49 protein-coding genes and 1 pseudogene (1 of these 50 running past the window's edge) are annotated in these 56,645 nt (G+C 66.8%); 22 read left to right on the top strand and 28 right to left on the bottom strand.

From position 1 onward, the window contains the following. Window positions 1–126 carry the 5' portion of a hypothetical protein gene (locus ACODSY_RS24220; RefSeq protein ID WP_488954472.1) on the bottom strand. It extends 30 nt beyond the left edge of the window, so the window shows 126 of its 156 coding nt (coding positions 1–126); it begins with the start codon at window positions 124–126; its stop codon lies off the left edge, out of view. A 219-nt stretch (window positions 127–345) separates the two neighbouring features. On the opposite strand from ACODSY_RS24220, the gene ACODSY_RS24215 reads away from it, so the two are divergent. From ACODSY_RS24215 to ACODSY_RS24200, 4 genes are all read left to right on the top strand, one after another. Continuing rightward, entirely contained in the window at window positions 346–963 is a 618-nt protein-coding gene (locus tag ACODSY_RS24215; protein WP_488954471.1) for a TetR/AcrR family transcriptional regulator, read from the top strand. 16 nt (window positions 964–979) lie between these two features. Beyond that, entirely contained in the window at window positions 980–2,212 is a 1,233-nt protein-coding gene (locus ACODSY_RS24210) for a hypothetical protein (RefSeq protein ID WP_488954470.1), read from the top strand. Between the two features lie 156 nt (window positions 2,213–2,368). Next, window positions 2,369–2,986, top strand: a complete 618-nt coding sequence (locus tag ACODSY_RS24205; protein ID WP_488954469.1) for a 2-hydroxychromene-2-carboxylate isomerase — start codon at window positions 2,369–2,371, stop codon at window positions 2,984–2,986. Window positions 2,987–3,003: 17 nt separating this feature from the next. Further along, window positions 3,004–3,300: a YciI family protein gene (locus ACODSY_RS24200; RefSeq protein WP_488954468.1), complete on the top strand. Its 297-nt coding sequence runs from the start codon at window positions 3,004–3,006 to the stop codon at window positions 3,298–3,300. A 48-nt stretch (window positions 3,301–3,348) separates the two neighbouring features. Here ACODSY_RS24200 and ACODSY_RS24195 read toward each other — a convergent pair whose 3' ends face one another. From ACODSY_RS24195 to ACODSY_RS24170, 6 genes are all read right to left on the bottom strand, one after another. Next, entirely contained in the window at window positions 3,349–3,753 is a 405-nt protein-coding gene (locus ACODSY_RS24195; RefSeq protein WP_488954467.1) for a YybH family protein, read from the bottom strand. 60 nt (window positions 3,754–3,813) lie between these two features. Next, window positions 3,814–5,637 carry an AMP-binding protein gene (locus tag ACODSY_RS24190; protein ID WP_488954466.1) on the bottom strand — a complete coding sequence of 608 codons (1,824 nt, stop codon included), beginning with the start codon at window positions 5,635–5,637 and terminating at the stop codon, window positions 3,814–3,816. Window positions 5,638–6,005: 368 nt separating this feature from the next. Continuing rightward, a complete protein-coding gene (locus ACODSY_RS24185; RefSeq protein WP_488954487.1) occupies window positions 6,006–6,545 on the bottom strand; it encodes a winged helix-turn-helix transcriptional regulator in 540 nt (179 codons plus the stop codon). 295 nt (window positions 6,546–6,840) lie between these two features. Beyond that, window positions 6,841–7,428, bottom strand: coding sequence for a TetR/AcrR family transcriptional regulator (locus ACODSY_RS24180; RefSeq protein ID WP_488954486.1), 588 nt, complete (start codon window positions 7,426–7,428; stop codon window positions 6,841–6,843). A 43-nt stretch (window positions 7,429–7,471) separates the two neighbouring features. Further along, window positions 7,472–7,984, bottom strand: coding sequence for a hotdog family protein (locus tag ACODSY_RS24175; protein ID WP_488954465.1), 513 nt, complete (start codon window positions 7,982–7,984; stop codon window positions 7,472–7,474). Between the two features lie 187 nt (window positions 7,985–8,171). Then, window positions 8,172–9,194: an NAD(P)H-dependent flavin oxidoreductase gene (locus tag ACODSY_RS24170; RefSeq protein WP_488954464.1), complete on the bottom strand. Its 1,023-nt coding sequence runs from the start codon at window positions 9,192–9,194 to the stop codon at window positions 8,172–8,174. Between the two features lie 304 nt (window positions 9,195–9,498). On the opposite strand from ACODSY_RS24170, the gene ACODSY_RS24165 reads away from it, so the two are divergent. The 4 genes from ACODSY_RS24165 to ACODSY_RS24150 all read left to right on the top strand — a co-directional run bounded on the left by ACODSY_RS24165 (window position 9,499) and on the right by ACODSY_RS24150 (window position 12,763). Then, window positions 9,499–10,773 (top strand): beta-ketoacyl-ACP synthase, encoded by a 1,275-nt coding sequence (locus tag ACODSY_RS24165; protein WP_488954463.1) that lies wholly within the window; start codon window positions 9,499–9,501, stop codon window positions 10,771–10,773. A 231-nt stretch (window positions 10,774–11,004) separates the two neighbouring features. Then, on the top strand, window positions 11,005–11,433 hold the full coding sequence (locus ACODSY_RS24160) for a tautomerase family protein (RefSeq protein WP_488954462.1): 429 nt from the start codon (window positions 11,005–11,007) through the stop codon (window positions 11,431–11,433). Window positions 11,434–11,467: 34 nt separating this feature from the next. Next, window positions 11,468–12,280, top strand: coding sequence for an SDR family NAD(P)-dependent oxidoreductase (locus ACODSY_RS24155; protein WP_488954461.1), 813 nt, complete (start codon window positions 11,468–11,470; stop codon window positions 12,278–12,280). Window positions 12,281–12,445: 165 nt separating this feature from the next. Then, complete coding sequence (locus ACODSY_RS24150) at window positions 12,446–12,763, top strand: 2Fe-2S iron-sulfur cluster-binding protein (protein WP_488954460.1); 318 nt, start codon at window positions 12,446–12,448, stop codon at window positions 12,761–12,763. Window positions 12,764–13,207: 444 nt separating this feature from the next. Here ACODSY_RS24150 and ACODSY_RS24145 read toward each other — a convergent pair whose 3' ends face one another. After that, window positions 13,208–13,807 (bottom strand): TetR/AcrR family transcriptional regulator, encoded by a 600-nt coding sequence (locus tag ACODSY_RS24145; RefSeq protein ID WP_488954459.1) that lies wholly within the window; start codon window positions 13,805–13,807, stop codon window positions 13,208–13,210. 267 nt (window positions 13,808–14,074) lie between these two features. On the opposite strand from ACODSY_RS24145, the gene ACODSY_RS24140 reads away from it, so the two are divergent. The 4 genes from ACODSY_RS24140 to ACODSY_RS24125 all read left to right on the top strand — a co-directional run bounded on the left by ACODSY_RS24140 (window position 14,075) and on the right by ACODSY_RS24125 (window position 19,575). Then, window positions 14,075–15,361: a cytochrome P450 gene (locus ACODSY_RS24140; RefSeq protein WP_488954458.1), complete on the top strand. Its 1,287-nt coding sequence runs from the start codon at window positions 14,075–14,077 to the stop codon at window positions 15,359–15,361. 200 nt (window positions 15,362–15,561) lie between these two features. Beyond that, a complete protein-coding gene (locus ACODSY_RS24135) occupies window positions 15,562–17,004 on the top strand; it encodes an aldehyde dehydrogenase family protein (RefSeq protein WP_488954457.1) in 1,443 nt (480 codons plus the stop codon). A 145-nt stretch (window positions 17,005–17,149) separates the two neighbouring features. Next, the gene (locus tag ACODSY_RS24130; RefSeq protein WP_488954456.1) at window positions 17,150–18,223 is read left to right on the top strand and encodes a zinc-binding dehydrogenase; all 1,074 of its coding nucleotides are present in this window, start codon (window positions 17,150–17,152) and stop codon (window positions 18,221–18,223) included. 155 nt (window positions 18,224–18,378) lie between these two features. Then, entirely contained in the window at window positions 18,379–19,575 is a 1,197-nt protein-coding gene (locus ACODSY_RS24125) for an acyl-CoA dehydrogenase family protein (RefSeq protein ID WP_488954455.1), read from the top strand. A gap of 37 nt (window positions 19,576–19,612) precedes the next feature. Here the strand turns inward: ACODSY_RS24125 and ACODSY_RS24120 are convergent, their stop codons facing one another. The 5 genes from ACODSY_RS24120 to ACODSY_RS24100 form a co-directional block, all read right to left on the bottom strand. Further along, entirely contained in the window at window positions 19,613–20,410 is a 798-nt protein-coding gene (locus ACODSY_RS24120) for an SDR family oxidoreductase (RefSeq protein WP_488954454.1), read from the bottom strand. Window positions 20,411–20,436: 26 nt separating this feature from the next. Further along, on the bottom strand, window positions 20,437–21,351 hold the full coding sequence (locus tag ACODSY_RS24115) for a hypothetical protein (RefSeq protein WP_488954453.1): 915 nt from the start codon (window positions 21,349–21,351) through the stop codon (window positions 20,437–20,439). A 167-nt stretch (window positions 21,352–21,518) separates the two neighbouring features. Continuing rightward, on the bottom strand, window positions 21,519–21,812 hold the full coding sequence (locus tag ACODSY_RS24110) for a putative quinol monooxygenase (protein ID WP_488954452.1): 294 nt from the start codon (window positions 21,810–21,812) through the stop codon (window positions 21,519–21,521). 140 nt (window positions 21,813–21,952) lie between these two features. Then, window positions 21,953–22,411, bottom strand: a complete 459-nt coding sequence (locus ACODSY_RS24105) for a MaoC family dehydratase (protein ID WP_488954451.1) — start codon at window positions 22,409–22,411, stop codon at window positions 21,953–21,955. 392 nt (window positions 22,412–22,803) lie between these two features. Continuing rightward, window positions 22,804–23,349 carry a MarR family winged helix-turn-helix transcriptional regulator gene (locus tag ACODSY_RS24100; RefSeq protein ID WP_488954450.1) on the bottom strand — a complete coding sequence of 182 codons (546 nt, stop codon included), beginning with the start codon at window positions 23,347–23,349 and terminating at the stop codon, window positions 22,804–22,806. A gap of 258 nt (window positions 23,350–23,607) precedes the next feature. Between ACODSY_RS24100 and ACODSY_RS24095 the strand changes: the two genes are divergently transcribed. From ACODSY_RS24095 to ACODSY_RS24085, 3 genes are all read left to right on the top strand, one after another. After that, the gene (locus ACODSY_RS24095; protein WP_488954449.1) at window positions 23,608–24,837 is read left to right on the top strand and encodes a cytochrome P450; all 1,230 of its coding nucleotides are present in this window, start codon (window positions 23,608–23,610) and stop codon (window positions 24,835–24,837) included. A gap of 104 nt (window positions 24,838–24,941) precedes the next feature. Continuing rightward, window positions 24,942–25,973 (top strand): NmrA family NAD(P)-binding protein, encoded by a 1,032-nt coding sequence (locus ACODSY_RS24090; RefSeq protein WP_488954448.1) that lies wholly within the window; start codon window positions 24,942–24,944, stop codon window positions 25,971–25,973. 145 nt (window positions 25,974–26,118) lie between these two features. Further along, window positions 26,119–27,081: an alpha/beta fold hydrolase gene (locus ACODSY_RS24085; protein WP_488954447.1), complete on the top strand. Its 963-nt coding sequence runs from the start codon at window positions 26,119–26,121 to the stop codon at window positions 27,079–27,081. 130 nt (window positions 27,082–27,211) lie between these two features. Here ACODSY_RS24085 and ACODSY_RS24080 read toward each other — a convergent pair whose 3' ends face one another. The 5 genes from ACODSY_RS24080 to ACODSY_RS24060 all read right to left on the bottom strand — a co-directional run bounded on the left by ACODSY_RS24080 (window position 27,212) and on the right by ACODSY_RS24060 (window position 35,445). Next, window positions 27,212–30,202 carry a TonB-dependent receptor domain-containing protein gene (locus ACODSY_RS24080; protein WP_488954446.1) on the bottom strand — a complete coding sequence of 997 codons (2,991 nt, stop codon included), beginning with the start codon at window positions 30,200–30,202 and terminating at the stop codon, window positions 27,212–27,214. A 273-nt stretch (window positions 30,203–30,475) separates the two neighbouring features. After that, window positions 30,476–31,852: a spinster family MFS transporter gene (locus ACODSY_RS24075; protein ID WP_488954445.1), complete on the bottom strand. Its 1,377-nt coding sequence runs from the start codon at window positions 31,850–31,852 to the stop codon at window positions 30,476–30,478. 140 nt (window positions 31,853–31,992) lie between these two features. Further along, window positions 31,993–33,192, bottom strand: coding sequence for an iron-containing alcohol dehydrogenase (locus tag ACODSY_RS24070; RefSeq protein ID WP_488954444.1), 1,200 nt, complete (start codon window positions 33,190–33,192; stop codon window positions 31,993–31,995). Between the two features lie 332 nt (window positions 33,193–33,524). Continuing rightward, complete coding sequence (locus ACODSY_RS24065) at window positions 33,525–34,730, bottom strand: acetyl-CoA C-acyltransferase (RefSeq protein WP_488954443.1); 1,206 nt, start codon at window positions 34,728–34,730, stop codon at window positions 33,525–33,527. Between the two features lie 94 nt (window positions 34,731–34,824). Then, the gene (locus tag ACODSY_RS24060; RefSeq protein ID WP_488954442.1) at window positions 34,825–35,445 is read right to left on the bottom strand and encodes a 2-hydroxychromene-2-carboxylate isomerase; all 621 of its coding nucleotides are present in this window, start codon (window positions 35,443–35,445) and stop codon (window positions 34,825–34,827) included. A gap of 448 nt (window positions 35,446–35,893) precedes the next feature. On the opposite strand from ACODSY_RS24060, the gene ACODSY_RS24055 reads away from it, so the two are divergent. From ACODSY_RS24055 to acuI, 3 genes are all read left to right on the top strand, one after another. Beyond that, window positions 35,894–37,090, top strand: a complete 1,197-nt coding sequence (locus ACODSY_RS24055) for an acyl-CoA dehydrogenase family protein (protein ID WP_488954441.1) — start codon at window positions 35,894–35,896, stop codon at window positions 37,088–37,090. Between the two features lie 17 nt (window positions 37,091–37,107). Further along, window positions 37,108–38,241 carry an acyl-CoA dehydrogenase family protein gene (locus tag ACODSY_RS24050; protein ID WP_488954440.1) on the top strand — a complete coding sequence of 378 codons (1,134 nt, stop codon included), beginning with the start codon at window positions 37,108–37,110 and terminating at the stop codon, window positions 38,239–38,241. Window positions 38,242–38,403: 162 nt separating this feature from the next. Continuing rightward, window positions 38,404–39,390 (top strand): acrylyl-CoA reductase (NADPH), encoded by a 987-nt coding sequence (gene acuI / locus ACODSY_RS24045; RefSeq protein ID WP_488954439.1) that lies wholly within the window; start codon window positions 38,404–38,406, stop codon window positions 39,388–39,390. Between the two features lie 318 nt (window positions 39,391–39,708). Here acuI and ACODSY_RS24040 read toward each other — a convergent pair whose 3' ends face one another. Next, window positions 39,709–39,834, bottom strand: a complete 126-nt coding sequence (locus ACODSY_RS24040; RefSeq protein ID WP_488954438.1) for a hypothetical protein — start codon at window positions 39,832–39,834, stop codon at window positions 39,709–39,711. A gap of 368 nt (window positions 39,835–40,202) precedes the next feature. Then, window positions 40,203–41,231: an NmrA family NAD(P)-binding protein gene (locus tag ACODSY_RS24035; RefSeq protein WP_488954437.1), complete on the bottom strand. Its 1,029-nt coding sequence runs from the start codon at window positions 41,229–41,231 to the stop codon at window positions 40,203–40,205. 1,012 nt (window positions 41,232–42,243) lie between these two features. Between ACODSY_RS24035 and ACODSY_RS24030 the strand changes: the two genes are divergently transcribed. The 3 genes from ACODSY_RS24030 to ACODSY_RS24020 all read left to right on the top strand — a co-directional run bounded on the left by ACODSY_RS24030 (window position 42,244) and on the right by ACODSY_RS24020 (window position 46,781). After that, the gene (locus ACODSY_RS24030; protein WP_488954436.1) at window positions 42,244–44,523 is read left to right on the top strand and encodes a TonB-dependent receptor; all 2,280 of its coding nucleotides are present in this window, start codon (window positions 42,244–42,246) and stop codon (window positions 44,521–44,523) included. Between the two features lie 116 nt (window positions 44,524–44,639). Continuing rightward, window positions 44,640–45,536: an alpha/beta hydrolase gene (locus ACODSY_RS24025; protein WP_488954435.1), complete on the top strand. Its 897-nt coding sequence runs from the start codon at window positions 44,640–44,642 to the stop codon at window positions 45,534–45,536. Between the two features lie 270 nt (window positions 45,537–45,806). Continuing rightward, window positions 45,807–46,781, top strand: coding sequence for a quinone oxidoreductase family protein (locus ACODSY_RS24020; protein WP_488954434.1), 975 nt, complete (start codon window positions 45,807–45,809; stop codon window positions 46,779–46,781). Window positions 46,782–46,997: 216 nt separating this feature from the next. Here ACODSY_RS24020 and ACODSY_RS24015 read toward each other — a convergent pair whose 3' ends face one another. The 6 genes from ACODSY_RS24015 to ACODSY_RS23990 form a co-directional block, all read right to left on the bottom strand. Continuing rightward, complete coding sequence (locus ACODSY_RS24015) at window positions 46,998–48,008, bottom strand: NAD(P)H-dependent flavin oxidoreductase (RefSeq protein ID WP_488954433.1); 1,011 nt, start codon at window positions 48,006–48,008, stop codon at window positions 46,998–47,000. A gap of 207 nt (window positions 48,009–48,215) precedes the next feature. Further along, window positions 48,216–49,277, bottom strand: coding sequence for a phosphotransferase family protein (locus ACODSY_RS24010; RefSeq protein ID WP_488954432.1), 1,062 nt, complete (start codon window positions 49,275–49,277; stop codon window positions 48,216–48,218). 148 nt (window positions 49,278–49,425) lie between these two features. Continuing rightward, complete coding sequence (locus tag ACODSY_RS24005) at window positions 49,426–50,838, bottom strand: NAD(P)(+) transhydrogenase (Re/Si-specific) subunit beta (protein ID WP_488954431.1); 1,413 nt, start codon at window positions 50,836–50,838, stop codon at window positions 49,426–49,428. Next, window positions 50,835–51,176 (bottom strand): hypothetical protein, encoded by a 342-nt coding sequence (locus ACODSY_RS24000; RefSeq protein WP_488954430.1) that lies wholly within the window; start codon window positions 51,174–51,176, stop codon window positions 50,835–50,837. Before ACODSY_RS24000 ends, ACODSY_RS24005 begins: the two co-directional genes overlap by 4 nt. Then, complete coding sequence (locus ACODSY_RS23995) at window positions 51,173–51,493, bottom strand: proton-translocating transhydrogenase family protein (protein WP_488954429.1); 321 nt, start codon at window positions 51,491–51,493, stop codon at window positions 51,173–51,175. Before ACODSY_RS23995 ends, ACODSY_RS24000 begins: the two co-directional genes overlap by 4 nt. 15 nt (window positions 51,494–51,508) lie before the next feature. After that, complete coding sequence (locus ACODSY_RS23990; RefSeq protein WP_488954428.1) at window positions 51,509–52,642, bottom strand: Re/Si-specific NAD(P)(+) transhydrogenase subunit alpha; 1,134 nt, start codon at window positions 52,640–52,642, stop codon at window positions 51,509–51,511. Between the two features lie 523 nt (window positions 52,643–53,165). On the opposite strand from ACODSY_RS23990, the gene ACODSY_RS23985 reads away from it, so the two are divergent. Then, window positions 53,166–53,798: a TetR/AcrR family transcriptional regulator gene (locus ACODSY_RS23985; protein ID WP_488954427.1), complete on the top strand. Its 633-nt coding sequence runs from the start codon at window positions 53,166–53,168 to the stop codon at window positions 53,796–53,798. A gap of 291 nt (window positions 53,799–54,089) precedes the next feature. Here the strand turns inward: ACODSY_RS23985 and ACODSY_RS23980 are convergent, their stop codons facing one another. Then, window positions 54,090–56,144, bottom strand: a complete 2,055-nt coding sequence (locus ACODSY_RS23980) for a DUF6351 family protein (protein WP_488954426.1) — start codon at window positions 56,142–56,144, stop codon at window positions 54,090–54,092. Between the two features lie 81 nt (window positions 56,145–56,225). Continuing rightward, window positions 56,226–56,645, bottom strand: a pseudogene (locus tag ACODSY_RS23975) (P-type conjugative transfer protein TrbL); the annotation flags it as partial.

The raw sequence follows: 56,645 nt of genomic DNA, 5'->3' as shown, positions 1-56,645 counted from the left end.
CCCGAACACGGCAGCGATGTCGTCGGGGCCGTTGCCGCCCACCCCCGGAGCGAACAAGGCGCGCGGGGCGCCGAGTTCGGCGAACGGCTTCGAGGCCTCGCGCTCGGCGCTAAAGGTGAGATCCATCTCCTCCTCCCCGTTGGCGTGGACCCGGCAAACCGCCAAGTCGGCGCTAATCCGTGTCAAAATCATACTTTATTTGCATGGGTCGACCAGCGCAGCAACCGCCCCGGCCCCGAAAGCATGGACAAGTCTCCTCTCACGACCCTGCCGTCATTCGCATGTTGCAAGATCTCACGTCCGTTCTATTTTTAGACCCATTGGGAGCGGTCAGGCGGTGGTGCGATGCGATACGACGCCGGGCGGAAGGACAGGACTCGCCAGCGCCTCCTACGGGCGACTGCGGAATCGCTCCGCAGACATGGCGTCACCGGCACCACCATCGGGGCCGTCACCGCGGCGGCCGGGATCACGCACGGCGGCTTTTATGCGCACTTCCGATCGCGGGACGAGCTGATCGCCGCCGGGATCCAGGAAATGTTCTCGCCGAAGGCCGCGGCGACACCCTCGCCCTCGCGGAAGCTGGATGCGACCGAGACCCTGACGGCCTATGTGGACTTCTACCTCAGCCGGGCGCATCGGGACCGCCTCTCCCGAACCTGCCCGGTGCCGCTACTGGTCGGCGAGGCCGAGCGGCTCCCGGACGGGGCGCGCTCAAACTTCGCGGACGGACTCGCCGGACTGACGGCTCTGGTCCAGCGCCACCTGTCAGGGGCCGGACGCGAAGCTCCGGCGCAGGAGGCCCATTCCATCCTGGCCGAGCTGGTCGGAGCGCTAGCGTTGGCGCGAGCCGAGCCGGATCCGGAACAGTCCGACGCGCGCCTGGAACATTCCCGGCGGGCCATTCGGGGTCGCTTGGGTCTGGATCCGCCCCCAGCCGCAGGTGGGCCGCAAACGGCCTAGGACCGCAGGACGCGCAATGGGATCCCAGGAGGACCTTGGCGCCGACATCGCGCAGATGGCGAGCGACCTTGCTGCGGCGCTCGCGCTCGAGAGCGATACGGAGCTCCAGAGGTGGTTGCGCTCGCAGTGCGGCGCGGGCGATCTCGAACCCGTCCATGTCCGGATGGGCTCGTCCGAGACATGGGCCCGCCTCGAGGCGGGCGGTGATGCGGTCCTGGTCCGTCGAGCGCCGCCGCTGGCGGCCTGCTTCGACCTCTTCGAAGCTCTTCACCGCGACCCGGCGCTATCGCCGCGGCTGCAGGCCGGCATCGACCGATCCGGCGCGCGGGCCCGGGCCGACGGCATGCTGGCGGTGGTCCTTCAACCCGGCGCGGACCCCACCCGACGCGACATGGCCGAACTCCTGCGTTGGACGCCGCTGTTGGAGCGCACCGCCTACCGCTTCGGCGCGCGCTGCATCGCCAGCCTCCACGAGATGCGGCGCGATCTTCAGGCCGATAGGGGTTCGTCGCCCGCGCGCCGGCACGCGTTGCAGACCTACTGGCGGCTCGCCATGGCCAACAGCCACTTCAGTCTCCTCGCGACCGCGAAGGATGCCCACGTCTGGCTCGTCGACATGGCCGACAGCTTTGAATGGATCAACTGGACCCCGAGCCTGCCCCTCGTGCAGGAGCGGTCGCTCTGGTTCGGCGCCGTGGCCGCGCGAGGCGCAGCCGCTTTCGGCGACGCCGTCATCGAGAAGTACCTCCGCGCGCTCGCGCTTTCTAGCCAGCCCATGCGCGTGTTCGACGCCACCTTCGGCCTCCTCGCGATCGCCTTGGATGATCCGCGTGTGGTTCCCGCCTTGCGCCCCGCGCTGATCGGACAGGCGCAGGCCTTCCAGCGCCAAGGCGGCGCTCATGGACCGCTGCAGGCGGGCATGGTGGAAAACGCCCTCGCCTGCCTGGCCGAGCCGGAGGCCGCGGATCGCGCCTTCCTCAGGGCCGTGGGCGGGCTCGGGCCGGCCCTGGAGGCGGGTCGCGGCCTGCTCGGGCGCGCCGCCGTCCGGCTGGACATCGCCGCGCCGGTCGGTTCGGACGGCTATCTCGGCTTCCTGGGCCTGCCCCGCCTGTTACGGACGCCGTTGCCGGAGTTCTACCCTCCGGGCTCCCGGCAGCCCGCCGCGTCCAGCCTCGCGCCGGCGGCGATCGCAGACCATCTGGCTCGGGCGTTCATGAGCGCGCCCGCGAAGCCCCTCAAGCTCCACTAACTCGACGCGCGGTGAACGCACCGGAACAATTCACCCGGGCGGCCCGAACTTGCCCCAATTCGGGGCTTGAACATAAGGCGCTCCTCTGTCAGTGCAATTTTCACACTCAAGGATCGACTGCATTCGGCAGCCGCGCACTTCGACGAGAGGAAAGAGATGAACGTTGAGTTCTTCTTCGATTTCGGCAGCCCGAACGCTTACATGTGCCATCGCGTGCTCCCGAAGATCCAGGCCCGCACCGGGGCCAGGTTCACCTATGTGCCGATCCTCCTGGGCGGCGTCTTCAAGCTCACCGGCAACCAGTCGCCGGCCACCGCATTCGCGCACATCAAGAACAAGCCCGAGTACGAACGTCGCGAGACGGAGCGCTTCCTCAGGAAGCACGGGCTCTCCGACTTCCGCTTCAATCCGCACTTCCCGGTCAACACGCTCCAGCTGATGCGGGGCGCGGTGGCGGCTCAGGAGGCCGGCGTGTTCGAGGCCTTCGTCAACCAGGTCTATGACGACATGTGGGTTCGCGGCCGCAAGATGGACGATCCGGAGGTCTATGCCGCCTCCCTGGTGGAAGCCGGCCTGCCCAAGGACGAGATCCTGCGCCTGGCGCAAAGCGACCCGGTCAAGTCGAAGCTCCTGGCCAACACCCAGGCAGCGGTGGACGCAGGGGTCTTCGGCAGCCCTTCGTTCCTCGTCGGCAAGGAGCTGTTCTTCGGGAAGGACAGGCTCCGCGACGTCGAGGAAGAGATCGTCGCCGCCATGGCGGCCCAGCCCGCCTAGGCGCGACGGGATCCGCCATGAAGTACTTCCTCTGCAAGTACATCCCGCCTCGCGACGATTTCCTCGCGACGATGAGCGCCGAGGAACGCGCGTGGATGCAGCAGCACGCGGCCTACCTGGACGACCTGCTCGACCAGGGCGTGATCGCGGCCCACGGACCGGTGGCGGATCCGGCGGGGGGCTACGGCGTGTCGCTCTATCAGATCGCCGATGATGCGGACATCGCGGCCTACACCTCGCAGGATCCGGTGGTGAGGAACGGCGCCGGCCATTACGAGCACTTCCCGATGCTGCGGCTACGCTCGCGCGGCTGAGGCCGGCGGCCGGACGAGATCTGCTACCCCGGCGATCAGGGGACTTGCCTAGCGCGGCGTCGTGATCGGATCCGCATGCCTGTGGACAAGCTTCCAGGCCTCGTCTTCCAACCGATAGACGCTGGTGACCCGCAGGGCCACCGGCGTCGGGGCGTCCGCCTCCCCGGCCCTTTCCCCGTGTTCCACCTGGACCACGACCGCGAGGCAGTCGGCCAGGTAGGTGGCCACGTGATCGGCATCGGTGGCTCGGCCCCCCGGCATGCGCGCCGCCGCGCTGGCCAAGGTGGCCACGACCTTCTCGCGGCCGCGGGCAAAGGGTCCGAACGGGTTGCCCCAGGTCACGTCGTCACGATCGGAGAGCAGCGCCACGTAGCCGCCGCTGTCCCCCTTCAACATCGCGTCCAGCGCGGCGAAATTCCGGGCCACGGCCTCTTCGAGCGTCCTTGCGGTCATTTCGGTCTCCGTGAGGTGGGTCGGCCGAGCGCGGCTGGGCGCTGGAACCCATGGCTCGCGCTAGAGCACGACGACGCGGTCGGATGGCCTGGCGGCGTAGAGGTCCGCGACGAGGTCGGCCTGGGAGGCCAGCACCGCGCGCTGGTTCACATTGCCCTTGTCCGTGACTTCGCCGGCGCCGAGCGAGGGCGGCGCCGTGAGAACGGCGAACGCCCCGACGCGCCGGGTCGCCCCGGCGTTCTGGTCATTGTAGGCCCGCAGCGCGTCGGCGATGCGCCCGCTTATCGCAGCCTCCAGGCCCTCACCGCTGAGACCGTTGAGCGCCAGGTCCGCCTTGAGCGCCGGCGCCGCCCAAACCAGCAGCCGGACATCGTTCTTGTCCTGGCCGGCGACGACCGCCTCGGCGATGGCCGGCGCCGCGGCGATCACCGCGGACCGCAACTCGCTGGTGATGACCCAGGAGCCGTTCGACAGCTTGAAGTTCTCGCTGAGGCGGCCGGCGAAGCGAAGGCCCGCCCGCGGATCCAGAGGGTCGACAAAGGTGACCGCGTCGCCAATCTTGTAGAAGCCCTCCTCGTCGAAGGCCGCCTCGTTGAGATCCGGGCGGCCGAGATACCCCCGCATGACGTTTGAGCCGCGGGCGCGGATCTCGTAACGGTCGCCGGTGGGCACCAGCTTCACCTCCACGCCCGGATGAGGAAGGCCGATCTCGCCGCGGCCTTCACAGGCCCAGTGGGCGCTGCAGATGCCGGGGGCTGTCTCTGTCGCCCCGTAGCCCGAGTTCACGGCCACGGGGCGCCCCCGGGTCGCGATCGACAGCGCCTGAAGGCGCTCCCAGGTGTCCCGCGGCAGCGCCGCGCCGGCGTAGAGCAGCCGGCGGATACGCTGGAAGAAGCTCGCCCGCAGCGCTTCGTCCTGCTCCATCGCTTCGACGAGCATCTGGATCCCGGCCGGTACGTTCTGGACGAAGGTGACGGGGATCTCCTTCAGGTTCCGGATCGTCCGGCCGATCAGGTCCGGCGTGGGGCGCCCGTCGTCCAGGTACAGCGAGCCGCCGCTCCGCAGGATGCCGTGAAGGGTGTTGTTGCCCCCCATGGTGTGGTGCCAGGGCATCCAGTCCACCACGACCGGCGGCTCCTGGTCGGTGACGAGCAGGCTCGCGCTGCGGATCGCACTGCAGAGCATTCGCTGCGTCTGCGGCACCCCCTTCGGCGTCCCCGTGGAGCCGGAGGTGAACAGGATCTTGGCCACATCGTCGGGTCCGGCGCCCGCCAGCCTCGAGTCGACCACGGCCGTGGCCTCGCCCCTCTCCAGCGTCGCAAAGCTCGTGGTGGTGGCTTCCGGCTCGACGCTTACCCACTCGGCATTCGACAGGCCCGGCAGCGTCCTGACCCGATCGAGGCCGCGTGTGGTCTGCACGAAGACCATCGCGGGCTTGAGGATCTCGGCTATTCCCGCCAGCCGCGTCAGTCCTTCGGGATGCAGGCTATAGGCCGGCGAGATGGGCGCGACGGGCACGCCCGCCACCATCCCGGCGAAGGTGATGAGCGCGTGCTCGATGGAATTGCCGGTCAGGATGGCGATCGGCTGATCCTGCGTGAGGTCACGGTCCAGAAGCGATTGCGCGATCGCGCGAACGCGGCGCCAGGCTTCCCCATAGGTGAGGTGCCGCCACGCGCCGGAGGCGTCGCGCTCGGCGAGGTATGTGCGCCCCGGCGCTTCCTCCGCCCAATCCCGCAGATATTCGCACAGATGCGCCCGGCACTCGGTAAGAACGATGGGCGAGCGCAGGATCAGGCAGCCGTCTTCCCGGTAGCTCACCTCCACGGCCTTGGGCGCGAAGCCGCTGTCCACGTCGACGGTCGCGTTCAGGGTCTCGCCCATGGTTTCCTCACCTTCGCCCGCCGGGCGCACGACGGCGCAGCCTCGCGGCGCGCATCGATGTTCTTGCAAAGCTGTCCGCTCTGGACGGCGGGTTCCCAGCACGTCCTTAGTGCGTTCTTTTTTGGTATCCGTCAAGGCGCGCGCGCGCCTCGCGCTTCTCCGGGACAAGACCCGCGTCGCTGGACCGAGCAGCGCTGTGGACGACGCCGGGCGCATTCTGGATGCCCATCCGGCCTGGACGGAGGCCGAGGCGGCGGTCCTCGGGACCGAGGACTGCGGGCGCGGCGCCCGTAGGCCGGCCCAGCGGGTCCGGCCGGTGCATGCGCCACGGCCGCGCGCCGCTCACGCCGCGTCGCGCGTCGGTGGGATCACGCGCCTGCGGACGCCTTCGCGGGCCGCTTCGCACCGGCGCCCGCCTTGGCCTTCGGCCTGGCCTCGGTGCCGCTCCCTGCCCTCTCCTTCGGCCCGCGGCGGAGCGCCTCGGCAAGGTCAATGGGCAGGTGTTGCGGGTGGCGGGCGCCCGGTCCTGGCGCGGTGCGAACCTCCCTCGGATCAATCTCCTCGTGACATTCCGAGCAGACCATCACCGGATCGAACTGGCAGTTGCACCTGACATGCTGGTGAAGCACCGGCCGGCCCTTCTTGCCGGCCATGTGCACATCGCCCCAATGCACGATCGACATGATCACCGGATAGAGGTCGAGGCCCTTGGCCGTCAGGCGATACTCGTACCGCGTCGGATTGTTCTGATAGGCCACCTTCGTGAGCACGAAGGCGTCCACCAGCTTGTTCAGACGGTCAGACAGGATGGGGCGCCCGATGCCGAGCCGCTCCTGAAAGTCGTCGAAGCGGCGGACCCGCAGGAAGCAGTCGCGCAGGATCATGAGCGTCCAACGGTCGCCTATCACCGACAAGGTGCGGGCCACAGAACATGCTTGATCCTCAAGCTCGCTCCACTGCACAGCCAATCTCCATTTCAATAGGTAACACCCCGACCAATATGCCGGGAGCGAATGCCGAATATGAACCCATATAGCACGTCCGCTGCTGTTTTCCACCCTCGGCGGCGTTCCCGGCCGCAGCGTCCGCCGCCCGACGAACGCTTGTTCCGGCGACGACCCTTGGAACGGAGCCCGGGGCCAATCCGCGTGAGTTCTGATTGATTCGCCGACGGGCGTCGTCGCGGCGCTTCGAACGCAAGCCTCAGAGCCGTGGCCGCCCTGGCGCGGCGAGCGCTGCCCCCGCGGCCCGGTCGAGAAGCGCTTGGAGCGATGCGACGAGATGCTTCTGCGCGGACTCGTCGGCCATCATGCGGCGCGCCTCCGAGTAGCCGAGGAAGTAGCTGCGCAGCTCAAAAAAGGCCGTGCGCGCCTCGTCCTCGGTGAGCGGCGGGTCGCGAAGCCGCCGAATCTCCGCCGTAACGGCCGTCCGGAACTCGGCGAGGCGCGCCTTAAGCTGTTCGCGCGCCGGGCCGGGCCGGTCGTCGAGGTCGGCGCTCAGCGCTCTCAGCGGACAGCCGGTCAGGCGCCAGACCTCGTCCTCCCAGCGCAGCCAGCCGTCAAGGATGCGCTGGAGCCGCCGTCGACCTGACTGAAGGCGATCGGCCGGGGACCGGACCACCTCCGCGAAGCGGCGGGTCGCCTCCTCCACCACGGCGAGCTCGAGGCTTCCTTTGCGCCGGAAATGCTTCGCCACGCCGCTCTTGGAGAGCCCCGCCCGCTGGGCCAGGTCGCCGAGACTCAGCATCCCGAGGCCCCGCTGCGCCGCTTCCTGCAGGGCCGCCTCGACGATCCGCCTCCGCGTCGCCTCCCCTTTGCCCAGGGAGAGGGCCTGGTCAGATATCGGACCGGCCGCCCGGCCGCTCGGACGCCTCCAAGCGCGCCGCCCCGTCGAACGGCGGGGGTCCGAAGGTCGCGCGGCCGCTCGCCAGGATCTCGCCAGCCCCGGTGGAGACCTGTCCCTCCAGGAGCCAGTTCGGGCCCTGCGCCTCGACGACCCACGCCTGCAAGGTCACAGGCCCCCTGCGAAGCCGGTACGGCGCCGGCGCGCGGACCTCGAGCGACAGGGCGTGGAGGGGCTCGCGGGTCACCGTCTGGGCCGCCGCTTCGAAGGCGGCGTCCAATAGCGCGCCGAGGGGCCCCGCGCCGAGTTCGCGCACGCCGGCCCGCCAGGCGTCTTCAAGATCGGCCTCGAGGGCGACGGCGCCCCGTTCCACGGACCGCGCACGGAAGGTGACGCTATGGTTGCTCGGCGGCGCGCTCACCGCCACACGTCCGGCTGATGGACCGATCCAGGCTGCGATCGTGCGCTGGAAGCATCGCGGCGGCGTGCTGGCAGGCTTGGTCATCTCTTCCCTTCGGCCGCAGGCGGAATTCCGCCCCGGTCATGGCGGTTTCGGATTTGCACCGCCCTGCGATGGTCGCGGGGCGCGCGGCTCGGTCGGGCTCGGTTGCCGCTCAACGCGCGGCGCCCGAAACTGTTATGCGAAGGTCCGCCGCCTGCCGGCGACGGGTGTTCGCGATGTGCAGAGCCGCTCAGGCCAAAGCGGGTTCGGGCCGCCGGGCGGCGAGCGCCTCGATCTTACCGTCCAGAGCCCCGGCCAGGCGCTGCCGGATGATCACATCCGCCTCGGACATGATCCGGTCGATGAGGGCCTTCACGGTGGGAATGTCGTGGATGAGGCCGGCCACCATGCCGCAGCTCCAGGCGCCCGCGTCCATGTCGCCGTCCCGCATCACCCTCGGATAGACGCCCGCCACTTCCGGGGCGATGTCGTTGAAGGTGATCGCCGCGCCGAGGGCCTTCTCCTTCTCGACGAGCCGTTCCACGCCCGCGTTGTTCAGAACGCGTTCGGTGTTGCGCAGGGGGCGCATCACGAGCCGGGTATCCAACTCGCTCGCCGCCACCAGAGCCGCCTTCACGTTAGGGTGGACCGGGGCCTCCTGCGTGGCGACGAACCGGGTGCCCATGTTCATGCCTTCCGCGCCGAGGCTGAGGGCCGCGACCAGGGAACGGCCGTCCGCCATCCCGCCCGAGGCCACGAACGGAATCTTCAGCGCCTCCGCCGCCCGCGGCAGCAGGATGAAGTTGGGAACGTCGTCTTCGCCGGGGTGACCGCCGCATTCGAAGCCGTCGACGCTCACCGCGTCGCAGCCGATCGCCTCCGCCTTGAGCGAGTGGCGGACCGAGGTGCATTTGTGGATCACCTTGATCCCGGCGTCCTTGAGCGCCGGAAGCCATTGCTGCGGATTGTTGCCGGCGGTCTCCACCGCCTTGACGCCGCTCTCGATGATCACCTTGACGTACCCCGGATAGTCGGGGGGCGTGACGGCCGGCAGGAAGGTCAGGTTCACGCCGAAGGGCTTGTCGGTCATGTCCCGGCAGCGGGCGATCTCCTTCGCCAGGTTCTCCGGCGTCCCCTGGGTCAGCGCGGTGATGAGGCCGAGCCCGCCGGCCTCGGACACCGCCGCGGCCATCTCCGCGAAGCCGACGTAGTGCATGCCCCCCTGGATGATGGGATGCTCGATGCCGAAGAGGTCAGTGATCCGTGTTCTCATGATTGCGTCCTTTCGTGCCGCTCGCGGGCATGACGAAGGTCGCAGGACCTGACCGGCCACGACCCCAGTAAATGCTGTTTTTGCACTCACTTTCAGAAAGTGGCAAGGCCTGAACGCTGGACGGTCTGGTTCACCCTTAGAAGCCGTCGGCCCTTCCTGGCCTTCGGCGCCCGGGCTTGATCCCAAAAACGAACTCATTCAAAAGGCGTTTCCCGCCGGGCACGACCTTCGGAGGTCGGAAGGCGTGCTTCTGGCCTCCGGATCCGCGCGTCGCCGTCGGCAGCCTTGAGCGGAAGCCGTCGTCATGCGTCGCGTTGTGGTCACCGGCCTGGGCGTCGTCTCGCCACTCGGCTGCGGAACCGAAGTGGCCTGGTCCCGGCTCCTGGCGGGGCGGTCGGGCATCCGCCGCATGCCTCCGCGGCCGGGTTGGCCCGCAGACACGCTGCTCCCTCTTGCGGCCGGTGCCGTCCCGAGCGTCGCGGAGGACCCGCAGGGCGGCTTCGATCCTGAGACGGCCGCCACCGCGCGCGACCGGCGCAAGATGGACCGCTTCGTTCAGTTCGCGCTCGTGGCGGCCGATGAAGCCCTTCGCGCCGCGGGAGATGCGGGCCGCGGCCTGGCCGATCCCCCCCGGGTCGCCACCGTCGTCGGCTCCAGTCTCGGCGGTCTGGAATCCATCGTGGAGGCGTCCCGCTCTGGGGACGGCGAAGGACGCTCGCGCCTGTCACCCTTCGCCATGCCCACCTTCCTGGGCAGCATGGCCGCAAGCTGGATCACGATCCGGCACGGGTTCAAGGGCCCCATCGGCGCGCCCGAAGGCGCGTTCGCCGCCGGTCTGCAGGCCATCGGCGATGCGGCCCGCCTGATCCGGGCCGACGAAGCCGACGTAGCGATCTGCGGCGCCTCGGAAGCCTGCCTCCACCCGCTGGTGTTCGGCGCGTTCGGCGCGGCCCGGGCGCTGGCCACAGGCTGCGAGCTGCGCCCCGAAACGGTGTCACGCCCCTTCGACGCCAGCCGCGCGGGGTTCGTCCTCGCCGAGGGCGCAGCCATGATGGTGCTCGAGGCCGCGGACCACGCCGCCGCCCGGGGCGCGCGGCCCCTGGCGGAACTCGTCGGCTACGGGACCAGCGCCGACGCCCATCACATTACCGCCGCTCCGGCGGACGGCGAAGGCGCGCAACGCGCCATGCGCTTGGCCCTCGCCCAGGCGGGCCTGCCGCCCGCAGCCGTGGGCTACCTCAACGCGCATGCGACCTCCACGCCCGTGGGCGACACCTGCGAACTCAAGGCCATCCGGGCGGTGTTCGGCGACGCCCCGGTTGCAGTCGGCGCGACAAAGTCGGCGACCGGGCATCTGCTGGGCGCGGCCGGCGCGCTGGAAGCGGCCTTCACCGTCCTGAGCCTGAGGGACCGGCGGCTGCCGCCGACCCTGAATCTGGCGCAGCCCGACATCGCGGCGGCGGGGCTGGACCTGGTCCGGGAGGCCCGACCCGTCGACGCCCTCACCCATGCGATGACCAACAGCTTCGGGTTCGGCGGCGTGAACGCCAGCGCGGTCTTCAGCCGCGCGCCGGGTTGATCGGATGTTGTAACAGCACCATCCATGTATCTCGGAACCGGGAGGCCAGCGTCGCAGCCCTCTGGCGCAAAGGGAGTCAGCCTCAGAAAATCTCAACTGCGATAAGTAAATTTTCGACACTCATTGGCAAGTCGAGCCTTGACCAGAGGGAGGTCCAGGCCGCTCTTACGCTCGCCTGCGGTCTCCGCCGCGGCCGTCGCTCTTGGCGTCCTGGAAAAACGGGTCCGAACCATGCCTCTCTGGAAAGTCTATCATCCGGTCGGCGCCTTCACCCGCGAGGAGAAGCAGGCCTTCTCGGCCGCGGTGACCGGGATCTACGGACGGATCATGCCGAAGTTCTATGTCGGCGTGGTCTTCCAGGAGGTCGGCGAGGACTCCTTCTTCATCGGCGGCCAGGCGCGGAAAAACTTCGTCCGCATCTGGATCGACCATATCGCCCGGGCCTTCCCGTCGACCGATGCGGCGGTCCGCTTCGTCGACATCGCGAACAAGGTCATCGCCCCGTGGGTGAAGGATCGTGGGCTCGATTGGGAATTCCACATCGACGAGACGCCCTTCGAATACTGGTCCATCCAAGGCCACTTCCCCCCCAGGCAGGGGACCGAGGACGAACAACGGTGGATGGCGGAGAACCGACCCTCCCCTCGCACCCACGCCTGAGGCGAGCGCCCCAGCGGCGACAGGAAACCCTTTCATGAGCAATGCAGAAGCTGGCGGCCTGACCGTCGTCACGGGAGCTTCCTCCGGAATCGGAGCGGCGTACGCGGACCGGTTCGCCGCCGCCGGTCGGCGGCTGCTCCTCGTCGCGCGGCGGCAGGAGCGCCTTGAACAGCTCGCGGCCGACCTCTCGTCCCGCTACGGCGCATCCGTCCAGACCATGGCGGCGGATCTGGAGCAGCCGCAGCACCTCGCGCGATTGGAAGCGCGGCTGGAGGACGAGCCCCTCGAGATGCTGGTCAACAACGCCGGCGCCGGGTCGCTCGGCCCCACGGCGCAAAGCACCGCCGACAAGCAGGAACGGCTGATCCGCCTGAACATTGTGGCCCTGACGCGCCTGTCGATCGCCGCGCTCGCCGGCTTCCGCAACCGGAACGCCGGCGTGCTCGTGAACATCGGGTCGATCATCGCTCACGCGCCGTCGGCCGGCGCTGCGGCCTATAGCGGCTCCAAGGCGTACGTGGCGAACTTCACGCGCTCCCTGCAGCTGGAGTACGCCGGTGGCGGGATTCGGATCCAACTGGTGATGCCGGGGCCCATCCGGACGGAGTTCTTCTCGTCCCAGGGCATGAGCGACTCGATTTTCCCGGAGACCAGCTTCCTCACGCCCGAACAGCTCGTGGATGCCGCGCTTGCGGGACTCACCGCTGGAGAAGCGATCACGAACCCCTCCATGGCGCGGCCCGAAATCTGGGATGCGATGGAGAGCGCCCGCCAGCAGTACCTTGCCTCCACAATGTCGGGGCAGGTCGCCGGGCGTTACTATCGCCCTACGGAGCCTGCAGCCTAGGGTGGCGACGCACGCCGTGCGCCCATTGAGCGTCCCTTTCGACAAGAGACCACGCGCCCCCATCAGGTTGGCTCTTCCGGATCGTCTCGAGACGGCCCCACTGGCTGGCGCGCCTCGGGCACGGTTCGAGCCCTCTCCTCAGCTTTTCCTATAGGAACCATTCCCATGCCGCAGATCACCTACATCGCGCACAGCGGAGAGGCGCACACGCTCGAGGTCCCTCTCGGACTCAGCGTCATGGAAGGCGCGGTCAAGAACAGCGTCCCGGGTATCGACGCCGACTGTGGCGGCGCCTGCGCCTGCGCGACCTGTCACGTCTACGTGGATGCGGCCTGGCTGCACGCTCTCCCCGAGCGGTCGCCAACGGAGGCGCAGATGCTCGAATTCGCAGACGGCGCCGCGTCCAACAGCCGGCTCTCCTGCCAGCTCAAGGTCACCGCCGCCCTGGATGGGCTTCGGGTCACCCTGCCCGAGAGCCAGTAGCGCCCCCACGGGGGCGAGGGCGAGCGGAAGCCGCGCAATAGCTGCAACGGGCCGCCCTCAGCGACACTCAGTCTCCCACGAGCCCAGCATGGCGGTACTGAAAGACCACCCGATTGCCGAACGCGTTCGACTGAAACCACGGCCGCCGGCGACGCTGAGCATCGGGGCGCTCAGGGCGTTGACCCTGGCGTGCGGTGTGGACGACTGCGGCGTGATCAGCTTGGCTCCCGGCCCGCTCCGCCAATGAACCCAGCTTTGTGCCCGTTGAGTTCTATAATCGTCCCCAATAGGCAACGCCGCGGGCCCGTCCATCTCGTTGAGGGATGAAGCTCGCAAGCCTGCAGGTCGCATCGACGAGGTCGGGACGCGAATCCGGGGCTTCTTCGGGCGCAGCTGATGAACACGGGCTGTTCGACGTTGAAGCGCTCCCGCGGCGCGGGGCCGTCAGGCCGCCTCCAGACTGTCCGCCAGCCCGCGGGAGAGCGCGGCAACGGCGAGGGCCCGCACGCCTTCGCAGTCACGAAGCTTGCCGGCCATCCCCAGCGCCAGAAGGCCGTGCAGGGTGGCCCAGAAGAGATCCCCGGCCACCTGCTTATCCGAGGCCGGCCGAAGGCCTCGGCTTGAACGCTGCAACGCCCGAGTCAGGGCGGCGCGGGCCTGGCCCACGGCCTTGGCGAGGTCGGGATCGGCGCCTTCGCCCGCCGACCCGGGCTCGAACATCAATCGGTAGATGGCCGAGTTGTCGGAAGCGAATGCGACGTAGGCTTCGGACAATGCCCGACCGACGTCCTCGGGCCCGGCCGCGGAGCCTGCGTCCTCGAGAGCCTTGGCCAGGCGCTCGAACCCGCGCACCCGTACGGCGTTGATCATCGCCTGTTTGCTTTCGAAGTAGCGGTAAGGGGTCATCGCGCTCACCCCCAGCCTTTCCGCCACTTGGCGCATGCTGACGGCGGTCCGGCCACCTTCCGCGAGCTGAGCCGCGGCTGCCTTGCAGAGGCGCGCCCTGAAGTCGGCGATCGCCTCATCGGTCAGGATCCGGCCCACCGGGTCACCCTTTCATCGGAGCTCTGCCATGAAGGCTCTCGAGCCGCCGAACGCAGCGACGACTCCACTGACGAGTGGGTTTTGTTTTGACATCTTATAGAACGAGAGGCAACCTTCGGGGCGAACCTGACGCGGCGCCGCGACAGGAGGACGGCCCGGATTGGCAGTCGCACTGAGACCGAACCGTCGGATCGACGCCAGCCGCCCGATCATTGGCGGACCGACAGCGACGGCGCCGCTCGAGCGCTTAGGGAGTGGAACCACACGATGAACATCGCCTTGAAGGTCTCGGCCGCTGACGCCCTCGCCGAAGCCACGGCCACGCCTCTCGACGCCCTGAACCCGGCCCGGGCGGATCGGTTCTACAGCGGCGCCATATGGCCCGTTTTTGAGCGCTTGCGCCGCGAGGATCCGGTCCACTTCACGCCCGACAGCGAGTACGGACCCTACTGGTCGATCACCAAGTGGAACGACATCATGGCGGTCGACACCGACCATGAGGCCTTCTCCTCCGCGGAGGGGATTATCCTCACCGCCCTGGAGGAGATCGAGGAACGCGATCGGGTGATGGGGAAGCGTCCCAAGGCCAATCTGGGCTTCATCACCATGGACGAGCCGGAGCACAGCTCGGTGCGTAAGGCGGTCAGCCCCACGATGGGATCCGGCAACCTGCAAGCGTTGGCCTCCCAGGTGCGTGATCGTGCGGGCCAGATCCTCGACTCTCTGCCGATCGGCGAGGAATTCGACTGGGTCGACCTTGTCTCCAAGGAACTGACGGCCATGACCCTGGCCACCCTGTTCGACTTCCCCTTCGAGCAACGCCGCAAGCTGACCTATTGGTCGGACATGCTGACGATCCCGCCGGGCCACGGGCCGGTGGAATCCTGGGAGCAGAAGGGGGCGGCGGCGTTCGAGTGCTTTGACGCTTTCCGGGACCTCTGGAATCAGCGGGTCGACGCCGAACCCCGTTTCGATCTGATCTCGATGCTGGCGCACAATCCCGCCACGCGGCACATGTCGAAGGAGGCGTTCGAGGGCAACGTCGTCCTCCTTATCGTCGGCGGGAACGACACGACGCGGAACACCATCACCAGCAGCGTCCTGACCCTCAATCAGTACCCGGAGCAGTACGCCAAACTGCGCGCCAACCCGGATCTCGTTCTGCCGATGGTGTCGGAAACGATCCGCTGGCAAAGCCCACTGGCCCATATGGCCCGGACGGCGACCCGTGATGTCGAGGTCGGGGGCAAGACCATCCGGAAGGGCGACCGGGTGGCCATGTGGTACGTCTCGGGCAATCGCGACGACGAGATCGTCGACCGGCCCAACGAATTCATCATCGACCGCGAAAGGCCCCGCCAGCACATGGCGTTCGGGTTCGGCGTCCACCGGTGCGTCGGCAACCGCGTGGCTGAAATGCAGCTCAGCATCATCTGGGAAGAGATCCTGAAGCGCTTCCCGGAGATCAAGGTCATCGGCGAGCCCGAGCGGAACTGGTCGTGCTTCGTGCACGGCTTCGAGAGCCTTCCGGTGATCATTCCCTATCGGACCTAGACCGGCGAAGGCCGCCGGGGGCGACCAGCCCACCGCCACGGACGTGGCGCACAGGTCCGGGCGCCCTCCTCGCGAGCCTCCTTCGGTTGACCCAAGCCGTGCAAGCGGCCGCTCCGCGCCGCGACCTGTCTCGCGACCCGGCCGCCTGACCTCGAACCGTACTGCTACCCCCGTACCGAAACTCAGAGATCGGAGACGCCATGCGCGAGTACTTCAAGTTCTACATCGATGGTTCGTGGGTCGACCCCGCGCAAAGCCTAAGGACGCTGGACGTCATCAACCCGGCGACCGAGGAAGTCGCCGGCAAGATCGCGCTCGGCTCGGCCGCCGACGTGGACAAGGCCGCCAAGGCCGCCCGCAAGGCCTTCGCCTCGTGGAGCCTGACCAGCCGCGAGGAGCGGATCGAAGTTCTGGGCCGCATTCTGGCCGAGTACCAGAAGCGCTTTGGCGACCTGGCCACCGCACTGACAGAGGAAATGGGCGCGCCCGCCTCCCTGGCGCAGCGCGCCCAGGTGCCGGCCGGCATGGGCCACCTGGCGACCGCGGTCGAGGTTCTGAAGACCTTCAAGTTCGAGGACGACCGCGGCCCGACGATGATCGTCAAGGAGCCGATCGGCGTCTGCGGGTTCATCACCCCCTGGAACTGGCCGCTGAACCAGATGGTCTGCAAGGTGGCGCCCGCCATCGCCACCGGCTGCACCATGGTGCTGAAGCCCTCTGAAGTGGCGCCCTTCACGGGTCACATCCTCGCCGAGATCATGCATGCCGCTGGCGTGCCGGCCGGCGTGTTCAACCTGGTGCAGGGCGACGGCCCGACCGTGGGCGCGGCGATCTCCAGCCACCCCGAGATCGACATGGTCTCGTTCACCGGCTCCACCCGCGCCGGCATCGAGGTGGCCAAGGCGGCCGCCCCCACCGTCAAGCGCGTGGCCCAGGAGCTGGGCGGCAAGAGCCCCAACATCGTCCTCGACGACGACGCGTTCGCCGAGGGCGTCGCCCGCGGTGTTCCGGCGATGATGATCAATTCCGGCCAGACCTGCCATGCCCCCACGAGGATGCTCGTCCCCGCCCATCGGATGGACGAGGCGATCAGCGTCGCCCGCGAGGCGGCCAGGCAGGTCACCGTCGGCGACCCCAACGGCAACGCCCAGCTGGGCCCGGTCGTGAACAAGACCCAGTTCGACAAGATCCAGAAGCTGATCCAGGCCGGCATCGACGAGGGCGCGACCCTCGTCGCCGGCGGCGTCGGGCGGCCTGAGGGCCTGGACAAGGGCTACTATGTGAAGCCCACGGTGTTCGCGAACGTCACCAACGAAATGACCATCGCCAAGGAAGAGATCTTCGGCCCGGTACTGTCGATCCTCGGCTACGACAGCGTCGAACAGGCCGTCGGGATCGCCAACGACACGGAGTACGGCCTGGGCGCCTATATCCAGACGAGCGACCTCGAGAAGGCCCGCCAACTGGCGGCGAGGCTGCGTTCAGGTCAGGTCTTCATCAATGGAGCCTCCAACGACCTCATGGCCCCCTTCGGGGGTTACAAGATGAGCGGCAATGGACGGGAATGGGGCGATCTCGCCTTCCACGAATTCCTCGAGATCAAGGCCATCCTCGGCTACGCGCCGAAGCCGGCTGCGGAATAGTCGCGCGCTTCGGATACTAGGTTCTATTTTCCTATGGACTCGTCGCCGGATCCGCGCGAAGACAGAGCCTTCTCCCCAAATCTCTGGTCCGGCGGCCTTCGTCGCCGCCGGGCCGCTTTCTTCTGCCGCACCCCAGGAGTGAACGATGCAAGCCTATCAAGTGGTGGCCTTCGGCGCCCCGCTCGTCCCGAGCGAGTTGAGCGACCCGGCGCCGACGGCAGGCCAGGTCGTGGTCAAGGTCGAATCCTGCGGCCTCTGTCATTCGGACCTGCACTTCCATGAGGGCCATCTCAACCTCGGCGGCGGACAGAAGCTGCCGCTGGCCGCCTTCGGGGCGTCACCGCCCCTGACCCTGGGCCACGAGATCTTCGGCCACATCGCCGCTTACGGCCCCGAAGCCAAACTCTCCGCGAGCGATATCGGCCGGCCCGTGATCGTCTATCCCTGGATCGGCTGCGGCGTTTGCGAGGCCTGCCTGGACGACCGCGACAATGAGTGCCCGCGGCCGGAGAACCTGGGTCTGCACCGTCCGGGCGGGCACGGCGAAAAGGTCGTGGTGCGCGACGCGAAGTTCCTGGTCGACGCCGACGGCGTGGATCCCGCCGTGGCCGGCGTCTATGCCTGCTCGGGTCTGACAGCCTATTCGGCCCTGGCGAAGTTGCCCCGCAAGGACGGCTGGACCGCGATCATCGGGCTAGGCGGCGTTGGACTGATGGCGCTCGCGCTGGCCAAGGCGATCGGCTTCAAGAAGTTGGTCGCGATCGACGTCGACGCCGAGAAGCTCCGCCTTGCGGAAACCTACGGCGCGGACCTCACCGTGAACAGCGGCCTACCGGACGCCGCCGAGACCTTGAAGGCGCAGACGGGAGGCTTGACGGGTGTGCTCGATTTCGTCGGGGCGGACGCCACAGTTCAACTGGGCGCAGGAAGCCTGAACACCGCCGGGACGTATGTGGTGGTGGGTCTGTTCGGCGGCATGCTGCAGATGCCCACCGCGGCGATGGCCGCGCGCCAGCTGACCTTCCGCGGCTCCTTCGTGGGCACGCCGGCGGAGTTGCGCGAGTTGGTCGGGCACATCCGCGCCGGCGGGGTCAAGGCGATCCCCTTCCGCCGCGCGCCCATCAGCGCGATCAACGCCGACATGGCCGCCCTGGCCGCGGGCGAGGTCCAGGGCCGCGTGGTGCACGTCCACGCAGCGGCCGACGCCTCGAAGACCTAGGGGCCCGGGCCGGAGGACAGTCTCGCGGGTTGGGGCCAGGCAGGCACGCGGCGGCTGGCCGAGGCTGGCCGGGCGATTGCTTCGCACGTGGCGCACCAGGCCGACCCAGGACCACATCGTCAGGCAGGCGTCGAACGGTTAGAGGGAGAATGGTCGTGAACTTGGAAGCGAGCGAGGGGGACGACGGCTTCCGGGCCACCGTGCGGACATATTTCGCCACGGAATACCCGCAGTGGATCCTGGCGAAGGTCGCCAACGGCCAGACCGTGGACAAGAGCGACATGGTCGCCTCGGAGCAGGCGCTGAGTGCGAAAGGGTGGCTGGCGCCCGGATGGCCCGAGGCCTACGGCGGCACCGGCTGGACCGTCTCCCAGCGGTTCATCTTCGACGAGGAACTGGAGCGGGCGGGCGCGCTGAACGTCTCGCCCATGGGCCTGCTGTACGTAGCGCCGGTCATCTACACCTTCGGCACGCAGGCGCAGAAGGATCGTTGGCTGCCGGATATCCTGGCCTCGCGGACCTTCTGGGCGCAGGGCTACTCAGAGCCGGAAGCCGGTTCGGACCTCGCCTCCCTGCGCACGCGCGCCGTGCGCGACGGCGACCACTACATCGTTGACGGCGTGAAGACCTGGACGAGCGACGGGCACTACGCCGACTGGATCTTCTGCCTGGTCCGGACGTCGGATGAGGGCCGCAAGCAGCAGGGGATCACCTTCCTCTGCATTGACATGCGCACGCCGGGGATCGAGGTCCGACCGATCATTACGATCGACGGCGGCCACCACCTGGACACCATCACCTTCACCGGCGTTCGGGTCCCCGTCGAAAACCGCATCGGCGACGAGGGGCTCGGCTGGACGTACGCGCGGCACCTCCTCAACCACGAACGGACGTCCTATGCGCATGTGGCGGGCAAGCGGCGTCAGCTCGAAGAGCTCCGCCACGCCGCGGCCGACGCGCCCTGGGCAGACGAGCTGACGCAGGCGGGCTCCGGCCTGCGCCGCCGCACCGCCGAAACCGAGATCGACCTCCTGGCGCTGGAGATGACCACCCTGCGCGCGCTGGCTCCGCTTACCAACGGCGAGGCGCCCAGCGACGAGGCCTCGATCATCAAGATCGCGGCGACCGAGACCGCGCAGGGCGTCACCGAGCGGTACCTGGAGCTTGCCGGCCCCTACGCGCAGCCGTTCTTCGAGGAACGAAGCGACGCCGACTGGCGGCGGGGTCTGGAAGACATCCCGGCCTTCAGCGCGCCGGCAACGGCCAGCTACTTCTTCACCCGCGCCCAAACCATTTACGGCGGCGTCACAGAGATCCAGAAGAACATCATCGCTCGGCAGCTGGGGCTGTGATGAGCGACGCGGTGACGACGCCGAGCCTAGAGCGCTCTCACGCCGAGGTGAGGCCCATCATCTTGCCCCGCAGCCGCCGCATGCCGCCCAGCCAGCGGTCGTAGTCGCCGGTCTTGCGCTGCATGTAGCTCAGCACGATCGGATGCGGCAGGATCAGGAAGGTCTCGGCGGCCAGGCCCTCGACCACGCTCTCGGCCACGGCGTCAGGGGTCAGCACGCCGTCCAGGTTCTGCGGCTGGGACGCCGCGTCGCCCTGGCGCAGCATGGCGGTGTCGACGCCCTGCGGGCACAGGATCGAGACCTTGATGCCCTGGTCCCCGTGGGTGATCGCCAGCGACTCCGCGAAGCCCACGGCGGCGTGCTTGGTGGTCGAATAGACCGCCCCGCCGATCTGCGAGAGCAGGCCCGCGGCCGAGACGGTGTTCAGCAGATAGCCACCGCCCCGCGCCCGCATGCCCGGGATGACCGCGCGGGCGGCGTGCACGTGGGCCATGACGTTGACGTTCCACGCCCGCTGCCAGACCGCGTCGGGCGACGAGGCGGCGTTCTGCCGGTCCGGGTCGCCGTCGCCGACGCCGGCGTTGGAGCAGAAGAGGTCGATGCCGCCGTGGCGCGCCTCGATGTCCGCGACCATCGCGGTCATGGCCTCGCCGTCGCTGACGTCCAGGGTGACGGCCTCGCCGCCGATCTCGCGAGCGACCGCGGCCGCGCCCTCGCCGTTGCGGTCCGCCACGATCACGATCCGCGCGCCCTCCTGGGCGAAGCGGCGGCAGAGCGCGGCCCCGATCCCGTCGGCGCCGCCGGTCACGACGACGACCTTGTCCTTCACATGCATCGGTAGCGCCCTTTATCGATCGGAGGTCAGTTCGCCTCGGCGTAGCCGGCGAACGAGTGCTTCAGGGTGGCGTGGTTCAGCAGCATCTCGGCCACCTGCTTCTCGCCGCGCGCGTCGAAGACCCGGGTGCGCACCCAGTACGACTCGGTCCGCTTGCTCTCCGCCAGGGCCGCGATCTCGCGCCGCAGGACATAGTCCTCGCCCACGAACAGCGGCCCGTCGATCAGCCGGATCTCCTGGTCGGCGAAGAGGCCCACCGCAGGTCCCTTCACCGGGAAGGCGGCCTCGCGGCTGGAATATTCGAACAGCACGCTCAGCATCTCGAACGGGATGATCGCCCGCCCCCACGGCGAGGCCGAGGCGTCGGAGTACCAGGGCGAGCTCTCGGTGATGACGGCCAGCTTCTGGTTCAGGCTGAAGGGATAGAGCGCGCCCATGTTCTGGTCGGGATCCATCCGCACCCGCTCGTCCCGCGCGCCCGTCATCCCGACCTTCAGGTCCTCCAGGATGAGCAGCCTGCCGGGCGGGCGCAGGGCCGCCATCCGGGTCTCGAGCAGGGTCGGGGCGGCGTCGGGGCCCAGGCTCGCGCTCGCCTCCAGCACCGGTGTGCCGTCGGCCTTCTCGGCCCAGACCCGCGTGGACGTCGCGCCCTCGGCGGAGATCTCGGCGAAGGCGCGGACCTCCTCGCCCTCCACGACCATGTTCAGGAAGTGGGCCGAGAGGCAGCCGCGCTCGAACCAGGCCTGCCCCCAGATGTGGGCCAGCAGCGGCTGGAACTGGCTGAAATGGGTGGGCCCTTCGATCGGGCCGGCGCGGAAGCCCAGCTTCTCCGCCATGGCGTCGTCGTGGATCGATGAATGGCCGCCGTACTCCTGGTCGCCCAGCATCTGTCGGGGTCGGCGCAGGGGACCGGCAAGACTAAGGGCCGTCGCGAAGGCCATGGGCGTCTCCTTGGCGCCAACACGTTCAGCTGGCGCATATTCCCTCATACCGGGCACGGTCGCCCTCGAACAACTGTTCGAACTGCCGGGCGCGCTGGGCCGCGCCCGCAGCGTGCGCTCGCTCCTGCGTCACGCAAGGGGAGCTCCTGCTGAGCCAGGGCAGGTCCCTAGAGGCGGATGAGCTTTGTGGCCGCCGGCGGCTCCGCCAGCCAGCCCTCCATCTGCTGAGACAAGGCGCTCGTGTAGGGTTGCGCGAAGTGGCTCTTGAGGGCTTCGTGGTCGTCCCACACTTCGTAGAGGCAGAGATCCCCTTCCACGTCCCGGTCGATGTGCAGCACAAACTCGCGGCAACCGGACTCCGCTCGGGACAGGGGTACGACCGCTTGGAACGCGTCTCGGAGGGCCTGGCGATGTTCCGGCTTCGGCCGGAACCGCACGAACAGGACAATGGGATTGCTCATGGGCTGGTTTCCTGAATCACGGGGTTGAGAACGGAGGTGGAGCCTTAGGCGGACAGCACTCCGGCGAGGTGACGGCGGCCTTGGTTCGATCGGCGCCCAAGGTCTGCTTGGCGTTCCCGATCCGGGCCTTGGGACGGCGATCAGGCGAAGCGGGAGAGGCCCAGCCAGTCCGCGACGAGCGCAGGCTTCTCGGCCCCCTCAACCTCGACCGTCACCTGCGACTTGACCATGACCTCGCCGGGTCCGCGCTCGACGATCTCCTTCAGTACGAAATGGCCGCGGACCCGGCTACCGGCGCGGACGGGAGCCATCATCCGAACCCGGTCGAAGCCGTAGTTCACCGTCATCACGGTCCCGGCGACCTTCGGCTGCGCGTCGAAGCCCATGGCGGCCAGCATGGAAAGGGTCAGGAAGCCGTGCGCGACCGTGCCCCCGAACGGCGTGTCCTTCGCGCGTTCCTCGTCCACGTGAATGTACTGGCGATCCTCGGTGACGTCGGCAAAGCCGTTGATGCGATCCTGACCGATCTCGAACCAGGACGAGACGCCGACCTCCTGGCCGACCATCGCTTTGTAGGCGTCGAGGGTGATTTCAGTCATGAAGGTCTCCTTGATGGGAAGGTTCGGGCCACCTCCACGGGGATGGCCAGCCGGCCCCACCCAGATCGGCTGCTCAGTCAGTTTTAAAATCCTACTCGTACTGACACGAAAGCTTCGGCGCATCAACTGCTGTCCGCCCTCGACGATGTCACCATCTGGCGCCTTCGTCGTTGTTACGAATTTCCGAATGAGTTCTATTCCGTCAGGGACGCACGGCGCTGAGCAGGATCCTTCCTGGTCCGCCGCCCACCGCGAGCCCACGCCAATCCATCCGGCGCACGTCGGGCGGGAAGAGCGCGCCAGCGAACGCGCGCGGATGGCGTCAGGGTCACGGCTCGTCGGCGGCTGGCCCTTGTGCGCCCGCCACCTTGCCGCACGCCGGCAAATCGCCTCTACGCGCGACGGCGCGCGACGCGCCGCCCCGGCGGACTGACATCGGCCGCGCGCGGCGCGGCGACCTTCGGCGTGCGAGGCGACCCGATGTGCGGAAGTGGCGCTTCGATGACGCGGTCCATCAGCTTGCGCAGATGGGCGGCTTCCGGTGCGCCAAAGGCGGACTCGAAGCCGGCCTGCGCCAATTGCCACGCCGGATGGGCCGCCAACAACACCAAGTAGCCCCGATCGGTGATGGCGACTTCGCGCGCGCGCCGATCGGCCGCGCTGATGGATATGCGGAGCAGCCCGTCACGCTCAAGGGGCCGAAGGTTGTGCCCCACAGTCGCTCGATCCATCGTCATGGCGTCCGCCAAGCGAGCCATGGTCATTGGTCCCTCGGTGTTCAGAAATCCCAGCAGGGTGTACTGCGTCGATTTGAGGCCCGTGCCCGCCAGACACTGGTCATAGTACCGCGAAACACGTCGAGCCGCACGTCGCAGCTGGCTGCAACTGCAGTCCCTGGGGAAGTCGGTGTTTCCATCGCCACTGTGCGCCAAGCTCAAGATGTTCTCCTCCGCGCTCCACGAAATGGGGCGACAGGCGTGCCTAGCATCGAACCGTCGCGGTGCGATGTCAAAAGCCACATTGGTGTTGTTTCGGCACTGACCGGATGTTATGTCTTATATGCACCTATTTTGGAAAGGCGACTTGTCGATCGCTCGCGGCGCCGCTCTGAGCGGCCTGCTCCTAGCGCCCGCGACCCGCTGTCAGAGCCACCGAACGGGCGCCAAACGAAAAAACGGACCGTGAGGAAACAGATCATGGATGACGGCGCAATCGACTGGCGTGCCGCCGCGCGGGCGGAGGCCTATGCCATGCCCCTGGAGCACATCGACCCCGTCGACAGTGAACTCTTCCGCAAGGGGACCTTTGAGTTCTACTTCGAGCGTCTGCGTGCTGAGGACCCAGTCCACTATTCGGAAAGAGAAGAGAGCGGCCCATATTGGTCCGTAACAAAGTACAACGACATCATGTTCGTGGACACCCACCACGACCTCTTCTCCTCCGAGCCGACCATCACCTATCGCGATGTGGAGGAGCTGCCGCTACCCATGTTCATCGCCCGGGATCCGCCGCAGCATGAAGCGCATCGACTGGCCGTCGCGCCCGCCATGAACGGCCCGAACCTGAAGGAACTTGAGCCGCTGGTCCGCAGCCGGGTGGGCAGCATCCTGGACAGCCTGCCGCGCGGCGAAACCTTCGATTGGGTGGATCGGGTCTCGATCGAGCTGACGTCGCAAATGCTGGCGACGCTGTTTGATTTTCCATTCGAGGACCGGCGACTGCTGCCGCATTGGTCCGACGTGGCCACGGCCGGCGACCTGGAACTGGACTATCAGATCGCCCAGATCAGGGAGTGTGGGGCCTACTTCACCAAGCTGTGGAACGAGCGTGTGGACGCCCCGCCCCGGGGCGATCTGATCTCGATGCTCGCGCACAACACGTCCACGCGGCACATGACGCCCGAGGAATTCCTGGGCGACGTCCTCCTGCTGGTCATCGGCGGCAACGACACGACGCGAAACTCCATGACCGGCGGGCTCCTGGCGCTCAACCAGAACCCGGCAGAGTACGACAAGCTCATCGCCGACCCGGGCCTGATTCCGAACATGGTTTCGGAGATGATCCGCTGGCAGACCCCCCTCGCCTACATGCGCCGCCTGGCGACGCAGGACGTGGAGCTTGGCGGCAAGCGCATCCGCAAGGGCGACAAGGTCCTGATGTGGTACGTTTCGGGCAATCGGGACGAGGACGTTATCGAGCGCGCGAGCGAGTTCCTGATCGACCGCCCCCGCGCGCGCCAGCATCTCTCCTATGGCTTCGGCATCCACCGGTGCGTCGGAAGCCGCCTCGCCGAGATGCAGCTGAGGATCCTCTGGGAGGAAGTCCTCCCCCGGTTCCCGAAGATCGAGGTGGTGGGCGATCCGGTGCGCGTCGCCTCGTCGTTCGCCAACGGATACAGCCACTTGCCCGTACGCATCCCAGCCTGAGCGCCACGCCGCGACCTCCCCGAAAGCCGCGACTTTCGGAATGGCCACAGGGAACGAGAGCGGCCCCCCAGACCCAACCAGAGCATCGTTGAGATAGGCAGACCATGAGCGACGCACCCATTCTCGTGACCAGCGCCGGGGGCCAAACCGGCTCAATCGGACGCAGCATCGTGCGCGGCCTTCGCGCTCGGGGATTGCCGGTTCGCGCCTTCGTGCGGACGGACGACCAGCGGGCGCAGGACCTGCGCGACATGGGCGCCGAGGTGTTCGTGGGCGACCTTCTCAACCCTCGTGATGTCACTGAGGCGGTGAAGGGGGTGAAGCGAATCTACTTCAGCATGAGCCTCAACCCCTACTATGCCGATGCGACCATCCTCATGGCGGCGGCGGCGAAGCGCGAAGGCGGCTGCGAGATCTTCGTGAACATGTCCGACTTCGAGCAGTGCTACATGACGCTCGAGAACATGGCCCTGCCCGACGCCGAACGCATCGCGATCCTCGGGGCCGACGTGCAGTGGTCCCCGCAGCAGTTCGTGCACTGGGCGGCGGAACGCGCCCTGGACTGGTCAGGCCTCCCCGTCTGCCACATCCAGGCCGCCATGTTCGTCGAGAACCTGATCACGCTGTGGATACCGGCGATGACCATCAAGCAGGACGATACGATCCGCCTGCCGTTCGGCGACGCCAAGACCGCCCCCGTGGCGACCGTGGACGTGGCCGACGTCTGCATCGAGGTGCTGGCCAATCCGGCGGGCCACGCCGGAAAGTCGCATAGACTGACGGGGCCGACCCGCAAGGACTGGTACGAGTTCGCCGAGGACTTCTCGGCGGTGCTGGGGCGCAAGATCACCTACGCGCCATCGACCCTGGAGCACTTCCGAGAGCTCCTGCGCACCCTCGTGCCGTGGATCCCCGACCATCCGGCGCTCCATCTTGAAAACCTGGCGCGGCAGAACGCCGGGGACCGGTACATCGCCGAGGTCACCGACGACGTGGAGCGTCTGCTCGGCCGCCCCGCCACCACCTCCAAGGCCGTCCTCGAAGCCGAAGCCTGGCGGTTCGACAAGAGCGCGCCAGACGTTATCCGGCATCGCGACCTAAAGGACTTCGAGCGGCACGCCAGGGCCACCGGTTAGCGTCAGCGAGCTTGCGAAGAGCCCAACGACATTGCCTAGCGGGCGGGCGCCCCTACTCGCCGGATCCGGGCTGCGCCCTCACCGCTTGACGTAGTTCTAAAATATTACTTACTGGCATCGAGCTTTGCCTGACCGTTGAGGATGGATGGACATGATTGAATTTCGCCAGGTGCCGGTCGGAGAGGTCCAGCTGAAAGTGGCCATTCAGGGCGAAGGTCCCTTGGTGGTCATGGTCCATGGCTTTCCCGAGTCCTGGTACTCGTGGCGCCATCAGATGGGTCCGATCGCGGCCGCCGGCTTCACCGCCTGCGCCATCGATGTGCGCGGCTATGGCGGATCGGACAGGCCGCACCCTATCGAGGCCTACGATCTCGAAAGCCTTTCCGGGGACGTCGCCGGGCTGATCGAAGCCTTGAGCCCCGATCGGCCCGGGGTCGTGATCGGGCACGATTGGGGCGCACCGGTCGCTTGGACCACCGCCTTGGTCCATCCGGAGCGGGTGCGGGCTGTCGCAGGCCTCTCCGTGCCCTACACCGGGATTCCGACGCGCTCGCTCAGCGACATCATCGATGCTGTCTACAAGAGCAAGGGCCGGTTCTTCTACCAGGACTATTTCGCGGCCGAGGGCGTGGCCGAGGCGGAACTTGAGGCCGATGTTCGCGGAGCCGTGCGACGGCTCTACTACGACTGGAGCGGGGAGGCGGTCACGGCGTGGCCTTCGGACAAGCGCCTCGGCGACCAAGTTCTGACAGGCATTCCCGACCCCGATCCCTTTCCAGCGTGGCTAAGCGACGCCGATATCGATTTCATGGTCGGCGAACTCGAGCGTTCCGGCTTCCGCGGGGGGCTGAACCGTTACCGCAATCACGACCGCGATTTCAGGTTCCTGAACCAGTTCAAGGGACGGCGCATCGAGCAACCCGCGCTCTACATCGCTGGCGACCGCGACAGAGTCCTATCGATGTTCGGCGACCGCCTGAACCTCATGACAGACGAACTGTCCGACCTGCGCGGGGCGCATATGCTCCCCGGCTGCGGACACTGGACCCAGCAGGAACGGCCCGAGGAGGTCAACAATCTGCTGCTGCCATGGCTGGGCGGCCTTTAGCGGGAGCCATTTGTCTCTCCGGCTCGGCCGGGCAGCCGAAGGCTGAACCGTCGTCTCAGCGGTTCACCGCCTTCCGGTGACGCGGAAGGTCTCCCGCGCCACCGTTGGTCCTGAGTCTGCCCGAACGGCTCTAGAAGCGCTTCGTCACCCCGAGCTTGATCACCCGCCCGAGCGGGTTGGCCGTGTAGGGGTCGTAGGAGAAGTCGAGGCGAGCGAACGGAGGATCCTCGTCGGTGATGTTGATGACGGCCACGGTCGCCGTCATGTCCGACGGCAGGTCGAGGCGGTAGACGACGTCAGCGGTCACGAAGCTCTTGATGCGCTCCCCGCGGGTGGTGACCCCCTGGCCGTTGTTTGGGGATGTAAACAGGGCGGCCCGCTGATCGGTCATCGGCCCGACATAGCGGAGGGTGAGGCGTAGGTTGCTTCCGCCGCGGTTCCACTCGGTAAAGACGGATCCCTTGATGCGCGGCAGGGACGCGGATGGGAGAAGATAGCTGAGCTTACCAACGCCCTCGTACGCCGGCGTCACCGCGACGCCTTCGATCTCGAAGGCGGCGACCTCGTAGTTCAGCGTGTAGGTCCCATCGAGACCGAAGGTGACGCGCCCGCCGAACGGACCGTCGGCCCATCGATAATCTATGCTCAGGTCGACCCCATCGGTCTTGATGGACGATCCGTTCACGGTGCGGGTTAGAATACGATTGATGTTCCCGGGTGCGCAGGGCCCGCTGAAGGTCACGCGCGCCACCAGGGCGGCATAGGCCGGGTTCGCGCACTGGTTGGCGGCGCCGGCCGGAAAGATGGCGTTGGCGATTTGTGTGCCGCTCTCGAGTGTGATCGGGTCGGAGAAGTTGAACCGCCAGTAGTCCAGTGTGGCCGAGAAGGGCCCTGCGTTCACGATCAGGCCGGCGCTGTAGGTGTCCGCCGTCTCGGGGTCGAGGTCCGGGTTTCCGAACACATCGACAGCGCGGAAGGAGCCGGTCTGGGCGATGAAGGCGTTCGCCGTGTTGAGCTGCTCGGATGTCAGATTTGCTTGAGGTGCGGCGCGGAAGGTGCTGCCGGCGGAGCCGCGCAAGGCGAGCCAGGGGGTCGCCTGCCAACGGACCGCAATCTTGGGGTTCGTCGTCTCCCCGCCGGAACTGTCCTCGTGGCGGATGGCGAGCTGGACCTGGATGTCCTCCGTCACCGGGACCTGCAACTCGGCGAATTGGGCGTGCGTCTTCTGGGTCACGTCGGCCGCCGCGTAGCTGCCGTAGAAGGTGTAGGGCCCGTTGCGAACGGCGCAGTCGGTCGATCCGTTGACGACACTATCGAGGCAGGGGAACTGGTCCCGGTTGGAGAAGCCGAGCCCGCGGGTCTTGTAATTGGCCTCACGGTACTGGTAGCCCGCGGCCCAGCCAATCTCGTCGCCCCACAGCTTGAGCGGCAGCTTGCCGTTCAGCACCGCGTCGACGACCAGGAGGCCGTTGGAGGTCTTGGTCCGCTGTGAGTCTTCGCCGTATAGCCACTGCACGACCTGCGGATCGTTGGCGACGCGGGGGTCTAGCGCCACCGCGGCCGCGTACTGGGGGTTCACCTGGCCGGTGATCGCGTTCGCCTGCACGCCGGTCGAGAAGGGGTTGACGTAGTAGCAATTGCCCGCCCCCGGCGCGCCGGTGGTGATATCGCAGGGCGTTACCCCGGCTCGACTGGCCAGGCCGCGGTAGCCGAGCTCCACGCGATCGACCAGGAAGTCGGGATTGATCGAGTCGAAGGACGAGTGGCCGTACGTGGCCCCGACGTCCCAGCCGATCCCGCCGAACCGCTCGAACTCACCCGTGAGGTTGGCCGCGAGGCGATACTGCTTCGCGTAGCGGCGGTTCTCCTGAGCGTCATAGTCATAGAGGGGGTTGCCCCCGACCCCGAAGGGCCTGACGAAGGACCGATGGGCGATCACGCCGCTGGTGACGGCGATGGGGTTGGCCGCCGCCAGCGCGGGATTGAGCGCGAGCAGGGTTCGCAAGCCCGGGTTCGACGCGGGGACGAAATACTGGCCCGGAATGGGGGAGACCAAGGCCGTCGGATACTGCGTTGGCAAGTACGACGGGGATTGGCGGATGTGGAACACCTCGGTCGCCCCGTAGGAACCCTCCATATGGAGCCGGGTGTTGGGGTTGATGTCGTAATTGAACTCCGCGTAGCCCTGATAGAGGTTCTGCTCTTCAACCAGGTTGGCATAGTCGGCGAAACGGATCAGGCACTGCGTGGCGCTGATCTGCAGCTGGCCGCCCAGAGCCGGGCATCCCGGGTCGAGGAAGTTCGAGTTGAGGGAGGTTCCCCCGATATAGGTCCCCGGATTGGCTGACGTCGACCACCCGCCTTGCGGGTTGTAGAGGTATGCCGCCTTGGCCCCGGGCTGATCGGTGAAGCTCGGCGCGGCGAAGTCCCGGTCGGTCGTGCGCAGCGTGGAGCGGTGCCGGTAACTGACCGCGACGAACCCATCCCACGCCTCGCCGCCCGCGCCGTAGGTCGCGTTCGCTGACCAATCGCCCTTGGATCCCTGGATGTGGGAATAGTCGCCGCTGACCTCCAGCCCGCGGACCTTCGAGCGCGTGATGAAGTTCACGACGCCGCCAATCGCGTCGGATCCGTAAGTGGCCGCCGCGCCGTCCTTCAGCACCTCCACCCGGCCGATCGCGGCGGGCGCAATCATGTTCACGTCGATGAAGTTGCCCAAGACCGAGCTGCCGCTCGAATTGGGCAAGCGTCGGCCGTTGAGCAGCACGAGCGTGCGCGCCGGGCCAAGCCCCCGCAGGTTGATATTCGACAGGCCTTCGACGCGCCCTGCCCCATAGGAGTTGGCTTCGCCCAACACGCCGGCGGTGGCCGGGATCGACTTCATGAGTTCCACCGTCGAGGGCGAGCCCTGGTTGGCCATTTCCTGTTGGCCGATAACCTGCACCGGCAAGGCCGCCGCCTCTGCGGCGCCGCGCACGAAGGAACCCGTGACGACGACTTCCTCGACTTCAGCGACTGAAGGTCCGGTCGAACCGGATTGAGCCTGGGCGGGGGTCGACGCCATCACGCCGACGGAAACCGCGAGCACAGCCGTGCTCGCGCAGAGCGACACCTTTTTCATTTTTGAGACCTCCCTGCTGCACTAGCGGCAGCTGGGGCCTTGATGTCCGACTATACGCGACTTAGCAATCTATAAGATTCTCTTTTAGCACTTATTGTGCGGACATTCCTCAGAGATTCCGTAGCTCAACGAAACGTATCTTATGCATTGTAATCACAGACCATTTTGCGACCCTCGCCCCTTGATTGTCTGTCGTCGAGCCTGCGCAACGGCGCGCGTCATCCACAGTCAATCACATTATACGTGCTATAATTGCACTCTACTCATGCTAGATCAGCCTAGTGTGTCTTCGCGGATCGTCCTGCGGGCGACCCAGAAGCACCCGAAGGCGGCGACGCCGAACAGGCTCCCAACCACGAGCGCCCATCGGACCCCTTCGGCTGGACCCAAACCGAAGCCGTGGTTGAACATGTCTGAGGCGGCTCCGATGGTGATCGGCCCAAGCCCAAAACCGAGCAGGTTGACGAGGAAGAGCAGGACGGCCGCTGCGGTTGCGCGCATCTGGGGCGGCACGACGGATTGGGCGGTCCCGTAGACGGGCCCGAACCACAAGGTGCCGAGGAAGCCATTTAGCGCCAGGAGTCCCAGGCCGACGGCCGCATGCGGCGCCGTGACGGCGAGGACGAAGATGGGAATGGACAGCAGACTCGCCGCGGCAGGGGCAAGCATCCAGGCTCGAAGGTCTCGACTTCCGAGCCGATCCGAGAGCCAGCCGCCGCACATTGCCCCGAGGGCTCCGCTCAATCCGCTGATCAGGCCCAGCGCGAGGCCCAGGAACCCTATCGATCGGATCTGCAGCCCGAAGACTTCGCCGGTCTGAGCCGCGAGCGCGGCGATCTCAGCGGGGTGGTTCCGCAAGAAGAACGAGGCCGTGAACGGCGCTGCGCCGAAACCGACGAAGGCCGTGATCGCGCCTCCCATGGCCACCAGCCAGAATGTCCGTCGCCGTGCGAGGTAAGCCATGGTCTCGCCGAAAGTCGCGGCCGTCGAGGCGAGATGGACGGCGTGGTGCGCCAGCCGCCGCCGAGGCTCGCGCAGCGTCGTGAAGGCCAGCGCCGCAAAGATCAGTCCGGGCGCGCCTGCGATCAAGAAGGCGACCCGCCAGCCGAAGGCGTCGGCCACCAGGCCACCGAGGGCGAGGCCGAGAAGGGTGCCGATCGGCGTTCCCATCGAGTAGAACGCCAGGGCCGAGGCGCGCTTCTCCCTCGGGACATAGTCGACGATCAAGGAATGGGCCGGCGGCGTGCATCCCGCCTCGCCGACGCCGACGCCGACGCGGAAGAAGACGAGCTGGGCGAAGGTCTGAGCTACGCCGCCCAAGGCCGTGAACGCGCTCCAAACCGCCACGGACGCGCCAATGATTACCGGGCGATTCCGCCGCTCCGCAAACCGGGCGATGGGAATTCCCAACAGCGTGTAGAACATTGCAAACGCCAGACCGCTCAGCACGCCGAGCTGCCAGTCGGCGAGCCCGAGATCCTGCTTGATCGGTTCTGCGAGGATCGTGACGACCTGACGGTCCAGAAAGTTCGCGATGTAGATGCCGAGCAGCAGCCACATGGCGTACCGCGTATAGGCCGGTGAATAGGGAACGCCCACGGGCTCCTGAACGAGCGCTGGATCGGCGATCTGAGTCGGCGTCGCGGTCATGGGGCATCCTGGCGAAGTGCGGACTGGCAGCTGCCAGCCGCGGTGCGGAGTCAGACCAGGCGCGCAGATCGGGCGACTGCTCGCCTCGCGCCGCAGCCGGTAGGCGCCGTCTGGCCGATGCCAGTCGGCGGCCTTAGGGGTCAGGCGGGCTGGGCGGCCACCTGATCCTTCGTTGTCTCGAGCAACGCGACGACGTCGGCCGGCTGAACCAGCGGACGCGGGTTGACGGGGGCAAACACCGACTTCACCGCAACTTCGCCAATCCGGAGGTAGTCCGTGGGCTGGATCCCCACGTCGCTTAGCTTGCCCGGCAAGCCCAACTCCTGAACCAGTTGCTCGATGGCGCTGGCGGCGCTGCGTCCGGCGGCGCCTAGCGCGGCTGCAATTCGGCGCTGCGCGTCCTCTGTGGCCGAGCGATTGTACCGCAGGACATGCGGCATCAGCACCGGGGTGATGAGGAAGTGCGGCACGCCGAAGGTTCCGCCGAGAACGTGGCCGATAGCATGGCTGGCGCCCATCGGAACTCGGGTCTGCAAGCCGAAGGCCGAAAGCCAGGATCCGTATTGCGCAAGACGTCGCGCCTCCACGTCCAACGGGTCCGCCTTGCAACGCCGCAGGCCTTCCGCAAGCAGGCCGATCCCCTCAGTGACGACCGCGTCCACCAGCGGGGTGCCGAAGCCGGAGCATAGGGCTTCGATTCCGTGGTCCATCGATCGCGTGCCGGACCCAAGCCAAAGGGTCTCCGGGGTGTGGATTGTGATCTGCGGATCCAGGATGATGGCGCGCGGCATCATCAGGGGATGGTGGAAGATCTGCTTCCAATCCCGCCGGGTGTCGGTCACCAGGGCGCCGGCGTTGTACTCGCCGCCGCTTAGCGTTGTGGGGACGACGATCGAGCGCACCGTTGGCGCCCGGAACGACTTCGAGGAGAGCGGGACCCCCGGCGCCCCCGCGGTCAATTCGTAACCGTCGAGGCCATCCTCTTCGAAAATCTCGTGCTCCATGCACACAGTGACGATCTTCACCACGTCGACCACCGAGCCGCCCCCGACGGCGACCAGGAGGTCTGCGCCGGCCGCCGCCGCGGCCTTGGCGATTTCCACGGCGCTTGCCCGCGTCGTGTGTTGCGGTACGCCATCGAAGGCGCCGGCGTAGCGGTCGCCCAACTTCGCCCGGATCTTGTCGATCTCATCTGTCGTCGTGTTGAGGGTGTGGCTGACCACCAGGTAGACGCGCCTCGCGCCAAGGCGCTGCGCCTCCGCCAGGACCGCGTCCGCTGCGGCCTGGCCGAAGATCACCCGATCCATCGGCGGAAAGTGTTGGACGCCTTCGAGCCGCATCTTTCGCTCCTCCCTGGTCTTTTCTCGCCATCCGCCGTGCGCGACAGGCTCTACGTACGGTAATCGAAAACAGGAAGCATGATAGTGCTAAATTAGAACGCGCTGACGATTTCGATGATTGGATCGTCTTTCGACCCGGATCCGCCGGCGGGATGGTGACGCGGCGAGACAAAGCAGCGTGGAGGCGCCGCGCTACAATGCGCGTGATCGGCTGGGGCTGCTCAAGCTGGAGCACGACATCGATAGCCAATCAGTAGCCTGGCATCGCGCCGCAAGGTGGGATTCGACACCCATTCTCGGCGTCACAACAGCAACCGCCGCAGCCGCACGTCTCAGAAGATTTCGAACAGACCTGCCGCCCCCATGCCGCCGCCGACGCACATGGTGACGACGCCGTACTTCGCCTTGCGGCGCTTGCCCTCGTACATGAGGTGGGCCGTGCAACGGGCGCCGGTCATGCCGTAGGGGTGGCCGATCGAGATCGAGCCGCCCGAGACGTTGTACTTCGCCGGGTCGATGCCCAGCTTGTCGCGGCAGTACAGGACCTGGGAGGCGAAGGCCTCGTTCAGCTCCCAGATGTCGATGTCGTCGATGGTCAGGCCGTTCCGTTCGAGCAGCTTGGGGATCGCGAACACCGGGCCGATGCCCATCTCCTCCGGCCCGCAGCCGGCCACGGCCATGCCGCGGTAGGCGCCCAGTACGTCCAGCCCACGCTTTTCAGCTTCCTTCCGCTCCATCAAGACGATGGCGGCGGCGCCGTCCGACAGCTGGCTGGCGTTGCCGGCGGTGACGAACTTGCCTTCCTGGACGTAGCGGCCGCCCTTGAAGACCGGGTTCAGCTTCTGGAGATCGGCCAGCACGGTCTGCGGGCGGTTGCCCTCGTCGCCGCTGATCGTAATTTGATTGTCGGCGGTCTCGCCGGTCTCCTTGTTGACCAGCACCTTCATGACCGTGGTCACGGGGACGATTTCGTCTGCGAAGCGGCCTTCCGACTGCGCCTGGGCGGTTCGCTGCTGGCTCTGCAGGGCGTACTCGTCCTGGGCTTCGCGGCTGACGCCGTAGCGCTCAGCCACGACCTCGGCGGTCTCGATCATCGAGGTCCACAGTTCAGGGACGTGCCCAGCGAGCCACGGATCGGTGGCCATGTACCCGTTCATCTTGTCGTTCTGGACCAGGCTGATCGACTCAAGGCCGCCACCGATGGCGACCGTGGCGCCGTCGTTGATGATGTACTTGGCGGCCGTCGCCACGCCCATCAGGCCCGAGCTGCACTGGCGGTCGATGGTCATGCCCGAGATGGTGTTGGGCAGGCCGGCGCGGAGCGCGGCCTGGCGGGCGATGTTGTTGCCCGTCGTGCCCTGCTGCATGGCGACGCCCATGGCGATGTCGTCAATCTCGCCGGGGTCCACCCCGGCCTGGGCCACGGCGGCGCGGATCGCCTCGGCGCCCAAGGTGGCGCCAAAGGTGTTGTTGAACGCGCCCCGATAGGCCTTGCCGATGGGGGTCCGCTTGGCGGCGACGATGACGGCCTCACGCATGTGACGGCTCCTGCTCAATAAGGCTGCGCGGCGGGGCCGCGTGTGATGGCAGGCGGGCCTGCCTTGGAAAGGTGGTTGAGGAGACGGCTCCCGCCTAAGCCGCCGCCACGCCCCGGGTCTGCAACACGATCTCGTCCTCGACGTCGCGGAGCCGATCCTTGCCGAAATAGAGCTCTCGGCCGACCATGAAGGAGGGGCTGCCGAACACTCCCGCGTCCACGGCCGCCTGGGTGTTGGCGACCAGCCTGGACTTGACCTCGTCGGTCTGGGAAAGCCGGAGGATCTCGTCCTTCGGGAGGCCGGCTTCCACCAGCGAGGCGGCGTAGACCTCAGGGTCATCCATCTTGCGGCCCCGGGTCCACATGTCCTCGTAGACCTGCTCCACGAAAGCCTCGAACACGCCCGCGACCTGGGCCGCCACGGCGCCCCGCATCAACTGCAGGGTATTGATCGGGAAATGCGGATTGAACTGGAAGTCCGAGATGCCGTGCCGCTTGAGGAAACGCGCGATCTCGATCCGATCGTAATCGGGCTTGTTCCTGATGCCCGCGAAGGCGGTGGCCGGAGACTGGTTGCCTGTCAGCTTGAACACGCCGCCCAGCAAGACGGGCTCATAGACGAAGCTTGCCTTCGCCCTCGCCTCGATCGCGGGGATCACGCGGTGACTCATGTAGGCGTTCGGGCTTCCGAAATCGAAATAGAAGGTAACGTTCATCCATGCCATTCCTGCGGCCGCCCGTGGTGTGACGTGGCCGCTCGTGAGTATGTTAATAGCACTGACAGAGGTCGGCAGTGAGTTCAAGCGGTTTCCATGCGCGTCTGAAGTTGTCCAACGGCGTCACCTAGCACCGGTGGGCGACGAACGGCCTTGGAGGCTGGCCCTCGGCGTCGACACGTCCCGAGGAGCCACGAGGCCCGCACCGATGTGATCCGGTCTGCTCTGCGCAGCGCGCCGAGCATCGCGGGGCGTCAAGTCCAGCCTGCGCTCTGTCCACGCCCTGACCTGCTGCGCGCGACCTGCCGACTCTTGGACCGATTCACGCGGCCCTTCTTCCGAGGCCGGCGACTATCGCGCCAGGCGGATCCTGCATGGGTTCCATTCTGGCACTTATGATGTTAGGACGCCTTGGACGCTCGGCAGCCGCCCACGCTGGAGGAAGACGATGGACCTCACCTTTGACGCTGCAGACGAGGCCTTTCGGCAGGAGGTGCGAGCGTTCCTGGCCGCGAACCTGCCGCAGGAGCTCGCCGGACGGGTCCGGCTCGGAAAAGGCCTCGGCAAGGCCGATTTCGAAGGCTGGCAGGCGACGCTGAACGCGCGGGGCTGGCTCGCGCCACACTGGCCCAAAGCATACGGCGGCCAGGATTGGACGGCGACCCAATCGTTCATCTGGGACTACGAGTCCTCGCTCGCCAATGCCCCCCCGACCATCGCCTTCGGCCTGAAGATGCTGGCGCCGGTGCTGATCAAGTACGGCTCGGAGGAGCAGAGGCGCCATTGGCTGCCGCGCATGCTCAGGGGCGACGACTGGTGGTGCCAGGGTTATTCGGAGCCGGGTGCCGGTTCGGACCTTGCGGGCGTGAAGACGACCGCCGTTCGGCAGGGCGATCACTACGTCATCAACGGTCAGAAGACGTGGACCTCGTTCGCCCAGCACGCGAACATGATCTTTCTCCTGGCCCGAACCGACAGCTCAGGGAAGAAGCAGGAGGGCATCTCCTTCATCCTGGTGGACATGAACCAGCCTGGCGTGGAGGTGCGCCCCATCATCACGCTGGATGGCGACCACGAGGTGAACGAGGTCTTCTTCACCGATGCGCGCGCTCCGGTGTCCAACCTCGTCGGCGAAGAAGGCAAGGGCTGGACGTACGCGAAGTATCTGCTGACCTATGAGCGCACCAGCATGGCCATGGTCGGTGCGTCATCCGCGTCGCTCGAGCTTCTGAGGGAGATCGCTCAACGGGAGACCAAGGGCGACCGGCCACTCGCAGAAGACCCCTACTTCGCGGCCAGGTTCGCCAAGGCGGAGATCGAACTGGAGAACCTGAAGACGACCACCCTGCGCGTCGTGGCCGCGGCTGCGGCCGGGGGCGCGCCCGGAGCCGAAAGCTCGATGCTGAAGGTCAAGGGAACAGAGGTCGCACAGGAAATCCAGGCCCTTAGCCGGCGGGCTGTGGGACCCTACGCCGTTCCCTTCCAGCGCGACTGCCTCGAACCTGGCGCGAACGCCGAGCCGGTCGGAGCGGACTATGCCGCCGGCGTGACACCCACCTACCTCAACGGCCGGAAGCTCACGATCTACGGCGGTTCCAACGAGGTGCAACGCAACATCATCACCAAAGCCATTCTCAAGCTCTGAGGCAGGAAGCACAGACCATGGAGTTGAACCCGACCGCCGACCAGCAAATGCTGTCGGACATGCTCAATCGCTTCCTCGCTGAGCGCTATCCGCTGGCGGGGCGGGCCGGCCTCGCCGATCGCGCGCCCGGATACAGCCCGGAGGCCTGGACGCAACTTGCTGAACTCGGCGTCCTCGGGGCGCTGTTCGATCCCGCGGCCGGGGGCTATGGCGGCGCGCCGGGTGACATCAGGGTCGTGTTCGAAGCCTTGGGTCGTGGCGCCGTGGCGGGGCCGTTTCTGCCCTGCCTGATGGCGGGAAGCGTTCTGGCAGGTGTGGGGACCACGGCGTCGCAGGACCTACTGGGCGCGATCATCGGCGGCGAAACCGTGATCGCGTTCGCACACCAGGAGCCGCGTAGCCGCTACGAGCTGAGCCGTGTCGAGACCCGAGTGGAGAGGTCTGAGCAAGGTTGGCGGCTGTCTGGGACCAAGTCTGTCGTCGCGTTCGGCGACGCCGCGGATTACCTCGTCGTTTCCGCCCGAGCCTCCGGCTCCGCCGCTGAAGAGGCCGGCCTATCGCTGTTCCTGGTTCCGGTGACGGCGGCTGGCCTGACCATCCAAGGCTATGCGGGCGTGGACGGCGCCCGCAGTGCGGAGGTCGTGCTGAACGACGTCGAGGTGGCGCCTGACGCGTTGCTCGGTGTCGAAGGGGACGCGTTCGCCTTGGTCGAGCGGGTCACGGGCGTGGGGATTCTGGCCCTATGCGCCGACGCCATAGGCGCCCTGGACGTCGTGAAGGATTCGACCGTCGAATACCTGCAGACGCGCGTCCAGTTCGGACAGCCGATCGGTAGCTTCCAGGCTCTTCAGCACCGGATGGCCACGCTCTTGATCGAAATCGAGCAGGCCCGCTCCGCGCTCTTCAATGCAGTGGCCGCCTTCCATGATTTCGGGATCGTCCGCGAGCGGGCGCTTTCGGCGGCGAAGTACACCTTGGGCCGGGTCGGCGCGCTCGTCGCCGAGGAGGCGGTTCAGCTACATGGGGGCATCGGCATGACGTGGGAGCTTCCGCTCTCGCACTACGTCAAGCGCCTCATCATGCTCGATCATCACCTGGGCGATGTGGACCACCACATCGAACGCTACGTCGCGCTCGGGCAAGCGGCATGAGGGCCGATATAGTTCCAGGCTCGCACACGCATCGACGATTTGACAACGTGGCGCGCCGAGCGCGTTAGTGTCGAAATCCTACTTATAGACGACCGCGGGCCAGCCGCTCGAATTCTCGGCCGCCTGAAGCACACACTCAGACAGAATTAAGGGAACAGAGAGATGAGCTTCAGGGCTTTGGTGGCGCGCAAGACAGACGGCAAGATCACGACGCAGCTTGAGACGATGGAAGAGGCCGACCTGGGCCCGGGCGACGTGACCATCGCGGTCGAATGGTCGACGGTGAACTACAAGGACGGGCTCGCGATCACCGGCGCCGTCGGTGTCATCAGGAATTTCCCTCTGGTTCCCGGCATCGATCTCGCCGGCGTCGTGGAGTCTTCCACCGACCCGCGGTTCGCCGCGGGCGACCGGGTGGTGGTCAACAGCTGGGGCCTGAGCCAGACCCATCATGGGGGCTACGCCGAGCGCGCCCGGGTCAGCGGCGACTGGGTGATCAAGCTGCCGGAAGCGATCTCCACCCGCCACGCAATGGCCATCGGCACGGCCGGCTACACGGCGATGCTGAGCGTGCTGGCGCTGGAGCATGGGGGCGTCGGACCGGATCGGGGCGATGTCCTGGTCACCGGCGCAAACGGCGGGGTCGGCTCCGTCGCTATCGCGCTGCTCTCCCGCCTCGGCTACCGGGTCATCGCTTCAACGGGCCGGCTCGAGGAAAAGGACTATCTCACCGCTCTGGGCGCGTCCGAGGTCATCGACCGCGCGGAGCTGTCGGCGGCAGGCCGGCCAATGGGCGCCGAACGCTGGGCGGGCGCGATCGACTCGGTCGGCAGCCACACGCTGGCAAATGTGCTGGCGCAGACGAAGTACCGCGGCGTGGTCACCGCATGCGGCCTCGCTCAGGGCACGGACCTGCCCGCGACGGTGCTGCCGTTCATCATGCGAAACGTCACCCTGGCGGGCATCGACTCGGTCAACGCGCCTCACGAGGTGCGGGTGGAGGCTTACGATCGACTGGCGAGCGATCTCGATCTCGCCAAGCTGGAGCAGACGATCACCGAAGTGGGTCTCGCGGACGCGCCCAGCGTGGCTGAGGCGATCCTTCGCGGCGAGGTGCGCGGCCGCACCGTGGTCGACGTTCGCCGATGAGACTTTCGCGCGGAGCGTGGCCCGCGCCGCGCACTTGCCCGCGCTCATCGAAAAGACGCCTGGGAAGCAGGCGGCGGGGTTCAGACCCCTTCGTGTCTCGACGTGGTTGTCGATCCCGCGCGCCGCGCGGCTTGCCCGGCGCAGGGTGCTGCGCGTCCAACCTCACCGAGGCGGCCACATCGTCGGTAGGGACGACCTGCTGGCGATAGGCTCTTCGAGGCTCTTGATGAGACCTTCGGAGAGGGCGATGCCCACCGAAGCCGAGATGAAACTCTTGGCCACGGACAGCGACCATCCATTGGACGCCACGGCCGCCGGTCAGCCAGTAGGTCTCGAACCGCACGACCCCGTCTTGAGCACCAGAAGCGCCGAGGTGTGCGTGTCCTCCAGGCGCGCGTTCAGGTCCTTGGTGGCGCCGCCATCGGCGACGTAGGTGGCGGCCAAGGTGATCCGCGGCCCTTCCGGAAACTCGACGACCGCGGCGCAGGCCTCATCGGCTTCGTGGCCAGCAGCTGCTGAATGCGGCAGACGTTCTGGTACTGGGGCTCTCCGGAAAGAGACGCATCGGCGTGGTCTCAACGGTTTGGGCGGCCTCCGACATATCTGGGCTCTTCATGTCACATTGGCTCTAAGCCGTAGCCGTCGGACGCTTCCACAGGCATCGCGGACGGCTGGAGCCTCACATCACGGGCCCCGAGCTGTTCTCGGCCTGTGATCATGCCGCGAACGCCCCAGCCGGCCTCCGCGACGGCTTGCGCCGCGCGGCTCGAGTGAGAGGCGGCGGCGCCATAGCGCCGCCGCGCATGAGACGATCAGAAGGCCCGTGCCGGCATGAGGTCGCGCACTTCGCGATGTTGGAGGTGGTTCAATGCGTCCTTCTGAAAGCGCCAGGTTTCGGCTTCGAGGACGGACCTGAAGGTGGTGGCGGGGCGGCCGAGCAGGCGCTCCACGTCGTCGGTGACCTCGGCGATGTACCGGTCCCCGGCGTTTTGCCGCGCCAGGTTCATAAGGTGCCGCGCCGGGTGGTCTTCAATGGGCGGCAACGCCTTGTACATCAGCTCCTGGAACGCCTCCAGGGTGGATGGCACGTAGGTGATCTTGCGCCCCAGCACCGCCGAGAAGTCCTCGGCGAACTCGTACCAGTTCTTGCGGACCGGTCCCGTGAGAAGGTGCGACTTTCCGGCGTGGTCCTTGGGGTTCACGAGCGCCTCGACGCAGACCTCGGTGACATCGACCGTGGCCACCGGCGCAGTCTTGGCGTCGCCGAACGGCAGGCGGATCGTATCGTCCTCCTTGATGGTCATCGCCGGTATCCACAGGGTGATGGGATTTTCGACGAACATGGCCGCCTGGATGTGGCAGACCGGAAGGCCGGACCAGTCCAGGGCGCGCTCGGCGGCCCAGTGCACGAACTGCTGGGGGGACCACTGCACGTCGGCCCCGAGGACGGCGATGCGTTCAGCGTCGGGCAGGGCCATGTTCTCGAGCGTCATGTAGCACTGCTCGAAGTCGGACATGTTCACGAAGATCTCGCAGCCGCCTTCGCGCTTCGCCGCCGCCGCCATGAGGATGGTCGCATCGGCATAGTAGGGGTTGAGGCTCATGCTGAAGTAGATTCGCTTCACCCCCTTCACCGCCTCAGTGACATCACGAGGGTTGAGAAGGTCGCCCACGAACACCTCGGCGCCCATGTCGCGCAGGTCCTGCGCCCGCTGGTCGTCCGTCCGCACGAAGGCTCGGACGGCATGGCCGCGCTCAAGGAGGCTGCGGGCGATCGTCCGCCCCACACTTCCGGTCTGGCCGCCGGCGCTGGTCACGAGGATGGGGGGCTTGCTGGCCATGGAACTACCTTTCGAAGGTGAGGGACGCTCGCGATTTCGCGGTGCGTGGGGGTTGGCGGGATCCAGAGGTGTGTCCGACGTCCAATATTCAGGACAGCGGAACTCGCACCGGCAGCTGGTCGTCGACAGTCGTCGGGGCGGAGGTGGTGCGGTGGTGCGCCGTACGCACCGCGGGGGAGCGCTGCAGTATCTCCGCCCCCCCTCGGGTGCAGACCCCTGGGCAGGCGTCGCCTGTTCCCTCTGCCATCTCAGCGTTCCTCGTCGTCTGTTCTTCAGGCCCGGGCGGGGCGCACCGAGGAGGCGGCCACCATTAGGGGCATATGAGGATTATCACTTCGTCAGTGCTGAAACAAGACTCGTTAAGTCCGGCTCAAAGAGCCACGGGGCGACCTGGATTCATCCCTCATTGTGCCCGCCAGGTTGCACCATCGCGACGGGAGCACGGCGACCTCCGGCCCTGTGCATCCCAGCGACGCCGGCGGCGCAGTCCTGTCGCTGTATCTCACATTCCCTACGCCGCACCTGAGTGGGCAGGTCGCGTGAATTAGTGTTGTTTTGCTACTGACGTGATGATAGCGGATATATGCCCCTATCGGTGAGGGGTGCGTTGCCTCATGAGATCGCCGCGCCTGGGCGGCATGATGGGGCGCGGCACGTGATTGCATCAGGGACGATGGGCGGAGCCTGAGGGCTGACCTAAGCAGCAGCGACGAAGGCGGGCGCGCTCTCTTCGTCGCAAGGGTCAGAGGAGGTCGACGCCCCGGCCAAGGCGCCATCGGTGAGAGCGGCGACAATTAAGGGGCATATGCCCCATCCTGCGGCGTTTGTGCGTTCTTGTTTCGAACGTCGGGGTCACACCGAACCAATGAACAGCGACCTCGGGACGACAACCCGGGGCTCACAGAAAAGCGCCGGAGACCGGCGAACAACGACAGGGAGGGAATTCGAAATGCACAGACAACGTCCATTCACGCGCTTTGCGGCCTTGGCGGGAGCTGGGGCGGCCGCTCTGATGGCCCCCGCCGCCTTCGCGGCGGACGCGGCAGGGGAACCTGCCAACACAATCGAGGAAATCGTCGTCACGGCGCAGAAGCGCGAGCAGGGCATGAACAGCGTGCCGATGTCGATCACGGCGGCGACGGGCGAACAACTCGCGCGGCAAGGCGTCGACGAACCCCGGGACCTGGTCAAGGTCGTGCCAGGCCTGACGTACACGGACTCCTACAGCGGAACGCCGATCTACACCTTGAGGGGCATCGGCTTCAGTGACGTTAGCCTGGGCGGGCGGCCGACGGTCAGCATCTACGTCGATGAAGCCCCGATACCTTTTGCCATCGCAACGCGAGGCGCGAACCTCGACCTGGAGCGCGTCGAAGTGCTCAAGGGTCCGCAGGGCACGCTCTTCGGCCAGAATTCGACAGGCGGCGCGATCAACTTCATTGCGGCGAAGCCCACCGAAGCGTTCGCCGCAGGCGCAGACGTCAGCTACGGCAGGTTCAACGCCATCGACGCCGGCGGCTTCATCAGTGGTCCCTTGAGCGACACCGTGCAGGCGCGGATCGCCCTTCAGCGTCGGCAAGGCGATGGTTGGCAAAAGAGCTACACGCATGGCGGCTCCCTCGGAGACCAGGATTTCACCAGCGGCCGGTTGCTCCTCGCCTGGACGCCCACCGAGGCTCTCAGGGCGCAGCTGAATGTGAATGGCTGGATCGACGACTCGGAGAACCAGGCGCCGCAAGCGATCGCGCTCACGCCGAATATCGAGCCTCTCGCAGGTGTGGTCCCTGGTCTGGTCACATATCCACTGTCGCCGAGGAATTCGCGCGCGGCGGACTGGGACCCGAAGGGGCGCTATGACCGCAACGACAAGTTTTACCAGGCCACTCTGCGGCTGGACTACACGCTGCCGCACGACCTGACGCTGACCTCACTCAGCTCGTACAATCACTTCACCACCAACGGTCTCGTCGACATCGACGGAACGACGCTGAACAGCAACGATCAAGTGACGGCCGGGAAGATCTCGTCGGTCTCCCAAGAACTTCGTCTGGCCGGCGAACTGCCCGGCGATGGTCATTTCGTGGTCGGCGCCAGCGCCGCCTACGACAAGGTGCTGCAGGACGATTTCATGGATCTGTCCCAAAGCACGATCGGCTATGTGCTGACCGGTTTCGGGCTTCCCGTGTTCGAGGGCTATGACGCGATCAACGATCAGCGCATCCAGAACCAGGCCGTCTTCGCCAGCGTCGATTTCAACGTGACCGAGACACTCAGCCTGACGGCCGGCGCCCGCTACACAAAGACCGATGACAAGTTCAACGGCTGCACCGCCGACAAGGGCAACGGCAACATGCAGGCGACGTTCGGGAACTTCTGGAACTTCCTGCGCTCGACGCAGGGGCTCCCGCCGAATCCTCCGATCCCACTCGGCGGCTGCGGAACCTCGGGCGCGAACTTCGTCCCCGGGATGATCCACAACAACCTGAAGGAGGACAACGTCTCCTGGCGGGCCGGGGCCGAGTGGAAGCCTCGCGAACGCACCCTCGTCTACGCAAACGTCAGCAAGGGCTACAAGGCGGGCAGCTTTCCGATCCTGGGCGCGACCAGGAATCCGCAGTTCGATCCGGCCACCCAGGAATCAGTCTTGGCCTACGAAGTGGGCTTCAAGTCCACGCTGCTGAGCCAAACGCTCCAATTGAACGGAGCGGCGTTCTACTACGACTACCGGGACAAGCAGATCCTGGGGCGCGTGTTGGATCCTACGCTGGGTTCGTTGCTCGCCTTGGTCAACGTTCCGAGGGCCGACGTCCGCGGCGCCGAGCTGCAGGCGACCTGGTCGCCCATTCGCGGCCTCACGGTCAATTCCGGGCTCTCGTACATCAATTCCCGCGTCCTGGGAGGGTTCGCGAATTTTGATCCCAACGGAGCCTTCAAGAGCTTCGACGACGAGGCTTTCCCGAACACGCCGAAGTGGCAATTCCTCACCGACGTGAACTACACTTGGAGCCTCACGGACAGCCTCAATGGCTTCGTCGGCGGCAACGTCACCTATCAGAGCCGTACCAACAGCCAGCTGGGGGAACTGCCGAGCCTCAAGACCAAGGCGTACGCTCTCGTCGATTTGCGGGCCGGGGTCGAAACCGCTGACGGCAAATGGCGCGTCTCGGCCTGGGGACGCAACGTCGGCAACACCTACTACTGGACCGCAGCAAATCGGGCCACCGACTTCACGGTGCGGTTCGCGGGCATGCCGGCGACGTACGGGATCGCCGTAAGCCGTCGGTTCGATTGACGTCCTGCCCCCCGTCGATGAGCGGTGGCTCATCGGCGGGACGGCTCGTTGGCGGTCGGGCCTGACGCCTGCCAGCCGATCGTCCCCGAGATAGCCGAGACACGGAAGGACCCGCGATGCCAAGTCCCGAACTCGAAGCCCTGATCGCACAATTTCGCGCCCGACCACTTGATGAGACCCTGCCTCCGCAGGACCTCCGCGCCGGCTTTGCGGCGATGGCCGAACTGCTGTCTCCGCCGCTGGAGGAAGCGGCGTTCGAAGCGGTCGACGCTGGCGGAGTCCCTGGCGAATGGGTGAGCTTTCCAGGCGACGTTGCGTCCCGGGTCCTCCTCTACCTCCACGGCGGCGGCTACGTCTTCGGATCCGCAAAGACTTATCGCGGCATGGTGTCTCGCCTGTGCCGGGGCGCCGGTGTGCGGGGGTTGTCGCTGGACTACCGGCTCGCGCCCGAAAATAGATTTCCGGCCGCCGTCGACGATGCTGTGGCCGGCTACCAATGGCTGCTTGCCCAAGGGGTGCCGTCCAATCAGATCGTGATCGCGGGCGACTCCGCCGGGGGCGGTTTGACCTTGGCGACGCTCGTCGCTCTACGAGATCAGGGGACGCCCCTTCCGGCGGCGGCGGTGTGCATATCGCCGTTCACCGACCAAGCCCGGGAAGGCCGCTCGGTGGCCTCCAAGGCGGCGCTCGATCCTGTCATCAGCCCCGACCTGCTCGCCGCCGTCACGGAGCATTACATCGGACGCGAGGCCGACCCGCGAACGCCGTACGCGTCGCCGCTCTACGCTGAGCTTGTCGGCTTGCCGCCGGTCCTCATCCTCGTGGGTTCTTCCGAGGTGCTGCTCGACGATTCCACACGCTTCGCGGAGCGCGCAAAATTCGCCGGGGTGGACCTCGAGATCGACGTTTGGGACGGCATGATCCACATCTGGCCGTTCTTTGCGGCGATCATTCCTGAAGGTCGACAAGCGATCGACCAGATGGGCGCCTACATTGCCGGTAAACTCGCCTGAAGGCTTCGTGGCAGTCGCGAAAGCCGGCGCGTTGGGGATCCATGTCACCGCCCCAGTCCCGTTCGAATGACAAGCGCTCGGTGGTCTACGCTTGAGGTCCGGCGACGCGCACATCTCCGGACCAGACAGTGCTCGGTTTCATACGGACCCGAAGGCGCTGGCCCGACCTCGCGGTGGGCGACGGGCTGTGTCCGCAGGCTTTCCGAACAACGGCTGAGACCTGCCCCTGTCTTCAGACCGACGGGCCCGTTTCTCGACAGGAGTCGATCCATGGCCTTGGCCATCCGCATCCACAAGACCGGTGGCCCGAAGGTGATGGAGCTGGCGCCGCTCGAGCAGGTCGCGCCGGGACCAGGCGAAGCGTGGGTCGAGCAAGAGGCGATCGGGGTCAATTACCTCGACGTGACACATCGCAACGGCGCCGTCCCAATCTCGCTCCCGAGCGGGCTGGGCATTGAGGCCGCCGGGAAGGTCACCGCGATCGGCGAAGGCGTGCAAGCTGTCGCCGTCGGCGACAGGGTGGCCTATGCCCTCGGCCCACTCGGCAGCTATGCGAGCGGGCGCCTCTATCCGGCGAGGCGCCTGCTGCGCATCCCCGATCGCCTGAGCTTCGGCGACGCGGCCGCCCTCATGGTCAAGGGGCTTACGGCCCAGTACCTGCTGCACTCTACCCATGCCATCGCTCCGGGCGCGGCCGTGCTGATGTACGGGGTCGCCGGCGGGCTCGGCCAGATCATGGCGCCCTGGGCCAAGCGGCTGGGCGCATTTCTGATCGGCGTCGTCTCGAAGGAGGCCAGCGTCGAACGCGCAAAGCGGCTCGGATGCGACGAGGTGCTGGTCTGGGGGAGCTGCGACTTGCCTGCCGAAGCGAGGCGCCTGACCGAGGGGCGCGGGGTGGATGTGGTCTATGACGGCGTTGGGCGGTTATCGTTCGAGGCCTCGCTCGCGAGTCTGCGAGTCCGCGGAACAATGGTGTCGATCGGCGCCACCTCCGGCGTTCCCGCGCCGGTCGACCTCCGCACGATCAACCAATCGTCGCTGTTTATCACCCGCCCTAGCCTGGTCCACCACACGACCGCCATCTCCGAATATGCGCGGCGGGCCGAGGACGTCTTCGAGGCCGTGGAACGGGGCTGGATCCAACCTCAAATCTGGAGGGAATTCCCCCTCGCCGACGCGGCAGTTGCTCATGAGCTGCTTGAGCAGGGAAAGTCCGCCGGGACTATCCTGCTGAAGCCGGCATGACGGGACGCCCACGCTCCGGCCGCGAGGCCTTCGGCCAACCGCGGCGCACAGCCGGAGCATGATCTCGACGAGCGAGGCGGCCATCGCTCGGTTCCTGGAGCGGACAGGCGAGACAACCCCCCGGGCCGCTTCAGACGCGCATGGGAGCTGCCCGCGGCACAGCGCACAGGCGACCGTCTCCATCAGTCTTCCTGCGCGCTATTTCCATTGGCTCGATCAGGCGTCGACCGTCGCCAGCTGTGATACGGTTCCGCCCGCAAGGAACCCGTCCAAACGCTTGCGAATGATCATTTCGGCTTCGGCCATGATCCTATCCATCAGCTCCTGAACAGTCGGGATGTCCTCGATCAACCCCACGACCATGCCGCAACTCCAGGCGCCGGCGTCCATGTCGCCATCGACCATCACGCGCGGATAGACCCCGGCGACCTCAGGCGCGATCTGCTCGAAGGTCAAGGCGGCGCCCCAGGTACGTTCCTTTTCGAGGAGCCGTTCGACGCCGGCGTTGGTCAGCACCCGCTCGGTGTTCCGCAAGGGGCGCATCACCAGGCGCGTGTCGAGCTCGCTCGCCGCCAGGATGGCCTGTTTCACGTTCTCGTGGACCGGTGCATCCTTCGTGGCAAGGAACCGGGTGCCCATGTTGACGCCCTCGGCGCCCATAGCCAGCGCGGCCACCAGCGACCGCCCGTCCGCCATCCCGCCCGACGCCACGAAGGGGATTTTCAGCTCCTCGGCGGCTCGGGGTAGCAGGATGAAATTCGGCACGTCATCCTCGCCCGGGTGCCCGCCGCACTCGAACCCGTCGACGCTGACGGCGTCGCAGCCGATCGCCTCGGCCTTCAGCGCGTGGCGCACCGAAGTGCACTTATGGATCACCTTGACACCCGCCTCCTTCAACGCTGGCAGCCACTTCTGCGGGTTGTTGCCAGCGGTCTCGACCGCCTTCACGCCGCTCTCGATGATCACCTTCACGAAGCCAGGATAGTCCGGCGGCGTCACCGCCGGCAGGAAGGTCAGGTTCACGCCGAACGGCTTGTCGGTCATCTCCCGGCAGCGGGCGATCTCCTTCGCCAGCTTCTCCGGCGTGCCCAGCGTCAGACCCGTGATAATCCCTAGGCCCCCGGCGTTCGACACCGCAGCCGCCATCTCGGCGAAGCCGACCATGTGCATCCCACCTTGGATGATCGGGCGTTCGATGCCGAACAGTTCAGTGATCCTGGTCTTCATGGTCGCTCCACGGCTCGGCCACCTCACGGGCTGAGGTAATGAGTTCTTTTATTGAACCCATACGTCCAGCGCAATCCATCGACGCCGGAATACATTCGACCTGCGGTCTCGCCGCTAGTGAGCGCCGCCCCTCGCGCGTTCGAGACGGTCGCCCGCTCACCGCCAAGACTGACCTCAATCGGCGCCCACAAGCGCCACGCCTTCCAGCTAGTCCGGCTTCGCCTCCAGCAGGTTGAGCGCCGTCTGGGCCAGTTCTGGCGCGCGGTTGACCGGGTCCCGCTCGCTGGCCACCGTTCCGCTCTGGGTTCGCCGGTGGACACCCTGCGTAATTGAGGCGAGCCGGAACACGGCGAATGCCATGTAGAAGGTCCAGTCGCGGATCCCGGTGCGGCCCGTGCGGCGGCAGTAGGCGGCGACATATTCGGCCTCGGTTGGGATGCCGCTCGCCCGGAGATCTATGCCGTCCAGGGTTCCCCAGGTGGCATTGTCCGATCGCCATAGAAACGCGTTGTAGGCGAGGTCGGCCAAGGGGTGCCCGATCGTGGCCAGCTCCCAATCCAGAACCGCCAGCAGCTTCGGCTCCGTGGGGTGGAAGAGGGCGTTCTCCAACCGATAATCGCCATGTGCAATGGTCGCTTCCTCGTTCGAAGGGATCCGACCGGGCAGCATCGCGATGAGCCGCTCCATGGCGGGAAGGTGGCCGGTCTCCGCGGCCCGGTACTGCTTCGTCCAACGGCTGACTTGGCGCTCGAAGTAGCCGGTTGCGCGACCGAAGTCGGTTAGCCCCAAGGCCGCGTAGTCGACCAGATGGAGCTTGGCGAGTGTGGCATTGAGTTCATCGTAGATCGCGCTGCGTTCGGCGGGGGTGAGGCCCGGCAAACGTGCGTCCCGAAATACCCTGCCCTCAACGTAGTCCATGACGTAGAACTTGGTGCCGATGACCTCGGGGTCCTCGCACAAATGGCGCATCACCGGCACGGGGATGTCTGAAGCCTTCAGAGCGTCCATGATCCGGAATTCGCGGTCCACCTGATGGGCGCTTGGCAAGAGGGGCCCCGGCGGTTGTTTGCGCAGCACGTAGCGCGCGGAACCACGGGCTGTGTTCGCGACGAGCAGGAAGGTTGGATTGGACGCGCCGCCCTGGAATTGACGGACGGCCATATCCTCGCCGAACTCATCTATATTGGCGCGGAGGTACCGCGCCAGCCGCTCTTCGTCGAAGCGGTGGACAGGGGCAATTTGCGCCGAGGGCGGCAGTTGCGGCGACATGACTTGTTCCTTGAATCAACGGGAGAACGATCGCCTCCGCCGTGGCGCGACGGCGGCGAGAACTTGTCTAGGATCAGCCGGGAGACGAGAGGCGGCGACGATCGGCCGGGCGTGAGCGGCTGCGGGTTGCGCCAGTCCGTTCCTGGCCTCACAGCCCCTTCACGATCCCTTCGACCATCTTCTTGGCGTCGGCGAACAGCATCATGGTGTTGTCGCGGAAGAACAGCTCGTTCTCGACGCCGGCGTAGCCCGCCGCCATGCCGCGCTTCACGAACAGCACCGTGCGGGCCTTTTCCACGTCCAGGATCGGCATGCCGTAGATCGCCGAGGTCGGGTCGGTCTTGGCCGCCGGGTTGGTGACGTCGTTGGCGCCGATCACGAAGGCCACGTCGGCGGTCGGGAACTCGGCGTTGATGTCCTCCAGCTCGAAGACCTCGTCGTAGGGGACGTTGGCCTCGGCCAGCAGCACGTTCATGTGGCCCGGCATCCGACCGGCGACGGGGTGGATGGCGTACTTCACCTCCACGCCCTCCTCCTTCAGCTTGTCGACCATCTCGCGCAGCGCGTGCTGGGCCTGGGCCACGGCCATGCCGTAGCCGGGGACGATGATGACCTTCGACGCGTTCTTCATGATGAAGGCCGCGTCGTCGGCGGAGCCCTGCTTCACCGGCCGACTCTCGACCTTGCCGCCGGCCGCCGCGGCGCTGTCGTCGGCGCCGAACCCGCCCAGGATCACCGAGACGAAGCTGCGGTTCATCGCCTTGCACATGATGTAGCTGAGGATCGCGCCCGACGAGCCCACCAGCGCGCCGGTGATGATCAGGGTGATGTTCTCGAGCGTGAAGCCCAGCGCCGCCGCCGCCCAGCCGGAGTAGCTGTTCAGCATCGACACCACGACGGGCATGTCCGCGCCGCCGATCGGGATTATCAGGGTGATCCCGATGATCAGGCTGAGCGCCAGGATCGCCCAGAACGCCCAGATCGCCGCGCCGCCGCTGATCACCAGGACCACGACCAGGGCGACGATGCCCAGGCCCAGCGCCAGGTTCAGCAGGTGGCGGGCGGGCAGCATGATCGGCGCGCCGCTCATGTTGCCGTTCAGCTTCAGGGCGGCGATCACCGAGCCGGTCAGGGTCACGGCGCCGATGGCCAGGCCCAGCGACAGCTCGATCAGCGAATTGAGGTGGATGTGGCCGTCGTCGCCGAGGATGCCATAGGCGGCGGGGGTGTAGATGGCGGCCACGGCCACGAGGCAGGCGGCGGCGCCGACGAGGCTGTGGAAGGTGGCCACCAGCTGCGGCATGGCGGTCATGGCGACGCGGCGGGCGATCAGCGCGCCGACGCCGCCGCCGATCACGACGCCGCCGAGGATCAGGCCGATGGTCACCGGGTCGAGCTTCGGCCCCAGCAGCCAAAGCGTCGTCACGACCGCGATGCCCATGCCGATCATGCCGTTGCGGTTGCCCGCCTGGCTGGTGGTGGGCGAGCTCAGGCCCCTGAGCGCCAGGATGAACAACACCCCGGAGACGAGGTAGAGGATGGCCGCGATATTGGCGTTCATGCGCTAGTCCCCCGACGCCCGGCCCGCCGCACCGACGGAAGCCTGACCCAAATCATACGAAGCAGAACCGCCGCGAGGCCCAGCGGCGTGAACATGCGGCCAAGTCCCGCCTCGTTCCACGACACGCCCGTGCCTAGATTCTGCGAGATCGCCAGCCCGTCCGAAACGAGCAGCGCCACCATCGCGGCGACGCCGACAGCGCAAAGGGCGAGTTCCCAAGCCGCGCGCGTACCCGTCGAGGCCCGGCTCGATGAGCGGAGGCCGATCAGCAACAGGCCGAAGAGAAGGGCGAAGCCGCCGCCGACCGCCAGAACGCCTTGCCAGACGTTCTCGCTCACTTGCCCTTGTCCTTCTTCTTGTACATCGCCAGCATCCGCTGGGTGACGAGGAAGCCGCCGAAGATGTTCACCGCCGCAAAGGCCGCGGCGACCGCGCCGGCGCCCTTCGAGACCAGGATGTTGCCGGTCATCTCGCCGTCCGTCCCGCTGGCCGCGGCGGCCAGCAGGGCCCCCACGATGATCACCGAGGAGATGGCGTTGGTCACCGCCATCAGCGGCGTGTGCAGGGCCGGCGTGACGCTCCAGACCACGTAGTAGCCCACGAAGATCGCGAGCACGAAGATCGCCAGGCGGAAGACCGTGGGATCGACATCCATCGTTTCAGCTCCGGATCAGGCTTTGAGGTTCGGGTGGACCACGGCGCCGCCGTGGGTGACCAGCGCGGCCTTCAGGATCTCCTCCTCCAGGTCGGGCGCGAAGGCGCCTTCCTTGGTGAGGAACAGGCCGGCGAAGGCGAACAGGTTGCGGGCGTAGAGGGCCGAGGCGTCGGTGGCGATCCGGCCGGGCAGGTTGGCCACGCCCATGATCTTCACGCCGTTCGCGGTCTCGGCGACCTCGCCCAGCTTGGCGCCCTCGACATTGCCGCCCTGCTCGACGGCCAGGTCGACGATGACCGAGCCGGGCCGCATGGAGGCGACCTGGGCGGCGCTGACCAGCTTGGGCGCCGGGCGGCCCGGGATCAGGGCGGTGGTGATGACAATGTCCTGCTTGGCGATGTGCGAGGAGACCAGCTCGGCCTGCTTGGCCTGGTATTCCTTGCTCATTTCCTTGGCGTAGCCGCCGGCGGTCTGGGCGTTCTTGAACTCCTCGTCCTCGACGGCGAGGAACTTGGCGCCCAGGCTCTCGACCTGTTCCTTGGTGGCCGGCCGCACGTCGGTGGCGGTGACGACCCCACCCAGGCGGCGCGCCGTGGCGATGGCCTGTAGGCCAGCGACGCCGACGCCCATCACGAACACCTTTGCCGCGGCGACGGTGCCGGCGGCGGTCATCATCATCGGCATCGACCGGCCGTAGGCGTCGGCCGCCTCGATCACGGCGCGATAGCCGGCCAGGTTGGCCTGGCTGGACAGCACGTCCATCACCTGGGCGCGGGTGATCCGCGGCACGAATTCCATGGCGAAGGCGGTGGCGCCCTGCTTGGCCAGCGCGTCCAGCGTGGGGCGCTCCATGTAGGGGTTCAGCGTGGCCGCGACGATGGCGCCGGACTTCAGCGCCTTGATCTCTTCGGCCTCGGGGCCGCGCACCTTGAACAGGATGTCGGCCTTGCCGATCGCGTCCTTGGCGGTCTTGGCGATGGTGGCCCCGGCGGCGGCGTAGTCCGCGTCGGGATAGGCGGCGGGAACGCCCGCGCCGCTCTCGACGATCACGGAGAACCCCGCGCCGATGAGCTTCTTCACCGTCTCGGGGACGGCGGCCACGCGGGTCTCCCCGGCGCGGCGCTCCTTGGTGACGGCGATGACGGCCATTGGGCGGGCTTTTCCATGGGATACATCAGGGTGACCGCCTCCTACCAGTCAGGCCCATCCAGGTAAATGCTATAAAAGAACTAACTAGAGGATTGCTCAATTCCTTGCCAAGCCGCGGTCCTTGAGCCTCCGTGGAAAGCGTCTCCATCGGCAGGGGCAACTCTCCATTCCGTCTGCTTCGCCGTCTTGCGGGGCGAAGACTCCTGGTGTGAAGGACCGTATGGGCTCGCGAGCCGCCGTCGCTTACGACGCCCTTCCAGGCTTCCCGCCAGAGCCGCCTCGCCGAGACGGTCGAGCACGGGATCATCGAGTGCCGTCCACCAACATTGGTCACGTGGACGGCGCCGCGCGCCCTCGCGAGCGCGATATTGCGGTAGGCGGGCGGCAGCTCACCGGACCGACACCTGTAAGGGGTTTGGCTGGCGCCGGCGACGATCGACAAGGAGACGGCCCGCGCAACAGGCACGCGAGATCGTGGGCTGACTCCTTGCCGGCAATACTATGACGCTATAGGTCATTTTTCATGAACAACGAGCCGCCTTCCGGAGCGTCGACCGTCCGGCGGCCCGGCCGACCCGCCATCGATCGTCGCGAGGAGATCCTCGACGCGGCGCAGCGGCTCTACGACTCGATCGGCTTCGAAAAGACGACAATCGGAGACGTGGCGCGCGAACTCGGCATGTCGCCAGCGAACCTATATCGCAGCTTTCCGAGCCGGCGGGCGATCGACGAGGCTATCGCTGGTCGCAAGCTTTCTGTCATCGAGGACGCCGCTTGGACCGCCGCCCGAGCGGGAGGAGACCCGGCTGCCGCGCTCCAGCAACTCAGTCTCGCTGTGCTGCGCGAGACGCGTAGGGCGTTGTTCAGCGAGCCGCGGATGCATGACGTCTGCGCCGTGGCGGCGCGGGAACGGTGGGCGGTAGTGCACGCCCACTTCGAGGGTTTGCGGGGCGCCGTTCGCCATTTGATCATGGAGGGTCAGCGTTCCGGGGCATTCCGCAAGTCCGAACCGGAAGCCCTGGCTGACGCGGTGAACGCGGCGCTTACCAGGGTCTGGAACCCCTATGTCATCCCCCTCTTCAGCGAAGAGGATCTGGAAGCCACGAGCGCTCGGGTCTGCGAACTCCTAGTGAACGGCCTAACCTCTGTTAAATGATGAGCTGGCATATTTTCGTCGTTTAGGCATCCAGCGAGTTGCTTTCGCCGCAGAGGTCAAGTGAGTTGCAAGGCTTGCAGTCGCGGTTTTCGGGCCGACGCACACCGTAAGCCGTTGTATGCAGTGGCTCGGACCAAGCTCAGACCTAATATTGGAACGACCACGCGAAAGTCCCCAAGTTGGCTAAAAGTCCCAACTGGCGGGCCCGCACCAGCCGGCTGCCGCGGTCGAGGAACAGCGCTCGGAACTCCTCTCGGGTGCGTCCCCGCAGCCCTTGCCCGCGCTCCGCTCTTAGCGAGACGTTCGTAGCATGGGCTCCGATTTCGGCGGCGGGCCGAGCGGCCTGCCTCCGACGGTGTCTGAATAGGTCAGCCAAAGTCCAGCGGGCGGTTGCTGTTCGACGCCAGGCTTCGACCAGTCGCAAACACCTCCAGGGAAGGCCTGAAGTAGCCGCCGCTGCTGTTCATCGGTGAATCGAATGGAGCCGTATTCTTTCCAATCGATTGGCTTGAGCTGACACTTTTGTACGTCGCTGGACATCGGGGCTCCGGCGACCGTCTTTGGATAAATGTACCTCTCCGGGCAGCTTGCACCGGGCTTACCATCAGCCCAGCACACGTCCTTCGCCTCGGCGGGCCTATTGCGACGCACCTTCTCGGGGAGTGTGGCGGTGCTCTGATCTGCCTCAATGCGCGCCAGCCACTTGTCGACCGTCAAGAACGCGGCGCGATTCATGGCGTACGACTTCTCTGTCCCGAGCGCACCGGATTGGTCATCGACCGTGATGAAGGTGACAAGGTTGTCGGCTTGCCCATTCGCGGCCTCGAGCCGGGCCTGCATGACATCAGACGCGATCAACGGGTGGAATACATCAGTTGGGACGTACGTATGCACGTGGACCATGGGCACGTCGGCGAGTTGGCGTGCGTTGTCCACTTGCCCCGACCGGTAGAGGTTGCGTAGCCCTTCCCGGTTCGCTTCCGTCCGCTGCGCCGTCCAATGGCCCTCAATGTCTATGCCACCGACCTTGAGGTTCATATCAACGAACTGCTCGGGACCTATCTGCCCGCGCTTGAGGGCTTCCAGCCCATACTGGACGCCGACATTGTCAACTGGCCGATTGGTGAAGCCGTGGCCGATCTGGCGCTCGACGGGCCCCCACTCGGATGGCGGTCGAGAGCCGAGGATCTGTTTCTGGAACTCCTCCAGGGAACACCGGCTCCCTTTCGGATTGCGCGCCGGATCATACACCCAGGCCGGTTCTTCCGCCGCCGACGATGCGGTGCATCCAAATCCCGGCTGATACCAAAAGAAGGGCTCCGACTGGTTCACAAAAGAGTTTTTATGAGCATCAACACCGCCGAATACAGCAATCTGCGCGCTCTTATCGGCCCATTGCTGCGGCGATACCTTGTCGAAATAATGAATCAGCAGCGGGTAGTCGAAGGCTGCATTGTTCATTATCACCGTCCACATGTCCGGGAGGGCGCACCTCGGTATCAAGCCGTCGATAATTCCTGGATAGTTGTTGGCGGTTAGGTGCTGCATCATCGAACCGCCCGAGCAGCCTATCCCGATTGTGTATCGCACCGGTCCGTAGGACTCGATCAGATGTTCCTTGACCATCATCGCCGTCTCGGTGGCGGTTACCGGATTGTTGACCTGAGCAATTGTCGACGTTGCGACCGCGAAACCAAGCCCCAACACGTCGCCGCCACCGCCGGTGTGGCTCCTGGGCTGGCCCGCTTGCGCGATGGTCAGGACATCCGGGATGCCTCCATTTATGGCTTGTCGCTGCCACCACTTGGTGCTGCCGTTGAAGAGCATGAGCAGCTTGCCATTCCAGCTGGACTGCGGGCTCCATGGCGTCCAACCCTGGCCAGGCTGGTACAGCACGGCGATGTCGTAGACGGCGCGGTTGATCACGCCGCGCTCGCGCCGCACGATGAAAGGCACGGTCTTTCCCTGATCGGTGGTCGTGCTGGCGACCTGACGAGGCGGGGGCGGTGACGCGGGATCGTAAGCGAGGAGGGGGTCACCCGGTCCGGAACCCTCACGCTTGTAGAAGAACTCATACCGGGTTGGCGCTTCGCATGTCGGAGGCGCCGAGGGGTCAAGGCCAAGCAGTTCGGTCTCGCAGATATAGGGTTCGACGCGCGGGCCCGAGAAGATTGGCCCCTGTCGCGGGTAGTTGGTCAGGCTCAACGCCGCGCCCGGCCCTCCCGCCACCTGGGCGACAAGGGTATTCTCGCCCTCGCGCAAACCCTCGACCCGCCCCTGAAATCGACCACTACTCCTCACCGCAAACTGACCGGTGATGTCTCGACCGTTCAGCTTTACGGTCATGGCCTTGGGCGCGCTGGTAGGGCGTGGCCTCCGGCGCGGACGCCAAGGCGCGCTTCGGGCGGAAGAACGGGTGCATCGTCTCTAGGCCTCCTCGTCCCTGAGCTGCGGCGCGAGCGCGCCGGAAGTTTCGTTGCCGGGCAGGAGCGCGCGGCCGGCGTTGGCGACGAAGAAGGCCTGCAGCGCCGCGCTGCGACGCCCACGAGGACCGGTGCCCTCCCCTCGCCCCGGCGCCTGTGCGGCGCGGTGGAAGTCCCGGCGGGCGGCTTCGGTCTCGCGCGCGATCCGCGGCGACGCCGCATCGGGGGTTTGGTCATCCGGGGGGCCGCCGCCCCCACGCTCCGGCCCGGCCTTCGGGTCGGCGATGCGGTCCGCGACGGACGACCACTCGGCCCCACTCTCACTCACGCCCGAAGCGCCGCGCCCGAGCCCCGGCGTCGGCCCGGGCCCCGCTCCCCGCGGCGGGTTGTCGTTGGACGGGCGCGGCGGGCGTTCCGCCGGGTG

The sequence above is a fragment of the Phenylobacterium sp. FG114 genome (assembly GCF_057809855.1).
This window is presented reverse-complemented; position numbering and strand designations above follow the sequence as displayed.

What these genes read in the sequence shown, in the direction of transcription:
- ACODSY_RS24070 (WP_488954444.1), bottom strand. Translation starts at nt 33,192, where the DNA reads ATGCGGCTCGAAGGCGTCCAACACTTTCCGCCGATGGATCGGGTGATC.
- ACODSY_RS24115 (WP_488954453.1), bottom strand. Translation starts at nt 21,351, where the DNA reads ATGGCCTTCGCGACGGCCCTTAGTCTTGCCGGTCCCCTGCGCCGACCC.
- ACODSY_RS24055 (WP_488954441.1), top strand. Translation starts at nt 35,894, where the DNA reads ATGGACCTCACCTTTGACGCTGCAGACGAGGCCTTTCGGCAGGAGGTG.
- ACODSY_RS24165 (WP_488954463.1), top strand. Translation starts at nt 9,499, where the DNA reads ATGCGTCGCGTTGTGGTCACCGGCCTGGGCGTCGTCTCGCCACTCGGC.
- ACODSY_RS24170 (WP_488954464.1), bottom strand. Translation starts at nt 9,194, where the DNA reads ATGAGAACACGGATCACTGACCTCTTCGGCATCGAGCATCCCATCATC.
- ACODSY_RS24035 (WP_488954437.1), bottom strand. Translation starts at nt 41,231, where the DNA reads ATGGCCAGCAAGCCCCCCATCCTCGTGACCAGCGCCGGCGGCCAGACC.
- ACODSY_RS24080 (WP_488954446.1), bottom strand. Translation starts at nt 30,202, where the DNA reads ATGAAAAAGGTGTCGCTCTGCGCGAGCACGGCTGTGCTCGCGGTTTCC.
- ACODSY_RS24200 (WP_488954468.1), top strand. Translation starts at nt 3,004, where the DNA reads ATGAAGTACTTCCTCTGCAAGTACATCCCGCCTCGCGACGATTTCCTC.
- ACODSY_RS24060 (WP_488954442.1), bottom strand. Translation starts at nt 35,445, where the DNA reads ATGAACGTTACCTTCTATTTCGATTTCGGAAGCCCGAACGCCTACATG.
- ACODSY_RS24215 (WP_488954471.1), top strand. Translation starts at nt 346, where the DNA reads ATGCGATACGACGCCGGGCGGAAGGACAGGACTCGCCAGCGCCTCCTA.
- ACODSY_RS24190 (WP_488954466.1), bottom strand. Translation starts at nt 5,637, where the DNA reads ATGGGCGAGACCCTGAACGCGACCGTCGACGTGGACAGCGGCTTCGCG.
- ACODSY_RS24155 (WP_488954461.1), top strand. Translation starts at nt 11,468, where the DNA reads ATGAGCAATGCAGAAGCTGGCGGCCTGACCGTCGTCACGGGAGCTTCC.
- ACODSY_RS24025 (WP_488954435.1), top strand. Translation starts at nt 44,640, where the DNA reads ATGCCAAGTCCCGAACTCGAAGCCCTGATCGCACAATTTCGCGCCCGA.
- ACODSY_RS24160 (WP_488954462.1), top strand. Translation starts at nt 11,005, where the DNA reads ATGCCTCTCTGGAAAGTCTATCATCCGGTCGGCGCCTTCACCCGCGAG.
- ACODSY_RS24095 (WP_488954449.1), top strand. Translation starts at nt 23,608, where the DNA reads ATGGATGACGGCGCAATCGACTGGCGTGCCGCCGCGCGGGCGGAGGCC.
- ACODSY_RS23985 (WP_488954427.1), top strand. Translation starts at nt 53,166, where the DNA reads ATGAACAACGAGCCGCCTTCCGGAGCGTCGACCGTCCGGCGGCCCGGC.
- ACODSY_RS24065 (WP_488954443.1), bottom strand. Translation starts at nt 34,730, where the DNA reads ATGCGTGAGGCCGTCATCGTCGCCGCCAAGCGGACCCCCATCGGCAAG.
- ACODSY_RS24090 (WP_488954448.1), top strand. Translation starts at nt 24,942, where the DNA reads ATGAGCGACGCACCCATTCTCGTGACCAGCGCCGGGGGCCAAACCGGC.
- ACODSY_RS24050 (WP_488954440.1), top strand. Translation starts at nt 37,108, where the DNA reads ATGGAGTTGAACCCGACCGCCGACCAGCAAATGCTGTCGGACATGCTC.
- ACODSY_RS24105 (WP_488954451.1), bottom strand. Translation starts at nt 22,411, where the DNA reads ATGACTGAAATCACCCTCGACGCCTACAAAGCGATGGTCGGCCAGGAG.
- ACODSY_RS24175 (WP_488954465.1), bottom strand. Translation starts at nt 7,984, where the DNA reads ATGACCAAGCCTGCCAGCACGCCGCCGCGATGCTTCCAGCGCACGATC.
- ACODSY_RS24135 (WP_488954457.1), top strand. Translation starts at nt 15,562, where the DNA reads ATGCGCGAGTACTTCAAGTTCTACATCGATGGTTCGTGGGTCGACCCC.
- ACODSY_RS24140 (WP_488954458.1), top strand. Translation starts at nt 14,075, where the DNA reads ATGAACATCGCCTTGAAGGTCTCGGCCGCTGACGCCCTCGCCGAAGCC.
- ACODSY_RS24150 (WP_488954460.1), top strand. Translation starts at nt 12,446, where the DNA reads ATGCCGCAGATCACCTACATCGCGCACAGCGGAGAGGCGCACACGCTC.
- ACODSY_RS24130 (WP_488954456.1), top strand. Translation starts at nt 17,150, where the DNA reads ATGCAAGCCTATCAAGTGGTGGCCTTCGGCGCCCCGCTCGTCCCGAGC.
- ACODSY_RS24110 (WP_488954452.1), bottom strand. Translation starts at nt 21,812, where the DNA reads ATGAGCAATCCCATTGTCCTGTTCGTGCGGTTCCGGCCGAAGCCGGAA.
- ACODSY_RS24205 (WP_488954469.1), top strand. Translation starts at nt 2,369, where the DNA reads ATGAACGTTGAGTTCTTCTTCGATTTCGGCAGCCCGAACGCTTACATG.
- ACODSY_RS24010 (WP_488954432.1), bottom strand. Translation starts at nt 49,277, where the DNA reads ATGTCGCCGCAACTGCCGCCCTCGGCGCAAATTGCCCCTGTCCACCGC.
- ACODSY_RS24030 (WP_488954436.1), top strand. Translation starts at nt 42,244, where the DNA reads ATGGCCCCCGCCGCCTTCGCGGCGGACGCGGCAGGGGAACCTGCCAAC.
- ACODSY_RS24075 (WP_488954445.1), bottom strand. Translation starts at nt 31,852, where the DNA reads ATGACCGCGACGCCGACTCAGATCGCCGATCCAGCGCTCGTTCAGGAG.
- ACODSY_RS24085 (WP_488954447.1), top strand. Translation starts at nt 26,119, where the DNA reads ATGGACATGATTGAATTTCGCCAGGTGCCGGTCGGAGAGGTCCAGCTG.
- ACODSY_RS23990 (WP_488954428.1), bottom strand. Translation starts at nt 52,642, where the DNA reads ATGGCCGTCATCGCCGTCACCAAGGAGCGCCGCGCCGGGGAGACCCGC.
- ACODSY_RS24020 (WP_488954434.1), top strand. Translation starts at nt 45,807, where the DNA reads ATGGCCTTGGCCATCCGCATCCACAAGACCGGTGGCCCGAAGGTGATG.
- ACODSY_RS24210 (WP_488954470.1), top strand. Translation starts at nt 980, where the DNA reads ATGGGATCCCAGGAGGACCTTGGCGCCGACATCGCGCAGATGGCGAGC.
- ACODSY_RS24015 (WP_488954433.1), bottom strand. Translation starts at nt 48,008, where the DNA reads ATGAAGACCAGGATCACTGAACTGTTCGGCATCGAACGCCCGATCATC.
- ACODSY_RS23995 (WP_488954429.1), bottom strand. Translation starts at nt 51,493, where the DNA reads ATGGATGTCGATCCCACGGTCTTCCGCCTGGCGATCTTCGTGCTCGCG.
- ACODSY_RS24195 (WP_488954467.1), bottom strand. Translation starts at nt 3,753, where the DNA reads ATGACCGCAAGGACGCTCGAAGAGGCCGTGGCCCGGAATTTCGCCGCG.
- acuI (WP_488954439.1), top strand. Translation starts at nt 38,404, where the DNA reads ATGAGCTTCAGGGCTTTGGTGGCGCGCAAGACAGACGGCAAGATCACG.
- ACODSY_RS24005 (WP_488954431.1), bottom strand. Translation starts at nt 50,838, where the DNA reads ATGAACGCCAATATCGCGGCCATCCTCTACCTCGTCTCCGGGGTGTTG.
- ACODSY_RS23980 (WP_488954426.1), bottom strand. Translation starts at nt 56,144, where the DNA reads ATGACCGTAAAGCTGAACGGTCGAGACATCACCGGTCAGTTTGCGGTG.
- ACODSY_RS24120 (WP_488954454.1), bottom strand. Translation starts at nt 20,410, where the DNA reads ATGCATGTGAAGGACAAGGTCGTCGTCGTGACCGGCGGCGCCGACGGG.